Annotated in this window: 55 protein-coding genes and 1 other annotated feature (2 of these 56 only partly in view); of the genes, 52 read left to right on the forward strand and 3 right to left on the reverse strand. The window is 40.2% G+C overall.

Annotated features, from left to right (window positions below):
- The 19 genes from pgeF to pyrE form a co-directional block, all read left to right on the forward strand.
- A protein-coding gene (gene pgeF, locus J2S78_RS07270; RefSeq protein WP_306897422.1) for a peptidoglycan editing factor PgeF crosses the window boundary here: on the forward strand, positions 1–618 show its 3' portion. The gene continues 213 nt to the left of window position 1, outside the view; only the last 618 of its 831 coding nucleotides appear in the window; the start codon falls outside the window, past its left edge; its stop codon occupies positions 616–618.
- Positions 619–639: 21 nt separating this feature from the next.
- Positions 640–1,323: a YggS family pyridoxal phosphate-dependent enzyme gene (locus tag J2S78_RS07275; RefSeq protein WP_306897423.1), complete on the forward strand. Its 684-nt coding sequence runs from the start codon at positions 640–642 to the stop codon at positions 1,321–1,323.
- A gap of 39 nt (positions 1,324–1,362) precedes the next feature.
- On the forward strand, positions 1,363–1,776 hold the full coding sequence (locus J2S78_RS07280) for a cell division protein SepF (RefSeq protein ID WP_125558709.1): 414 nt from the start codon (positions 1,363–1,365) through the stop codon (positions 1,774–1,776).
- A 19-nt stretch (positions 1,777–1,795) separates the two neighbouring features.
- On the forward strand, positions 1,796–2,056 hold the full coding sequence (locus J2S78_RS07285; protein ID WP_306897425.1) for a YggT family protein: 261 nt from the start codon (positions 1,796–1,798) through the stop codon (positions 2,054–2,056).
- Positions 2,057–2,061: 5 nt separating this feature from the next.
- Entirely contained in the window at positions 2,062–2,841 is a 780-nt protein-coding gene (locus J2S78_RS07290; RefSeq protein WP_306897428.1) for a YlmH family RNA-binding protein, read from the forward strand.
- Positions 2,842–2,924: 83 nt separating this feature from the next.
- Positions 2,925–3,452, forward strand: a complete 528-nt coding sequence (locus J2S78_RS07295; RefSeq protein ID WP_306897429.1) for a DivIVA domain-containing protein — start codon at positions 2,925–2,927, stop codon at positions 3,450–3,452.
- Between the two features lie 43 nt (positions 3,453–3,495).
- Positions 3,496–3,720: a binding site (T-box leader), on the forward strand.
- Between the two features lie 105 nt (positions 3,721–3,825).
- Entirely contained in the window at positions 3,826–6,606 is a 2,781-nt protein-coding gene (ileS, locus tag J2S78_RS07300; RefSeq protein WP_306897431.1) for an isoleucine--tRNA ligase, read from the forward strand.
- A gap of 107 nt (positions 6,607–6,713) precedes the next feature.
- Positions 6,714–7,193, forward strand: coding sequence for a signal peptidase II (gene lspA / locus J2S78_RS07305; RefSeq protein ID WP_306897433.1), 480 nt, complete (start codon positions 6,714–6,716; stop codon positions 7,191–7,193).
- Entirely contained in the window at positions 7,190–8,104 is a 915-nt protein-coding gene (locus J2S78_RS07310; RefSeq protein ID WP_306897434.1) for an RluA family pseudouridine synthase, read from the forward strand. Before lspA ends, J2S78_RS07310 begins: the two co-directional genes overlap by 4 nt.
- Before the next feature lie 223 nt (positions 8,105–8,327).
- Entirely contained in the window at positions 8,328–8,879 is a 552-nt protein-coding gene (gene pyrR / locus J2S78_RS07315) for a bifunctional pyr operon transcriptional regulator/uracil phosphoribosyltransferase PyrR (RefSeq protein WP_306897435.1), read from the forward strand.
- A 138-nt stretch (positions 8,880–9,017) separates the two neighbouring features.
- On the forward strand, positions 9,018–10,352 hold the full coding sequence (locus J2S78_RS07320; protein ID WP_306897436.1) for a uracil-xanthine permease family protein: 1,335 nt from the start codon (positions 9,018–9,020) through the stop codon (positions 10,350–10,352).
- A gap of 160 nt (positions 10,353–10,512) precedes the next feature.
- Entirely contained in the window at positions 10,513–11,454 is a 942-nt protein-coding gene (locus J2S78_RS07325) for an aspartate carbamoyltransferase catalytic subunit (protein ID WP_306898747.1), read from the forward strand.
- Positions 11,451–12,737 (forward strand): dihydroorotase, encoded by a 1,287-nt coding sequence (pyrC, locus tag J2S78_RS07330; RefSeq protein WP_370871527.1) that lies wholly within the window; start codon positions 11,451–11,453, stop codon positions 12,735–12,737. The genes J2S78_RS07325 and pyrC overlap by 4 nt, the downstream gene beginning before the upstream one ends.
- Entirely contained in the window at positions 12,734–13,825 is a 1,092-nt protein-coding gene (locus J2S78_RS07335) for a carbamoyl phosphate synthase small subunit (RefSeq protein ID WP_306897438.1), read from the forward strand. Before pyrC ends, J2S78_RS07335 begins: the two co-directional genes overlap by 4 nt.
- Before the next feature lie 13 nt (positions 13,826–13,838).
- Positions 13,839–17,060, forward strand: a complete 3,222-nt coding sequence (carB, locus tag J2S78_RS07340) for a carbamoyl-phosphate synthase large subunit (RefSeq protein ID WP_306897439.1) — start codon at positions 13,839–13,841, stop codon at positions 17,058–17,060.
- A complete protein-coding gene (locus tag J2S78_RS07345; RefSeq protein WP_306897440.1) occupies positions 17,057–17,833 on the forward strand; it encodes a dihydroorotate dehydrogenase electron transfer subunit in 777 nt (258 codons plus the stop codon). The genes carB and J2S78_RS07345 overlap by 4 nt, the downstream gene beginning before the upstream one ends.
- The gene (locus tag J2S78_RS07350; protein ID WP_306897442.1) at positions 17,830–18,747 is read left to right on the forward strand and encodes a dihydroorotate dehydrogenase; all 918 of its coding nucleotides are present in this window, start codon (positions 17,830–17,832) and stop codon (positions 18,745–18,747) included. The genes J2S78_RS07345 and J2S78_RS07350 overlap by 4 nt, the downstream gene beginning before the upstream one ends.
- The gene (gene pyrF / locus J2S78_RS07355) at positions 18,744–19,457 is read left to right on the forward strand and encodes an orotidine-5'-phosphate decarboxylase (RefSeq protein WP_306897443.1); all 714 of its coding nucleotides are present in this window, start codon (positions 18,744–18,746) and stop codon (positions 19,455–19,457) included. Before J2S78_RS07350 ends, pyrF begins: the two co-directional genes overlap by 4 nt.
- On the forward strand, positions 19,454–20,107 hold the full coding sequence (gene pyrE, locus J2S78_RS07360) for an orotate phosphoribosyltransferase (protein WP_306897445.1): 654 nt from the start codon (positions 19,454–19,456) through the stop codon (positions 20,105–20,107). Before pyrF ends, pyrE begins: the two co-directional genes overlap by 4 nt.
- A 57-nt stretch (positions 20,108–20,164) precedes the next feature.
- Here pyrE and J2S78_RS07365 read toward each other — a convergent pair whose 3' ends face one another.
- On the reverse strand, positions 20,165–21,883 hold the full coding sequence (locus tag J2S78_RS07365) for an Rqc2 family fibronectin-binding protein (protein ID WP_306897447.1): 1,719 nt from the start codon (positions 21,881–21,883) through the stop codon (positions 20,165–20,167).
- Between the two features lie 100 nt (positions 21,884–21,983).
- Here J2S78_RS07365 and J2S78_RS07370 point away from each other — a divergent pair, with 100 nt between their 5' ends.
- The 15 genes from J2S78_RS07370 (at position 21,984) to spoVM (ending at position 38,988) form a co-directional block, all read left to right on the forward strand.
- Complete coding sequence (locus J2S78_RS07370) at positions 21,984–24,623, forward strand: calcium-translocating P-type ATPase, PMCA-type (RefSeq protein WP_306897449.1); 2,640 nt, start codon at positions 21,984–21,986, stop codon at positions 24,621–24,623.
- A 74-nt stretch (positions 24,624–24,697) separates the two neighbouring features.
- The gene (locus J2S78_RS07375) at positions 24,698–25,582 is read left to right on the forward strand and encodes a YicC/YloC family endoribonuclease (protein WP_306897451.1); all 885 of its coding nucleotides are present in this window, start codon (positions 24,698–24,700) and stop codon (positions 25,580–25,582) included.
- 85 nt (positions 25,583–25,667) lie between these two features.
- The gene (gene remA, locus J2S78_RS07380; protein WP_125558747.1) at positions 25,668–25,928 is read left to right on the forward strand and encodes an extracellular matrix/biofilm regulator RemA; all 261 of its coding nucleotides are present in this window, start codon (positions 25,668–25,670) and stop codon (positions 25,926–25,928) included.
- Positions 25,929–25,965: 37 nt separating this feature from the next.
- Positions 25,966–26,580: a guanylate kinase gene (gene gmk / locus J2S78_RS07385; RefSeq protein ID WP_306898749.1), complete on the forward strand. Its 615-nt coding sequence runs from the start codon at positions 25,966–25,968 to the stop codon at positions 26,578–26,580.
- A 2-nt stretch (positions 26,581–26,582) separates the two neighbouring features.
- Complete coding sequence (gene rpoZ / locus J2S78_RS07390; RefSeq protein WP_125558748.1) at positions 26,583–26,810, forward strand: DNA-directed RNA polymerase subunit omega; 228 nt, start codon at positions 26,583–26,585, stop codon at positions 26,808–26,810.
- Between the two features lie 103 nt (positions 26,811–26,913).
- Entirely contained in the window at positions 26,914–28,119 is a 1,206-nt protein-coding gene (coaBC, locus tag J2S78_RS07395; RefSeq protein ID WP_306897454.1) for a bifunctional phosphopantothenoylcysteine decarboxylase/phosphopantothenate--cysteine ligase CoaBC, read from the forward strand.
- Positions 28,116–30,530, forward strand: coding sequence for a primosomal protein N' (gene priA / locus J2S78_RS07400; RefSeq protein WP_306898750.1), 2,415 nt, complete (start codon positions 28,116–28,118; stop codon positions 30,528–30,530). The genes coaBC and priA overlap by 4 nt, the downstream gene beginning before the upstream one ends.
- 149 nt (positions 30,531–30,679) lie before the next feature.
- The gene (fmt, locus tag J2S78_RS07405; RefSeq protein WP_306897455.1) at positions 30,680–31,639 is read left to right on the forward strand and encodes a methionyl-tRNA formyltransferase; all 960 of its coding nucleotides are present in this window, start codon (positions 30,680–30,682) and stop codon (positions 31,637–31,639) included.
- Complete coding sequence (gene rsmB / locus J2S78_RS07410) at positions 31,632–32,978, forward strand: 16S rRNA (cytosine(967)-C(5))-methyltransferase RsmB (protein ID WP_306898751.1); 1,347 nt, start codon at positions 31,632–31,634, stop codon at positions 32,976–32,978. Before fmt ends, rsmB begins: the two co-directional genes overlap by 8 nt.
- Before the next feature lie 25 nt (positions 32,979–33,003).
- A complete protein-coding gene (rlmN, locus tag J2S78_RS07415) occupies positions 33,004–34,089 on the forward strand; it encodes a dual-specificity RNA methyltransferase RlmN (RefSeq protein ID WP_306897456.1) in 1,086 nt (361 codons plus the stop codon).
- Positions 34,090–34,098: 9 nt separating this feature from the next.
- Positions 34,099–34,851 (forward strand): Stp1/IreP family PP2C-type Ser/Thr phosphatase, encoded by a 753-nt coding sequence (locus tag J2S78_RS07420; RefSeq protein WP_306897458.1) that lies wholly within the window; start codon positions 34,099–34,101, stop codon positions 34,849–34,851.
- Positions 34,851–36,845, forward strand: coding sequence for a Stk1 family PASTA domain-containing Ser/Thr kinase (pknB, locus tag J2S78_RS07425; RefSeq protein ID WP_306897460.1), 1,995 nt, complete (start codon positions 34,851–34,853; stop codon positions 36,843–36,845). The genes J2S78_RS07420 and pknB overlap by 1 nt, the downstream gene beginning before the upstream one ends.
- Positions 36,846–36,857: 12 nt before the next feature.
- Positions 36,858–37,727 (forward strand): ribosome small subunit-dependent GTPase A, encoded by an 870-nt coding sequence (gene rsgA / locus J2S78_RS07430; protein ID WP_306897461.1) that lies wholly within the window; start codon positions 36,858–36,860, stop codon positions 37,725–37,727.
- A gap of 2 nt (positions 37,728–37,729) precedes the next feature.
- Positions 37,730–38,383 (forward strand): ribulose-phosphate 3-epimerase, encoded by a 654-nt coding sequence (gene rpe / locus J2S78_RS07435; protein WP_306898752.1) that lies wholly within the window; start codon positions 37,730–37,732, stop codon positions 38,381–38,383.
- A 521-nt stretch (positions 38,384–38,904) separates the two neighbouring features.
- The gene (gene spoVM / locus J2S78_RS07440; RefSeq protein WP_125558815.1) at positions 38,905–38,988 is read left to right on the forward strand and encodes a stage V sporulation protein SpoVM; all 84 of its coding nucleotides are present in this window, start codon (positions 38,905–38,907) and stop codon (positions 38,986–38,988) included.
- A 91-nt stretch (positions 38,989–39,079) separates the two neighbouring features.
- Here spoVM and rpmB read toward each other — a convergent pair whose 3' ends face one another.
- Positions 39,080–39,268 carry a 50S ribosomal protein L28 gene (gene rpmB, locus J2S78_RS07445; protein ID WP_125558762.1) on the reverse strand — a complete coding sequence of 63 codons (189 nt, stop codon included), beginning with the start codon at positions 39,266–39,268 and terminating at the stop codon, positions 39,080–39,082.
- A gap of 271 nt (positions 39,269–39,539) precedes the next feature.
- Between rpmB and J2S78_RS07450 the strand changes: the two genes are divergently transcribed.
- The 10 genes from J2S78_RS07450 to rnc all read left to right on the forward strand — a co-directional run bounded on the left by J2S78_RS07450 (position 39,540) and on the right by rnc (position 49,211).
- Positions 39,540–39,902, forward strand: coding sequence for an Asp23/Gls24 family envelope stress response protein (locus J2S78_RS07450; protein WP_306898753.1), 363 nt, complete (start codon positions 39,540–39,542; stop codon positions 39,900–39,902).
- 59 nt (positions 39,903–39,961) lie between these two features.
- Entirely contained in the window at positions 39,962–41,608 is a 1,647-nt protein-coding gene (locus J2S78_RS07455) for a DAK2 domain-containing protein (protein WP_306898754.1), read from the forward strand.
- Between the two features lie 28 nt (positions 41,609–41,636).
- Complete coding sequence (locus J2S78_RS07460) at positions 41,637–42,533, forward strand: DegV family protein (protein ID WP_306897464.1); 897 nt, start codon at positions 41,637–41,639, stop codon at positions 42,531–42,533.
- Between the two features lie 108 nt (positions 42,534–42,641).
- Complete coding sequence (recG, locus tag J2S78_RS07465) at positions 42,642–44,687, forward strand: ATP-dependent DNA helicase RecG (protein ID WP_306897465.1); 2,046 nt, start codon at positions 42,642–42,644, stop codon at positions 44,685–44,687.
- Between the two features lie 76 nt (positions 44,688–44,763).
- Positions 44,764–45,318 (forward strand): transcription factor FapR, encoded by a 555-nt coding sequence (fapR, locus tag J2S78_RS07470; protein ID WP_306897467.1) that lies wholly within the window; start codon positions 44,764–44,766, stop codon positions 45,316–45,318.
- Between the two features lie 28 nt (positions 45,319–45,346).
- The gene (plsX, locus tag J2S78_RS07475; RefSeq protein ID WP_306897469.1) at positions 45,347–46,336 is read left to right on the forward strand and encodes a phosphate acyltransferase PlsX; all 990 of its coding nucleotides are present in this window, start codon (positions 45,347–45,349) and stop codon (positions 46,334–46,336) included.
- A 4-nt stretch (positions 46,337–46,340) separates the two neighbouring features.
- Positions 46,341–47,279, forward strand: coding sequence for an ACP S-malonyltransferase (gene fabD, locus J2S78_RS07480; RefSeq protein ID WP_306897471.1), 939 nt, complete (start codon positions 46,341–46,343; stop codon positions 47,277–47,279).
- A 13-nt stretch (positions 47,280–47,292) separates the two neighbouring features.
- Complete coding sequence (gene fabG, locus J2S78_RS07485; protein WP_306897472.1) at positions 47,293–48,036, forward strand: 3-oxoacyl-[acyl-carrier-protein] reductase; 744 nt, start codon at positions 47,293–47,295, stop codon at positions 48,034–48,036.
- Between the two features lie 81 nt (positions 48,037–48,117).
- The gene (locus J2S78_RS07490; RefSeq protein ID WP_125558772.1) at positions 48,118–48,351 is read left to right on the forward strand and encodes an acyl carrier protein; all 234 of its coding nucleotides are present in this window, start codon (positions 48,118–48,120) and stop codon (positions 48,349–48,351) included.
- A 77-nt stretch (positions 48,352–48,428) separates the two neighbouring features.
- Positions 48,429–49,211 carry a ribonuclease III gene (gene rnc / locus J2S78_RS07495; protein WP_370871528.1) on the forward strand — a complete coding sequence of 261 codons (783 nt, stop codon included), beginning with the start codon at positions 48,429–48,431 and terminating at the stop codon, positions 49,209–49,211.
- 32 nt (positions 49,212–49,243) lie between these two features.
- On the opposite strand, the gene J2S78_RS07500 is transcribed toward rnc, so the two are convergent.
- Complete coding sequence (locus tag J2S78_RS07500) at positions 49,244–49,465, reverse strand: DUF1128 domain-containing protein (RefSeq protein ID WP_306897473.1); 222 nt, start codon at positions 49,463–49,465, stop codon at positions 49,244–49,246.
- Between the two features lie 177 nt (positions 49,466–49,642).
- Between J2S78_RS07500 and smc the strand changes: the two genes are divergently transcribed.
- From smc to rimM, 8 genes are all read left to right on the forward strand, one after another.
- A complete protein-coding gene (gene smc / locus J2S78_RS07505; protein ID WP_306897475.1) occupies positions 49,643–53,215 on the forward strand; it encodes a chromosome segregation protein SMC in 3,573 nt (1,190 codons plus the stop codon).
- Between the two features lie 54 nt (positions 53,216–53,269).
- Positions 53,270–54,268 carry a signal recognition particle-docking protein FtsY gene (ftsY, locus tag J2S78_RS07510; protein ID WP_306897477.1) on the forward strand — a complete coding sequence of 333 codons (999 nt, stop codon included), beginning with the start codon at positions 53,270–53,272 and terminating at the stop codon, positions 54,266–54,268.
- Positions 54,269–54,365: 97 nt separating this feature from the next.
- A complete protein-coding gene (locus tag J2S78_RS07515) occupies positions 54,366–54,713 on the forward strand; it encodes a putative DNA-binding protein (protein ID WP_125558782.1) in 348 nt (115 codons plus the stop codon).
- Positions 54,713–56,059 (forward strand): signal recognition particle protein, encoded by a 1,347-nt coding sequence (gene ffh / locus J2S78_RS07520; RefSeq protein WP_125558784.1) that lies wholly within the window; start codon positions 54,713–54,715, stop codon positions 56,057–56,059. The genes J2S78_RS07515 and ffh overlap by 1 nt, the downstream gene beginning before the upstream one ends.
- Positions 56,060–56,141: 82 nt before the next feature.
- Entirely contained in the window at positions 56,142–56,417 is a 276-nt protein-coding gene (gene rpsP / locus J2S78_RS07525) for a 30S ribosomal protein S16 (RefSeq protein ID WP_125558786.1), read from the forward strand.
- 46 nt (positions 56,418–56,463) lie between these two features.
- The gene (locus J2S78_RS07530) at positions 56,464–56,694 is read left to right on the forward strand and encodes a KH domain-containing protein (RefSeq protein WP_306897479.1); all 231 of its coding nucleotides are present in this window, start codon (positions 56,464–56,466) and stop codon (positions 56,692–56,694) included.
- Between the two features lie 374 nt (positions 56,695–57,068).
- Positions 57,069–57,488: a YlqD family protein gene (locus tag J2S78_RS07535; protein WP_306897480.1), complete on the forward strand. Its 420-nt coding sequence runs from the start codon at positions 57,069–57,071 to the stop codon at positions 57,486–57,488.
- On the forward strand, positions 57,472–57,671 hold the start of the coding sequence (gene rimM / locus J2S78_RS07540) for a ribosome maturation factor RimM (protein ID WP_306897481.1). 325 nt of this gene lie beyond the right edge of the window; 200 of the gene's 525 nt are visible here — the first part of the coding sequence; it begins with the start codon at positions 57,472–57,474; its stop codon lies off the right edge, out of view. The genes J2S78_RS07535 and rimM overlap by 17 nt, the downstream gene beginning before the upstream one ends.

A 57,671-nucleotide genomic window follows, 5' to 3' on the forward strand; every position in this document is an offset into this window, starting at 1 on the left:
TTTCCGTTAAGTGACTGGGTAGCAGCTGAGCAGGTTCATAAAGCTGATATCGTTAAAGTCAGTAACCAGGATAAAGGCAAAGGAGCTTGGAAACGAGAGGAATCAGTAGGTAACTTTGACGGAATGTACACATCAGAAAAAGGTGTATTATTAGTTAGTTTTTACGCTGATTGTGTGCCTCTGATTTTTTTCGCACCAAAACAAGAATATGTCGGTGTTGCACATGCAGGCTGGAAGGGAACGTCATTGAATATTGGAGGAGCTCTAGTAACAGAATGGATAGAAAAAGAAGGAATAAATTCTGAAGGAATTTATGTTGCGATTGGGCCCTCTATTTCTGAGGAAGTGTATGAAGTAGATGGACATGTAATCGAACAAATGGAACAAGTACTCCCTGAAGAAAATAACCCCCCTTGGACGAAGTCTAGACCTAATCATTGGTTGCTTGATGTCAAAGAAATGAATCGTATATTGTTAAATAGTGCCGGGGTCCCTTTGTCGAACATTTTCAAGAGTAGTCATTGTACATATTCAGAACCAGAGACATTTTTTTCCCATCGACAAAGTAACGGGACAACCGGAAGAATGATGGCATTTATCGGTATCAACGATAGGTGATGGAGAAAGGGGTCGGAAGAAGTGGACGTAACAGATAATCTTTCACAAATAAACCATACAATGAAACAAGCATGTGAGCGCTCTAATCGGGAGCGGACGGATGTGAATATCATTGCAGTAACTAAATATGTTTCAACAAATAGAACGTTGGAAGCGATTGAAGCAGGAGTTACGCATATTGGTGAAAATAGGCTGGAGGGAGCTCTTGAAAAATGGGAAGCATGCCAGAATCAAGCGGCCTTTCATTTTATAGGAACGCTTCAGTCAAAAAAAGTGAAACACGTCATCGATAAATATGATTATTTTCATTCGTTGGACAGGCTCTCTCTTGCCAAAGAAATGCAAAAACGCTGTCCAGAAGGAAAAAAAATCAAATGTTTTGTACAAGTAAATGTATCCGGGGAAGATTCCAAGGAAGGTTTGTCTGAAGAAGAGCTTATCGATTTTGTTGTTTCTTTAAAAAATTATCCTGCTATTGAAGTCGTCGGATTAATGACAATGGCACCGTTCGTTGAAGATCCAGAAAACACACGTCCGTTTTTTCAGAAACTTCGATATTTACGTGACGAGGTACGTGACAAAAACATGTTTCATGCACCGTGTGAGCATCTATCGATGGGCATGTCTAATGATTATTTCATTGCTGTAGAAGAAGGAGCGACGTTTGTACGTATTGGTACACAGTTGGTTGGCAATCGGGAGTAACAAGAGATATATTTTTCAAAGTAGAAGGAGGGGGAGTGAATGAGTTTCAAATCAAAATTTAAACGTTTTTTTGAACTAGAAGATGATATTATGGAACAAGAGATAGAAGAAACCGATGATAGTTATGACACGGATAAGAACCACGAAAACAAAAGTAAAAACGTTGTCAGTTTGCAAAGTGTCCAGCAATCTGCAAAAGTGATGTTAGTGGAACCGCGCCAGTATGAGGAAGCTCAAGACATCGCTGATCATTTAAAAAACCGGAAATCGGTCATTATAAATTTACAGCGAATTGATCAAAATCAGGCACGCAGAATCGTTGATTTTTTAAGTGGCACTGTTTATGCTATTGGCGGGGATATACAAAAGATAGGCACAAACAATTTCCTATGTACCCCGGATAATGTGGCGGTTTCTGGTGATATATCGGAAATATTAAACGAATCAGAATGAGTTAAGGAGAATGCCTTTTATGATAGAAATAGGTAGAATTTTAGCATTTGGGTTAGATATATATTCGTATCTAATCATCATTTATATTTTAATGTCTTGGTTTCCCAATGCCCGCGAATCTTCATTTGGTCAAATGATTGGTTCGGTAGTGGAACCTTATTTGGAACCGTTCAGACGCATGGTTCCATCCCTTGGTATGATTGATATTTCCCCAATTATTGCTATTGTAGCTTTACGTTTTGCCGGATTTGGCGTTGAAGCGTTATTTTCGATGGTTTGATGTAGATGTCTGTATTTGAACATTTTAGAAAAGAGGAATATGCGTTTGTAGAGCAAGCACTCGAATGGAAAGATACAGTAGAGACAAAATTTGAACGAAAATTGACCGATTTTCTTGATCCAAGGGAGCAAGACATTCTCTCATCCGTTGTAGGGAAAGATGAAACCGTGTATCTTTCGTTTTGGGGAGGAAGTACGGAATGCGAAAGAAAACGAGCGCTTTTATATCCTTTTTACGAAGAAGTTTCTAACGAAGATTTTGACCTTAGTTTGTTTCAAGTAACCTATCCGGTGAAGTTTGTCACATTGGAACACCCTGATGTGCTTGGATCTCTCACTGGTCTTGGACTGAAAAGAGGCAAATACGGCGATATTTTAAAGGGGAATGGTTTATTTCAATTTGTTGTGGCTGAAGAGGTTGCGTTGTACATTGAAATGAACTTACAGCAAATCGGCAAAGCGACAGTACAAACGGAACGTATTTCAGTGGAAAATATGCTTCCGGTACAAGAAGATTGGGAAGAAATACATACGACCACCCCATCTTTTCGCTTAGACAAAATGATAGCAGAAATGTACCGTTTATCACGGAGCAAAGCTCTTCCCTATATAGAAAAAGGGAGAGTAAAAGTGAATTGGAGAACGATAGACCGGCCGGCATTTACTCTTCAGCCTGGTGATTACGTTTCTGTACGGGGACAAGGACGTCGAAAATTGATGGAAACGATGGGACAAACAAAAAAAGAACGATTTAAAATAAAATATGGAAAAAAGAAAGATTCGTAAATAAAAGCAGGATTTTAACAAGGAATGTCGAAATGTCAAGTAAGACCATATGAGATATAATGATAAACGGGAGGTGTGGCGGTGTGCCTTTAACGCCATTAGATATTCATAATAAGGAATTTACAAGAGGTTTTCGAGGATATGATGAAGATGAAGTGAACGAATTTCTGGATCAAGTTATAAAAGATTACGAAAATGTGGTACAAGAAAAAAATGAACTGTTTACAAAAGTAAACGAACTCGAAGAACGGCTTGAACATTTTTCTAATATTGAGGAAACGTTGAATAAATCGATTTTAGTAGCGCAAGAGTCTGCAGAAGAGGTGCGTCGTAATGCTAAGAAAGAGTCTCAGTTAATCATTAAAGAAGCAGAAAAAAACGCCGATCGAATTATTAACGATGCCCTTAATAAATCTAGAAAGATTGAGCTTGAGATTGAAGAATTGAAAAAACAAGCTTCTGTTTATCGTACCCGTTTCAAAATGTTGATAGAAGCCCAACTAGAGATGCTACATAACGATGATTGGGATGAAGTCGTAAATACGGAATCTGAATATGAGGAAGAAAATGATCAAAGTTCCTATGCTGGTCATGTGAATTCGGTTGACTAGAACTGACATTTTGTTCTATACTTTTAAAACAAAATAAAAATGAAGTTAAACGAGGATAGGGACGCACCTTTTTTTGTGTTGGTCCAAAGCGAGTCATGGAGGGTGGAAGCATGGCGACCGAAAAAAATGGGACATCACCCTTGAGTTCCGGTACTGAACGAGAGTAGGTATTCGGCGGTGAAAACCGTTATGTTTTTGAGTGGATAGCAAGATGAAGATATTTTGTTATGCAATTAGGGTGGTACCGCGAGACCTTCTCGTCCCTTTATGGGATGGGGAGGTCTTTTTATGGTTGCGCTAATGAACCACGAGCTTCATAAGGGTAAATACTTGTGTAAAAGTGCGCTATAAACATAGAAGAGGAGGATATTTTATGAATTATAAAGAAACGCTATTAATGCCAAAAACAAAATTTCCGATGAAAGGAAACCTTCCCAATCGTGAGCCAGAACGACAGCAACAATGGGAGGATCAGAATATATATGAAAAAGTTCAGGAACGAACAAAAGGGCGTCCTTTGTTTGTATTGCATGACGGTCCGCCTTATGCTAACGGCGACATTCATATGGGGCACGCTCTTAACAAAATTTTAAAAGATTTTATCGTTCGTTATAAATCGATGAATGGTTTCCACGCCCCATACGTACCTGGGTGGGATACCCATGGTTTGCCAATTGAAACGGCTTTAACAAAAAATAAAAAAGTAGACCGGAAAAAAATGTCTGTTGCTGAATTTAGAAAAGCATGTGAAGAATATGCTCTTGATCAAGTAGATAAACAACGTGAGCAATTTAAACGTCTCGGTGTTCGAGGTGATTGGGATAATCCTTATGTAACGCTTACAAATGAATATGAAGCCCAGCAGATTAAAGTGTTTGGAGAAATGGCAAAACGCGGATATATTTATAAAGGGAAAAAACCAGTTTATTGGTCCCCATCTTCGGAATCAGCACTAGCTGAAGCAGAAATAGAATATCATGACAAGCGATCCCCTTCCATTTATGTAGCTTTTGATTTAAAGGATGGGAAACAGGAACTAGATGGTGATGAGAAATTTATTATCTGGACAACAACACCTTGGACCATCCCCGCTAACCTAGCTATTACAGTACACCCAGATTTGACATATGCGGTTGTTCAAGCTGGGGATGAAAAATATATCGTTGCTGAGGAACTGGTGGAAGAGCTTCAAACAGAGTTAGAATGGGAAAACCCAACCGTTCTAAAAACGCTTAAAGGAAAACAGTTAGAGCATATGACTGCTATTCACCCAATCTATGGTAGAGATTCGATTGTGATTCTAGGTAATCATGTAACAACGGATGCGGGTACCGGTTGTGTTCATACAGCTCCTGGACATGGAGAGGATGACTATGTTGTTGGACAACAATATGGTCTTAAAACATTATGCCCGGTTAATGATAAAGGCTATTTTACAGACGAAGCACCAGGTTTTGAAGGAGAGTTTTATGACAACGCGAATAAGGCGATATCGGAAAAATTGGATGAACTTGATGCATTATTGAAATTGACTTTCATTACGCATTCTTACCCACATGATTGGCGTACAAAAAAACCAGTTATTTTCCGCGCGACCGCACAATGGTTCGCTTCCATTGAAGATGTGCGAGAGGATCTGTTAGATGCAGTTCGCCGTGTGACTTGGCTTCCTAAGTGGGGGGAGACACGTCTGCACAATATGGTCCGAGACCGCGGTGACTGGTGCATTTCGAGGCAACGTGCGTGGGGCGTTCCTATTCCAATTTTTTATGAAGAGGATGGTAGTGCGATTGTTACAGATGAAACGATTCAGCACGTATCAAGCTTGTTCCGAGAACACGGCTCAAATATCTGGTTCGAATGGGAAACCAAAGATCTACTTCCAGACGGATACTCATCAGAACACAGTCCAAACGGACAGTTTACTAGAGAAATGGATATCATGGATGTTTGGTTTGACAGTGGTTCTTCCCATCAGGCTGTTTTAGAAGAGCGAGAGGAATTAAAACGTCCCGCAGACGTTTATCTTGAAGGTTCAGATCAATATCGGGGCTGGTTTAACTCGTCTCTTTCAACGAGTGTTGCGACAAACGGTCAATCTCCATATGATATGATTATCAGTCACGGCTTTGCTTTAGACGGCGATGGTCGTAAGATGAGTAAATCATTAGGAAATGTCGTTGTTCCAAATAAAGTCATGAAGCAGTTAGGGGCAGATATTTTAAGAATGTGGGTCGCGTCTGTTGATTATCAAGCAGATGTTCGTATTTCTGATGACATTTTAAAGCAAGTTGCAGAAGTGTACCGAAAAATGAGAAACACGTTTCGTTTTCTATTAGGAAATCTTCAAGACTTTGATCCAGCCGTTCATCGTGTTTCAACAACAGAATTGTCAGAACTTGATAGGTATATGATAATTAGGTTAAATGATCTTATTGCGAAAACGAAAAAAGGGTATGATGAATATGAATTTGCGCAAGTGTACCATGCACTTCATAATTATTGTACGATTGAATTAAGCTCGTTTTATATGGATATTGCAAAAGACACGCTTTATATTCACGGAGCAGATGATTCAAGTCGTCGCGCCATTCAAACGGTTATGTATGATACATTAGTTGCGCTCGTACAATTAGCTTCCCCAATCATTCCGCACACAGCCGATGAGGTGTGGGAATTTATACCGGGAACAAATGCGGACAATCCTCAACTGACAGATATGCCCGACCCTGTGAAAGTCGATCAAGAAGAAGCGTTACGTTCAAAGTGGGACACATTGATGGTTGTTCGCGATGAAGTATTAAAGGCGCTAGAGAATGCTAGAAATAAAAAAGAAATTGGCAAATCACTTACTGCGGCGGTCACGATATATCCGGATGAAGCTGTAAAACATTACTTGTCCGAAGAAAACCAATTAGAACAGTTATTTATAGTTTCGAAAGCTGAACTTTCAATCGACAAACAATCTGCACCATCGACAGCAGAAAAGTATGAGCACGTAGCAGTAGAAGTGTCACCGGCAGAAGGGGAAACTTGCGAGCGTTGTTGGACTGTTAGAACAGACATTGGAACGGATGTTAATCATCCTGGACTTTGCAAAAAATGTACAGACATTGTGAATGAGCATTATAGTCATGTCGATGTGTCAGAATAACGAGCAGTATTGGAATTTGTCCGTAAAATTGAAAACGAACAAATTCCTCTTTCAATATATCGCTTGAACGTATTATGGTGACGGCGGAAAAGCAAGGTGTTTAAACAATGAAGATATTATTATATTATGGACTGTCGTGTTTAATCATTGCGATAGACCAAATTACAAAGTTTTTAGTCGTTCAGAATATGGATATTGCAGAAGATATAGAAGTAATCCCTGGATTTTTTCATTTAACGTCACATCGTAACTCCGGTGCAGCTTTTGGTATGCTGGAAGGTCAAATGTGGCTATTCTATATTGTGACAGTTATTGTCGTGTCGGTTATTGTGTATCATATACAAAAATACGCCACTGAAAGTAAAATGCTCGGAATACCCCTTGGCCTTATTCTCGGCGGTGCGATTGGTAATTTTATTGATCGTCTGTTATTTGGAGAAGTAGTAGATTTTTTCAACGTATATATTTTTAATTATAACTATCCAATATTCAACATTGCAGACTCGGCGCTTGTGGTTGGTGTGTTCTTGCTCATAATAAAAATGACCGCAATGGAATGGCAGGAAAAGAGGAAGAATAAAGCATGAAAGATTTAATATGGAACATTACAGAAGAAGAAGCAGGTCAACGAATTGATAAGTTTTTAACCAATCAGCAAGAGGACTGGTCACGAACTATTATACAGAGTTGGATTAAAGAAAAGCGTATTCTAGTAAATGATCAAATGGTAAAAAGTAACTATATACTACAGGAAACAAACACCGTCACGCTGACACCGGAGGAAGAAAAGAACACGGAAGTCAAACCAGAAAACATCGACCTTGATATAGTGTATGAGGATGAAGACATTATCGTTGTTAACAAACCGAGAGGCATGGTGATCCATCCAGCTCCCGGTCATTCCTCAGGCACTGTTGTTAATGCTCTGCTTTATCACTGTGAGACGTTATCAAATGTTAATGGAGAATGGCGACCTGGGATTGTTCATCGTATAGATAAGGACACTTCTGGCTTGCTTATTGCAGCGAAGAACGATACGGCCCATTTACATTTGAGCGACCAGTTGCAGGAGAAACGGGTGGAACGTTTCTATCAAGCGATTGTGCACGGTAATATACCGCATGATACTGGTACTATTGAAGCTCCAATTGGGCGTGATCCGAAAGATAGACAAAAGATGGCCGTCACAGAAAAAAATGCCAAGGACGCCGTCACCCATTTTAGTGTGCTGGAGCATTTCGATTCATTCACCTATGTAGAGTGTAAATTAGATACTGGTCGAACACATCAGATTAGAGTGCACATGAAATACATTGGACATCCGCTCGCGGGTGACCCGAAATATGGGCGAACTAAAACGTTGAATATCTCAGGTCAGGCCTTACATGCGGGAAGTCTTCGTTTTGTTCATCCAACAAAAGAGACCCCGATGGAATTGAAAGCGTCTCTTCCGGAAGATATGACAGATCTTTTAGACAATCTTCGAAAAATGTATTGACCATTCGTTAATAATCTGACATAATCAGAAACAACAAATAGGAACCTTTAAAGGCAGTCCCGAGAGGCTGAGAAGGAGTATACAGACCGTGTAGGTCATGATTATAGGCGACGTCTGTCTAAAATCGGTAAACAATCCTCTCACTCAATCGGGTGGGAGGTTTTTTATTAGGTAAGAAACGATGGACTTTTGACGGTTGCCGCCTTGTGAAAGGATGAAAGAGATGGAAGAACAAGAAAGGGTACTGCTTGATGAACAGGCAGTACGACGGGCATTGACACGGATTGCCCATGAAATTATAGAAAAAAATAAAGGAATTGAAGATTGTGTTCTCGTTGGGATAAAAACGAGAGGCATTCACATTGCTAATCGGATTGCAGCTAATATAGCTAAAATAGAAGGAAGGACAATTCCAGTAGGAGAAGCTGATATAACCCTGTACCGCGATGATTTGACTCATGTGACGGAAAATTCAGATCCAGAATTAAAGGGTACAGATATCCCTGAAGATGTATTCGATAAGAAAGTCATTCTAGTGGACGATGTTCTTTATACTGGGCGCACCGTCAGAGCAGCCATGGATGCTGTTATGGATTTGGGACGACCGTCACAAATCCAGCTCGCTGTCTTAATAGACCGAGGGCACCGAGAACTTCCAATTCGGCCGGATTTCATCGGAAAAAACATTCCAACTTCAAAAGAAGAAATTGTAGCCGTGAAATTGACAGAAACGGATGAACTTGATGAAGTGACGATTCGAAACGAAGCAAAATAACCCCCTCTTTAAATCAGTCCAGTGAGGCTGAAAAGAGGTATGAATGAGAGCGAGGTTTCATTCTAACTCTCCTGCTCGCAATTTGTACCTCTTTGTTAAGGACAGAAATTTGCCCCAAATTTGCGAGGAGAGATAAAAATGGATCAAAACGTAAAACTACAAATTAAAGAAAAACCAAAATGGAATCAATGGCTTATTCTAAGCATGCAGCATTTATTTGCTATGTTTGGAGCAACGATACTAGTCCCTGTTTTAACGGAGCTAAGCCCTGCAGTTGCTCTTTTGTCGAGCGGGTTAGGGACACTTGCTTACTTGGTAATTACGAAAGGGCAAATACCTGCTTATCTCGGCTCATCCTTTGCTTTTATAAGTCCGGTGATTGCAGCAATGTCACTGGGCGGTCCCGAAGGCGTCATGATTGGAACATTTGCAGCTGGTGTTGTATATGGAATCACTTCCCTATTAATTAAATGGACCGGCGTTCAATGGCTTATGAATCTTTTACCCCCAATCGTAGTAGGACCTGTCATTATGGTGATTGGTCTTGGACTTTCGACTACAGCGATTGAAATGGCGATGAATTTTAACGATGAAACAGGGGAATACATTCAACCAATGCTGCACTTCAGTGTAGCTCTTGTAACGCTTGCAATTACGATTGTAGCCTCTGTGTTTTTTAAAGGTTTTTTCAACCTTATTCCGATTTTATTTGGAATAACAGGAGGTTATATCATGGCCTCGTTTGTAGGACTTATCGATTTCTCGGAGATTGCAGCAGCACCATGGCTTCGGACACCTGATATGGTTGTTCCGTTTGTCACATTTTCACCAACTTGGTCTTGGAGCATTATATTTATCATGGCCCCTATTGCAATCGTAACGCTGGCAGAGCATATTGGTGATCAACTCGTTTTAAGTAAAGTGACTGGCTCTAATTTCGTCAAAAAACCAGGTCTGCATCGTTCTATTATGGGGGATGGCCTAGCAACCATTATTGCTTCTTTTGTGGGTGGACCGCCAAATACGACGTATGGAGAAAATATAGGAGTACTTGCCATCACAAGAGTGTTTAGCGTTTTTGTGATTGGCGGGGCTGCAGTGATGGCGATTGCCTTTTCCTTTGTCGGAAAAATAGAGGCAGTCATCGCAAGTATTCCCGGAGCAGTAATGGGCGGAGTTTCAATACTTTTATTCGGTATTATTGCTTCTTCAGGTATGCGCATGCTGATTGATAACCGAGTTGATCTTGGTGTGAAACGCAACTTAATTATTGCATCGGTAATTCTTGTAATAGGCATTGGTGGCGCATTTATAGAAATAAACGAAAATCTTGAAATTGCCGGAATGGCTTTAGCTACACTATTTGGAATCTTCCTAAACTGGATACTTCCCGGTAAAGAACATGGATTCGGGAATGGCGCAATGTTTGCGTCTCTAGATGAACAATTGAAAGATGATGATGAAGCAGCCTGAGCACCATCCTTTAAAAGAGTACAGAGAGACTCGGAAGGGTGAACATACGGTGTTATTAAAACATGCGTACTGTATCTTAACCCCCTGAAGAGATCTCTCTTAGGGGGTTTTTGTTATGGATCAATTAGTTTTTGAGAAACTAGAGGGGGATGAAGTAATGATGCCATCAGAATTAAAATGGGCCCGACAAGATAAAACGTGTCCCGAACATGTGCTGACGATGGAGGATTGGGGAAAAGACGAAATTCATGGATTGCTTAATAAAGCACAAGAATTTGCCAATCAACCTTCAAAACTTCCTAATCAACGTTTGTATGCTGCCAATTTGTTTTTTGAACCGAGCACCCGGACAAAAATAAGTTTTGAAGCGGCAGAACGAAATTTAGGGCTAGACCTTCTTCATTTTGAGGCAGATACCTCCAGCGTTAAAAAAGGGGAGACTCTTTATGATACCGTGAAAACGTTGGAAAGTATCGGGGCTGATGTTGTTGTCATTCGGCACGCCAAAGAAAGATATTTTGATGAATTGCGCCATCATATTAATATTCCCATTATTAATGGGGGGGATGGTTGCGGACATCATCCGACACAGTCCTTTCTTGATCTTTTAACAATCAAACAGGAATTTGGCATATTTCATGGAATCAATGTTGTTATCGCTGGGGACATCTTTCACAGCCGTGTTGCCCGCTCTAATTTAGAAGTGCTGGAACGTTTGGGAGCTAATGTTTACGTCAGTGGTCCGAAAGAATGGATGAGTAAAGAATTACTACATCGTTATGTTCCGATGGATAAGGCTGTGGAATTTGCAGATGTAATGATGATGCTGCGAATTCAGCATGAACGTCACGCTGTAAAAATGGTAGCTGGCCCTGACAAATATCACGAAATATACGGATTAAGTGAAGAAAAAGCTCAACGCATGAAACCCGATAGCATTATTATGCATCCAGCTCCTATTAACCGAAATGTAGAAATAGCTGATGCATTAGTTGAGTGCAGTCGTTCGAGAATTTTTAAACAAATGAAAAACGGTGTATTTGTCAGAATGGCAGTACTCAGTCATGTGCTTGAAAAACAACAAGGGGGATTATTGACATGAACGGTTGGATTATAAACGGATATGTTTTTACAGAAGGAAACAATGTTAGAAAGATGGATATTGAAATAAAAGGAGATTCTATTCACTCCCTAGGCAAAGCCCCTGAAAATGCAACAATCTTATACGATGTGAGAGGAAAGCTTGTCACTCCAGGTTTTGTAGATGTCCACGTCCATCTGCGTGAACCAGGAGGAGAACATAAAGAAACGATCGAAACAGGAACAGCTGCGGCGGCAAAAGGAGGTTTTACAACCATTTGTCCAATGCCTAATACCAATCCGGTACCTGATTGTCCTGAAGTCATGGAACAATTGCAGACACGGATTCAAAAATCAAGCTTGATTCATGTACTGCCTTATGCGTCTATAACTGAAGAACAGCTTGGTCAAGAATTGAGTAATTTTAAAGATTTAAAAAAAGCAGGAGCGTTTGCTTTTACCGATGATGGTGTAGGTGTACAAGACGCTTCTCTCATGCTGAAAGCGATGAAGCAGGCAGCGAAAATAGATATGCCGATTGTTGCCCATTGTGAAGAAAATACGTTAATACAAGGAGGGAGTGTCCATGAAGGAGAGTTTTCCGAAAAACATAACATGAATGGTATCCCCTCTGTTTGTGAATCCGTACAGATTGCGCGTGACGTATTACTCGCAGAAGCCGCAAATGCACACTATCACGTTTGTCACGTCAGTACTAAAGAATCGGTCCGGGTTATTCGAAATGCGAAAGAAGCGGGGATTCATGTGACCGCAGAAGTTACTCCACACCATCTACTATTAAATGAAAATGACATTCCCGATGTTGATCCGCAATTTAAAATGAATCCACCGCTCCGTGCTAAAGCCGATCAACAAGCATTGTTAGATGGATGGCTCGATGGAACAATCGATTGTATAGCTACCGATCATGCTCCACATGCTGAAGCAGAAAAAGCAAAAAGTATGGAAGACGCTCCTTTTGGTATTACCGGATTAGAGACAGCATTTCCCCTCTTATATAAACACCTTGTAGAAACTGGCGTTTGCTCTTTGGGATATTTGCTAGAGAGCATAACGAAAAAGCCTGCAAATGTGTTCGGGCTCGAAGCTGGTCAACTTAGTTATGGAAATAAGGCAGATATCACGATAGTTGACCTTGATATGGAAGAAAAAGTAGATGCAGCTTCACTCGTTTCTAAAGGTAAAAATACCCCTTTCGACGGTTGGAGCAGTAAAGGACAACCAGTTTTAACTATTGTAAATGGGAACGTGGTCTATGAAAAGGAAGGAGTACGTCTAGGATGAAAAGAAAATTGATGCTTGAAAATGGTACAGTTTTTACAGGAGATGCGTTGGGAAGTTTACGTGAAACAACAGGAGAAGTCGTCTTTAATACAAGTATGACTGGTTATCAAGAAATGTTATCAGATCCATCTTATTGTGATCAATTCATCACTTTAACCTACCCGTTAATAGGAAACTATGGTATTAACCGGGACGACTTTGAAACATTGAATCCGGCAGCTGGCGGATTAATAATAAAAGAATCAGCGTCTCATCCGAGTAACTTTAGAAGTGTTGAAACGCTGGATCACTGGTTAAAGGAGAAAGATATTCCTGCTTTAGCAGGAGTCGACACCCGCATGCTGACGAGAATTATTAGAGAATATGGAACTTTATACGGGCGCTTTTTCGGTGAAAAGGATGATGAATATGAAATTTTCGAAGAGCTGCGTGCCTTTCAACCTACGCGAAATAAGGTAAAAAAAGTTTCTACAACAAACGCTTATCACGCTCCTGGTTCAGGACGACGAGTGGTGCTATTAGATTTCGGTGCAAAGCATGGAATTGCTCGGAACCTAATTAAGCGCGGGTGCGATGTATTTGTCCTCCCTTATAACTCAACAGCAGATGATATTCGAAAGCTTGAACCAGATGGCGTAATGCTTAGCAATGGACCTGGAGATCCAGAAGACGTCCCAGAAGCAGTTGAAACGTTAAAAACGTTACTTGGCACAGTTCCTATATTTGGTATTTGTCTGGGACATCAATTACTTAGCCTTGCCGCTGGTGCAACATCCTCAAAATTGAAGTTTGGACACCGTGGCGCTAATCATCCTGTAAAAGATGTTCGCAGCGGTCGCGTCGATATAACTTCACAAAATCACGGTTATACGATTGACCGCGAATCACTAATGGGAACTGATTTACAATTAACTCACGTAAATGTAAATGATGGAACGGTTGAAGGAATTCAACATCAAGAGTATCCGGCTTTTAGTGTACAGTATCATCCAGAAGCAAGCCCCGGTCCAGATGATTCCAACGATTTGTTTGATGAATTCACCGCCATGATTGATAAACACCGGACTAAAAATACGACTCGCGTCTAAAGGAGAGAGAGATATGCCTAAACGTACCGATATTAAAAAAATTTTAGTTATTGGTTCTGGGCCGATTATTATCGGTCAAGCCGCTGAATTTGATTATGCTGGAACACAAGCGTGCCAAGCATTAAAAGAAGAAGGATATGAAGTAATTCTAGTGAATTCTAATCCGGCAACCATCATGACTGACACAGCGATGGCCGATAAAGTGTATATGGAGCCAATTACGCTTGAATTTGTCAGCCGTATTATTCGTAAGGAGAGACCAGATGCACTTCTACCGACATTAGGGGGACAGACAGGTTTAAATATGGCCATGGAATTATATAAAGAAGGAGTTCTTGATCGATACGATATATCTCTGTTAGGAACGGAACTTGAAGCGATTGAAAAGGCAGAAGATCGGGATGTGTTCCGAACACTGATGAGGGAATTGAATGAACCCGTTGCGGAAAGTGATATTGTGCACACGTTAGAGGAAGCGAAAATGTTTGTAGAAAAAATTGGTTATCCTATTATTGTTCGCCCTGCTTATACTTTGGGCGGTACAGGCGGCGGTTTGGTACACAATGAGGAAGAGTTGACGGAAATTGTTGGGTCCGGTTTAAAATACAGTCCAGTGACGCAATGTTTAATTGAAAAAAGCATTGCAGGTTTTAAAGAAGTGGAATATGAAGTGATGCGAGATGCAACCGGAGAAAGTATTGTTGTTTGTAATATGGAAAATATCGATGCAGTAGGAATTCATACAGGGGATTCTATTGTTACTGCTCCCAGTCAGACACTATCAGACCGAGAATATCAAATGCTTCGTAATTCTTCATTGAAGATTATCCGAGCTTTAGAAATTGAGGGCGGCTGTAATGTCCAGTTTGCCATGTCTCCTCATAGTTTTGACTACTATATTATTGAAGTAAACCCAAGAGTAAGTCGTTCTTCGGCTCTAGCATCTAAAGCGACTGGTTATCCTATTGCAAAACTAGCTGCCAAAATTGCTTCCGGATATCGCCTTGATGAGCTAAAAAATCCAATTACAGGTACGACGTACGCAAGCTTCGAACCAGCACTTGATTACGTCGTAACAAAAATCCCGCGCTGGCCGTTTGATAAATTTGAAGCTGCGAATCGTAAGCTTACGACACAAATGAAAGCAACTGGAGAAGTAATGGCGATTGGGCGCAGTTTTGAAGAGTCGATAATGAAAGGAGTTCGTTCACTAGAGACAAATAAAACCCATTTATGTGATGCTGCTTTCTATGAATATAGTGATGAACAAGTGACCGAAAAGCTGCAAAAAGCAGAAGATGAACGATTGTTTGTTATTGGAGAAGCATTTCGGCGGGGATGGTCTGTGGAATACGTGCACGAATGTACGAGCATTGATCCATTCTTCCTGCAAAAATTCGCAGGAATTGTTCATATGGGAGAAGAGCTATCTCATCATCCAGGTAATTCCGAAATGCTCATGTATGCTAAACAAGTTGGCATACCAGATGGTGTAGTGGCTGCAAGCTGGAATTGGAAAGAAACAGATGTATATGAGTTCCGCAGGCGCAAACAGATTATGCCGGTCTATAAGATGGTAGATACATGCGCTGCTGAGTTTGAGTCGGAAACCCCATATTATTATTCCACCTATGAACAAGAAAATGAAAGTGGACAGAGCAAAAAGCCGTCTGTCCTCGTGTTAGGATCAGGGCCAATCCGTATTGGCCAGGGAGTGGAATTTGATTATGCAACGGTGCATACCGTGTGGGCCCTTCAAAATGAAGGATATGAAGCAATTATTATGAATAACAATCCGGAAACGGTATCGACAGATTTCAGCGTGTCTGACAAATTGTACTTTGAACCTTTAACACTAGAAGATGTAATGCATGTTGTCGATCAAGAACAGCCAGAAGGAGTAATAGTTCAATTTGGTGGTCAAACCGCTGTGAATTTGGCAGATGGATTATATGAACGAGGGGTAACAATACTTGGCACAGCACTCGAGGATATGGACCGGGCGGAAGATCGTGATAAATTTGAATATACGTTACAGCAACTTGGCATTCCGCAGCCATTAGGTAAAACCGCAGTTTCAACCAATGAGGCAGAGAAAATAGCCTCTGATATTGGTTATCCAGTTCTTGTCCGCCCTTCTTATGTCCTAGGCGGCCGCGCTATGGAAATTGTAGATAATGAAACGGAGTTACGTTCTTATATGGATCGGGCAGTGAAGGTGAATGAAAAACACCCTGTCTTGATTGACCGTTATATGGTTGGCAAAGAAGTAGAAGTAGATGCGATAGCGGACGGAAACACTGTATTTGTTCCGGGAATCATGGAACACATTGAACGTGCAGGTGTTCACTCTGGTGATTCTATCGCCGTTTATCCAACACAGACATTGTCTGATGAAATCAAGCAAAAGCTTGTGGACCGGACCGTTGCTATTGGTAAAGGTTTAAACATTAAAGGGCTGTTAAATATCCAATTCGTTATACATGACAATGAAGTGTTTGTGTTAGAAGTGAACCCTAGGGCAAGCCGTACCGTACCATTTTTAAGTAAAATCACAGGTGTTCCGATTGCTTCGGTTGCGACTCGTATCATGACTGGAAGAGATTTGATCAGTCAAGGTTATGAAGATGGGATGCTACCGGAAAAACAAGAAGTATCCGTTAAAGTACCGGTATTTTCCTTTGCAAAATTGCGCAGAGTTGATATTTCGCTAGGGCCGGAAATGAAATCGACCGGAGAAGTAATGGGTCGTGATGTTTCATTGGAAAAAGCATTATACAAAGGCTTGATTGCTTCTGGAATGAATATTCCTGAGCATGGTTCTGTCTTGTTTACGATTGCAGATAAAAATAAACAGGAAGCACTTGCATTGGCGCAACGGTTTCATAAAATCGGTTATACATTGCTTGCGACGAAAGGGACGGCAGATTTTCTCCGAGAGCATGATATTCCTGTTACTGTTGTCAATAAGATTACGGACGAATCTCCTAATCTATTGGATGTTATCCGTGAAGGAAAAGCACAATTTGTCATTAACACACTCACCCAAGGCAAACAGCCGGCACGCGACGGATTTCGTATTCGCCGGGAAGCAGTCGAAAATGAAGTGGTTTGCATGACTTCGATTGATACAGCAGATGCGCTGCTTAAAGTACTCGAGATGATTACATTTTCCGCTGAAGCAATGCCTGAAATGCAAGAACGACAGTCGATGACAAGTGAGGTGACTGTATGAAAAAAGAAGACATGATAGTCCGGGATAATCGCGAGATTGCACAAGACATATACGAAATGGTACTTGAAGGTAATCTTGTGGGGGAAGTAGAGCGCCCCGGTGAATTCTTGCATATAAATACCTCACGTCACTCTGTTCCGTTGCTTCGTCGTCCAATCAGTATCTGTAATACGGATAAACAAAAGAGACAGTTGACCATTTTATATCGTGCGGAAGGACAAGGCACGAGATTGTTGTCAACATATAGCACGAACGATACAGTAGATGTGCTAGGACCGCTTGGGAATGGTTTTCCAGTTGGGGACGTTTCATCCGGAGAAACGGTCCTTCTCGTTGGCGGGGGAATTGGGGTTCCCCCCCTTTATGATTTGGCAACGGTTTTAAGAGAACAGGGAGCTACTGTTATTACTGTCCTCGGTTTTTCTAATAAAAATGTTGTATTCTATGAAAATCATTTTCAAAAGCTTGGAGATGTGTATGTTTCAACTATTGATGGCAGTTTCGGATATTCCGGGTTTGTCACAGATGTAATAGATCAGAAAAAATTATCATTCGATCGATTGTTTGCATGCGGTCCGGTGCCAATGTTGAGAGCGTTGGAAGACAAATACCCAAACGTGAAGGGAAGTTTGTCATTGGAAGAACGCATGGGGTGTGGCATTGGGGTATGCCTTGCTTGCGTTTGTCACACACAAAATGATCCCGATGGTAGTGATTACAGAAAAGTTTGCAGTGATGGTCCTGTATTTCCTTGGGGAGAGGTGGTCTTATGAGCCGTGTGAACATTGATTTGCCTGGACTTTCGATGAAAAATCCAATAATGCCAGCATCGGGGTGTTTTGGGTTTGGTGAGGAAATCGGAAAATTGTATGATTTAAATGAACTAGGAGCTATTGCATTAAAAGCAACAACACCTCAACCAAGATACGGAAACGAAACACCGCGTGTCGCAGAAACTGCCTCTGGAATGTTGAATGCTATCGGCTTGCAGAATCCAGGGTTGGAAAAGGTAATTACGGAACAATTATCCCGCTTTGATACCATTGAAACGCCGTTACTGGCCAATATTGCCGGGACAACGATGGAAGACTATGAGGAAGTAGCGGAGGCACTCTCTAAAACTGGAAAAATAGGAGCTCTTGAACTCAATATATCCTGCCCTAATGTGAAAGAGGGAGGAATTGCTTTCGGTACAGATCCACAGTTAGCTGCTGAGCTGACAAAACGGGTGAAAGCTGTTTCAAATATTCCTGTTTATGTTAAATTATCGCCAAATGTGACGGATATTACAGTAATAGCAAAAGCAGTCGAACGAGCGGGTGCGGATGGATTATCTCTCATCAATACATTGTCTGGTATGAAAATGGATAGAAACACTGGGAAACCATTGCTTGCAAATAGTGTTGGAGGTTTATCGGGTCCTGCTATTAAACCAATTGCGATTCGCATGATTCATGAGGTACGACATCAAACAGAGCTTCCAATTATCGGTATGGGAGGCGTGTCAACACTGGATGATATTTTGGATTTTATTATAGCTGGCGCAGATGCAGTAGCAGTTGGGACAGCTAACTTCATCAATCCATTTGTTTGTTTAGAACTAAGTCAAGCGCTTGAACAATCGCTTGAACGTCAGCAGATCAATCATTTGTATGATATTCGACCGAAAGAGGTGCACTTACGTTGAATCATCCTCTTATTATTGCAATGGATTTTCAAGACAAAAAAACCGCGGATGACTTTCTGCGTCCATTTTCCGGAGAAGAACTTTTTTTAAAAGTCGGTATGGAACTGTTTTTCCGAGAAGGACCGGCAGTTGTGGAAGCTTGGAAAGCAATGGGACATCGTATTTTTTTAGATATTAAGCTTCATGATATTCCAAATACAGTAAAAAATGCAGCTCGTCAACTTGCTTCCTTGGATGTTGATTTAATTACCGTACACGCTTCTGGCGGTATTAAAATGATGGAATCGGCCCGAGAAGGGATAGAAGCAGGTACGAAAACATCTGAAAATAACCCCGATTGTGTGGCGGTTACGCAACTAACGAGCACAACCGAACAAGTAATGCAGTCAGAGCTTGGAATTACGTCATCGCTTGAAGATACCGTGATTCATTATGCAGCTAACGCAAAGACAGCTGGTTTGCAAGGTGTAGTTTGTTCGGCGATGGAAGCAAAAGCTATGAAAAAAACCGTTGGCCAGGACTTTGCTGCGGTCACTCCCGGTATCCGTTTACCAGACAACCCAAGCGACGACCAGGAGCGTATTGTAACACCGGCGAAAGCTCGGGCGATGGGAAGTGATGGAATTGTTGTTGGACGCAGTATCACTGCAGCTAAATATCCATATCAAGCGTATCAGGACATTCAAAACCAGTGGAGGGAATTAACATGAGAGAATGGTTGGCAAAAGAGTTATTAAATATAGAAGCTGTTAGCTTAAGTCCAAATCATCCTTACACGTGGACATCAGGCTTGAAATCACCAATTTATTGTGATAATAGACTAACTCTTTCGTTTCCGAGTTTAAGAAAAAGTATTGCTGAAGGACTCACTGAAATAGTAAGAGAAAAGTTTGCAGAGGCAGATGTAATCGCGGGTACAGCAACAGCAGGTATTCCGCATGCTGCGTTAGTCGCAGATTTGTTGGAACTGCCGATGATTTACGTTCGTAGTTCGTCCAAATCGCATGGAAAAGAAAACAAAATTGAAGGTCGACTGCAAAAAGGTCAGAACGTTGTTATCATAGAAGATTTGATTTCGACAGGAGGAAGTGTCGTACAAGTGAAAGATGCTGTTACTGAAAGTGGAGCAACAGTACTTGGTGCTGCTGCGATTTTTACGTATGGACTCAAAAAAGGACAAGAAGTTTTATCTGAGGCTGACCTTGATTGTCACACGCTAACCGATTTCGGAACGTTAATCGAAACAGCCCTTAGTGATGATTACTTAACTAATCAAGAAGCTGAACGTCTACGCTTATGGAAGAAGAATCCTGAAAATGAAAACTGGTTGAAGAAGGCATCCTATTCTAAAAAGGAATAACAATATAAAAAGTGGCTTGTCTCTTGGTGTTTTGAAAGACAAGCCACTTTTTTATAGCTATTTTGAGGCACGTAAATTCGTAACTAAATCTTGATCTGGTGTAACGAACACAGTTGATTGATTATCATACGTTACAAATCCAGGCTTGGCCCCGTTAGGTTTGTGGACATGTTTAATTTTTGTATAGTCGACCGGTACGGAACTTGACTCTTTTGCTTTCGAATAGAAAGCAGCAATGTTGGCGGCTTCTAATAGCGTTTCATCGGTGATATCTTGCCCTTGTATAACAACGTGTGATCCTGGAATGTCTTTTGTGTGCAGCCACATGTCATTACGGTTAGCTACCCGGCTGGTCAAGTATTCGTTCTGTTTATTGTTTTTTCCAACAAACATTTCCGTTCCATCACTGGATATATATTTTTCAAGAACGGGTTTGACAGGTTTTTTCTTTTTCTTTCCTTTTTGTGGACGTTTTTTTATATAGCCTTGTTCAGAAAGTTCTTCTCTGATTTCTTCTATATCTGAAGGTGCAGCTGATTCAAGCTGTTGAATGAGTTGCTCCAGATATTTCATTTCTGCGTTGGCCTCTTCTATTTGTTGTTTGCTCATTTCGAGTGATTTTTTGGCCTTATTGTATTGTCGAAAGTACACTTGTGCATTTTCGGAAGGTGATTTTTCAGCGTCTAGCTCAATCGTAATGGTTCCAGCGTTTTCATCATAATAGTCTATGACTTCTAATTCTGTTTCACCGCCTTTGACGAGGTGAAGATTTGCAGTAAGAAGCTCGCCTAATTTTTGTGCTTGTAATGATTTTTCTGCACGTTGTTCTGTTTGTTCAAGTTTTTTAATCTTTTTCTTATTTTTCTGCCATTCATTACGAAGTAGACGTTCTAAGTCATGAGCTCTTTGTTTTACACGGTCTCGTTCTGCTTTGCCGGAATGGAAACGATCTAGCATTCGACTAACAGATTCGAATTCCTTTTCTTTCCCGTCTATATGGCCTAACTCGAGGACCGAATAATATTCTTTTGAATTAGTAAATATAATGACCGGCGCATAGCGTTCTTCTATAACGTCTTCCATAATTTTTAAAAATGTACTTGCAATTTTTTGTTCTGTTGCACCAAGACCGGTCCGATGTATGACCTCTGAAGCGGTTTGTGGGGAAATCCCGTTAAACGATTGAACGAGTTGACGGTCAAGTTTTCCTTGATTCATATCTAATTTCCTCACGATGGTTTCTTCATCTGCTTCCAGTGGGTTCAGTTTGTCTTGACTCGGTGGTCCTACATATTCACGTCCAGGTAAAATCGTACGATGTCGGTTTACGGAAGGAGGAAGATGCTTCATGCTGTCCAAAATGAGGTTCGTGTCCTCTTCAATAAGCATAATATTACTGTGTTTCCCCATAATTTCCACGACTAAATGTTTTGTCGATGTATCTCCTAGTTCATTTTTACCTTCAATCACGAATGTAACGACTCGCTCCATTCCATCTTGTCTTATTTCCCTAATGAAGCCACCCTCAATATGTTTGCGCAATAACATGCAAAACATCGGCGGCTCTTTTGGATTTTCTACTTTAATATCAGTGAAATGCATGCGTGAAAAGCTTGGATTCGCTGACAACAAAAGCTGGTGATTTTTTTGATTTGCACGAATCGTTAAAAGAAGGTCTGTTTTATATGGTTGTTTTATTTTCGTAATCCGTCCGCTCAAGATTGTATTTTTACATTCATCAATAACGGCTTTTGTCATAATTCCATCAAAAGACATACTTACATTCCATCCTTTCCTCTATTTCATAAGTATAGCATGAATTGAGGCTTGTCTGAATAGGATGTGATGACACGTTTTAACTGAAGGGGCGAGTGCAATGAACTGGCATCAACAATCCCAGGAGGAACTGGAGAAAATATTAAATGTGACAGCATCAACAGGGTTGACTGAGTCACAGGCGAAAAAACGGATAAAACAACACGGTCTTAATCAACTTGAGGAGAAAAAGAAAATTCCATCATGGCTGCTATTTTTACGGCAATTTCAAGATATGATGATACTCTTGTTAATCGGGGCAACACTTGTGTCCGCAGCCTTAGGGGAGTATATTGATGCTCTTACCATCGTTTTTATTGTACTGTTAAACGGTATACTCGGTTTTATTCAGGAAAATAAAGCTGAAAAATCATTAGACGCTTTAAAAGAATTAGCTTCACCGACAATGAAGGTGAAAAGAGATGGTCATTGGATTACAATCCCTTCTGTTGAAGGTGTACCTGGAGATATCGTCAAGCTTCATGGTGGGGATAAAGTTAGTGCTGACATCCGTTTGTTGTCAGTAAATAGTTTAAGTGCAGAAGAGTCTGCTTTAACTGGAGAATCGTATCCTGTACAAAAATCGAATGACCGTTTGAAAGATACAAACGTTTCTATCGGTGAACGTGTGAATATGGCATTTGCTGGGACATTAGTAACAAAAGGAGATGCTGTCGGTGTCATTGTCGCCACAGGGATGAAGACAGAAATGGGGAAAATCGCGCATCTTTTAAGCGATTCGGTTAAATCAGAAACGCCACTTCAAAAACGGCTCGCTCATTTGGGAACGATATTAATTACCGGCGCTCTAATTTTAACGGCACTGGTGGTTATTATAGGCTTAATGCAAGGACAGCCGTTTTATAAAATGATTCTTTCTGGCGTATCGCTTGCTGTTGCAGCGATTCCTGAAGGTCTCCCTGCAATCGTAACAGTCGTTCTAGCACTTGGTGTACAGCGAATGATTAAACGGCAAGCTATCGTTCGTCATCTTCCCGCGGTGGAAACACTAGGATGTGCATCTGTTATTTGCTCAGATAAAACCGGAACTCTTACCCAAAATAAAATGAAAGTGACAGCGTTATGGAATCCATCGGGTATCACATTCCGCTCTTCAAAAAAGGGATTTTCTAAATTTTCTTATGAGAATTTGCTTTCATTTTCGGTTTTATGTAATCAAGCTGCAATGGATGCAACAGAAGCGAATGAAAAAATTCAGGGAGATTCGACCGAGTTGGCCCTTATTGAGGCTGCACAATCTGCTGGTATTTCTCTCAACCAGTTGTTTTCTTCGTACCGGGTGGAAAAAGTGTTTCCGTTTGATTCGGAACGAAAACGAATGACTGTCATCGTCAGGGACAAGACGGGAACAGCATTTGTAGTAACTAAAGGGGCACCGGATGTTTTACTTGATCTAACGACCACGATTATGGAGAGAGGTAAGGCTGAAAAATTATCTGCTTTTAAGAAAGAAAATATTTATCGTGCGATTGAGGATATGGCAAGTAGAGCTTTGCGTACCATTGCCGTTGCTTATAGACCACTGGATAAAGGAGAAACGATAAAAGATGTGACAAAAGCGGAAAAGAATTTGTCTTTTATAGGAATGGAAGGAATGATAGATCCACCGCGGCCTGAAGTAAAAGAGGCGATTCAAGAATGTCGCAGTGCCGGAATTAAAACGATAATGATTACAGGTGACCATAAATTAACTGCAGCTGCGATTGCAAAGGATATTGGATTGCTTCCTGAATACGGGAAGGTGTTGACCGGGCGAGAATGGGAACAAGCATCTCTTCAAGATAAGCGTCGTCTGCTCCAACGAGTTTATGTGTTTGCTAGAGTTAGTCCGGAAGATAAGCTGAATATAGTAAAGGAACTAAGAAACGCAGGTCATGTCGTTGCCATGACTGGAGATGGAGTGAATGATGCGCCTGCCTTAAAAGCAGCAGATATTGGGATAGCAATGGGGAAAACGGGTACGGATGTCGCGAAGGAAGCAGCAGCTCTTATTTTACGAGATGACAATTTTTCGACCATTCGCTCTGCTATTAAAGAAGGTCGTAATATCTATGATAATATTCGCAAGTTCATTCGTTATATGCTCGCATCTAATGTGGGGGAAATACTTGTTATGTTATTTGCAGTGATGCTCGGAATGCCGCTCCCGCTCGTTCCTATTCAAATTTTATGGATTAATCTCATTACTGATGGACTACCTGCCATGGCGTTAGGACTTGATCAGCCCGAAGATGACGGGATGAAACGTCCACCACGTTCGGCATCAGAAAGTATCTTTGCAAATGGAATGGGATGGAAAATTATAAGCAGAGGTTTTCTCATTGGTCTTGTTACATTAATAGGATTTATGACTTCTTTGCACGAACAACCAAGTGATTTAATACGGGCGCAAACGATTGCCTTTTCCATACTTGTCATGGCCCAACTCATTCATGTATTTGATTGTCGAACGAGTCAAACCATTTTTGACAGGCCTCCGTTTGAGAATAAATATTTGACGGGATCTGTTTTGTCATCGATTTTGTTATTGGTTCTAGTTATTTACACACCAATATTTCAACCCATTTTTCATACAGTGGCGCTATCCGTTTCGGAATGGATTCTCGTTTTAACTCTTGCAGCGATACCGACGTTTGCGTTGGCTGGTCAGTCTCTTTTTAAAAAAGAAAAAAAGGAATAGAAAACTTCTCCTCTTTTCATTAGCTTGTGGCAAGTGGTAAAATTGGTTAGAATAGGAGAAGCGGAAGTGATAGAATGACGGTAAGCATGACAGGATACGGTAGTTATACAGTGGAGAGCGAAAAAGGACGCGCTCTTATTGAAATGAAATCTGTCAATCATCGGTTTTGTGATATTCAATTCCGAATGCCCAGACAGCTCTTTCACATGGAAGACACATTGCGAACGTTGATTCAAAGACATATAGAACGTGGCAAAATAGATGTTTTTATCACTTTAGAAGGTTCGGCTCAATCGTCAAAAGATGTTCAGATTGATTGGGCAGTGTTGCACCTGATGCTAGATAAGGCAGAGGAGATGGAACAGCTGAATGTATTTGATTCCACTTTGCGCCTGCAAGACTTTTTATTGCATCCAGACATCGTTGCAGTAGAAGAAAGAACAGAACTGGATAAAGAATGGGAACAAGAGATACAAAGAGCTGTGACCGAAGCTGCATCTAAGCTTTATGACATGAGAATTAGAGAAGGAAAAGCTTTACATGCAGACTTTCTAAAAAGAATTGAAATCATTCAACAAAGAACATATGATATTCAAGAACAAACAGCGGACGTTATTTCTGCCTATCGTAATCGTCTGCAGGAACGAATTCGCGATTTTGTTAAAGATAGTTCCTATGACGTGGACGAACAACGTTTGCTAACAGAAGTGGCTGTTTTTTCTGAAAAGGCAAACATAGATGAGGAGTTAACACGTCTCCTTTCTCATTGCCATCAATTTGTGAATACATTGAACGAACAAAGAGCAAAAGGGAGAAAGCTAGATTTTCTCGTTCAGGAGATGAACCGCGAAGCGAATACGATAGGATCTAAAGCAAATGATGCTACACTAAGCCATCTTGTTGTCGATATAAAAAGTGAACTTGAAAAAGTTAAAGAACAAGTCCAAAATATAGAGTAGTCAGCGAACGCATTTTCGTATATAGTTGTAGATAAGTGGTGAAAATAGAGCGTAGCTGTCGCTCCTGATGAAGTGAGGGATTCTAGTGAATATTAAACTAATAAATATAGGCTTCGGTAATATCGTTTCAGCCAATCGAATTATATCGATTGTCAGTCCAGAATCGGCACCAATTAAGCGGATTATTCAAGAAGCTCGCGACCGTAATATGTTAGTTGATGCGACGTATGGAAGAAGGACTCGGGCGGTTATTATTGTTGATAGTGATCATGTTATTTTGTCAGCTGTTCAACCAGAAACGGTAGCACAACGATTAACCACAAAAGATGATTCAAACGATGATTAATAATTTTGTATTATAGGCAGGAAAGGCGTTGGAAACAATGCAGGATGAAAAGGGAATTTTGATTGTCTTATCGGGCCCGGCTGGTGTAGGTAAAGGCACGGTATGTAATGCATTACGCGAAAAAAACACTGGAATTGAATACTCTGTTTCTGCAACAACAAGGGATCCTAGAACAGGAGAAAAGGATGGCGTCAATTATTTTTTCAAAACAAAAGCGGAATTTGAAAAAATGATTGAAAACGATCGACTCCTTGAATGGGCAAAATACGTAAATAATTATTATGGTACTCCAATTGATCCCGTCTTAGATACTGTGAATAACGGAAAAGATATTATTCTTGAGATTGAAGTTCAAGGGGCGAAAAAAGTAAAGGAAAGATATCCAGAGGGTATTTTTATTTTCTTAATGCCTCCAAGTCTTGCGGAATTGCGTGCACGTATTACTGAAAGAGGAACGGAGACGGAAGACCTTATTAATAAACGGATGACCGTAGCACAGGATGAATTAGAAATGATGGAGAATTACGATTACGTAGTAGAAAATGATCAAGTGGAATATGCGGTTGAGCGTATTCGTTCGATTGTCACGGCAGAACATTGTAAACGAGAACGTTTAGTAGAAAAATATAAACAAATTGTGGAGGTTGAATAATCATGTTATATCCATCTGTTGATACATTAATGAAAAATATTGATTCCAAATATACTTTATGTACGATTTCTGCGCTTAGAGCCCGGGAGCTAAAAGAGCTTCAGCAAGAGCCAGAATCTACCGTGGAAGATCACGATTCTTCTAAACTTGTCGGCATTGCCTTGAAGGAAATTGACCAAGGGACGTTAGGATATAAACAAGGGGAAAATACAGACAACGATACAGAGTAATGAAGATGAACAACAACCTATATCCATTATAGGTTGTTGTTTTTACACGTGCGGAAAACAACCCTAGTACAAATGGATAGTTATAAAGAAAAGAGGGAGGAACATGCTCCGAGAAAAAAATATTCTTTTGGGAGTGACTGGTGGTATAGCGGCTTATAAAGCGGCATCACTTGCCAGTAAATTAACGCAGACAGGCGCGAATGTAAAAGTCATGATGACCAATCATGCAAAAGAGTTCGTGACACCATTGACGTTTCAAGCGTTAACCCGCGACAGAGTGTATGATGACACATTTGCGGAAACAGAACCGGAAAAAGTGGCCCATATTGACATTGCAGATTGGGCCGATATGATTGTGATTGCCCCTGCTACCGCTAATATGATAGCCAAAGCCGCTAATGGACTAGCAGATGATATGGTGTCTACCACAATACTTGCTGCAACTTGTCCGGTTTATATCGCTCCAGCAATGAATGTGAATATGTACGAGCACCCTGCCGTAAAGGAAAATATGAATAAATTAAAACTAAGGGGCTGTCATTTTATTGAACCTGGTGCAGGTTATCTCGCATGCGGTTGGATTGGAAAAGGACGATTGGCAGAGCCTGAAGATATTACTGCTTTCTTGCAGTCAGAATATGAGAAAAAGTCTGCATATCTTGGTAAAAAAATTCTTGTTACAGCAGGGCCAACGTATGAATATAGTGATCCAGTCAGAGTATTTACTAATCCATCAACCGGTAAAATGGGCTTTGCCGTTGCAGCAGAGGCAGCTCTTCTTGGTGCAGAAGTGACTTTAATTGCCGGACCGGTTCAACTTGAGACCCCGCCTGGAGTAAATAGGATAGATGTGACGACAGCAGAACAGATGTATGAAGCGGTAATGGAGCGTTTTCCGGCTGTCGATATCGTTTGTAAAGCCGCAGCTGTTTCTGATTATAGACCTGTATCAACCGCCATGGATAAAACGAAAAAACGAGACGGTGACTTATCGATTGCAATGGAGCGGACGAAAGATATACTGGCTGCTTTAGGAGAAAAAAAAGAACATCAGCTATTGATTGGATTCGCAGCCGAATCCGAGAATGTGAAAGATTATGCTAATGATAAACTCCATCGAAAAAACCTTGATATGGTGGTAGCAAATAATATTTCTTCGAATAACTCTGGCTTTGGTACAAATACAAATGAAATAATATTGCTCCAAAAAGGAGAAGAACCCCGTTCATTACCTTTACTGACAAAAACAGCTGCTGCTAAAGAGCTGTGGGATTCTATGGAATTTATGGTTAAAAGGAACGATTCATAATGTATGCTAAAGTCATTGTAGATGTGGCAGCAGCTCAAACCAATAAAGCATTTGATTATCTCATTCCGGAAGAATTAGAAGGCTTAATTCAACCTGGTATGAGGGTGACAGTACCTTTTGGACCAAGAAAAATTCAAGGATTTGTTTGGCAAATAACAGAACATACAGAACTTGCCAGAGTCAAACCGATAACGGAAATGCTCGATCCTTATCCTGTTCTTACCGAAGAATTACTAAAACTTGGGGAATGGTTGGCATTAGAAACGGTTTGTTTTTTAATTACAGCTTATCAATCCATGATTCCGTCTGCCATACGTGCAAAACCAAAAAAACTATTACAATTAAAAATGGATGAAAAAGATTTGAATCCAGCCTTACAGACGATATTTGCCGGCAAACAGTCGGTGGATTGGGCTAAATTTTCTAATGACAAACAAACAATGGCACTTCTCAAAAAAGCAATTCAAGAAGAAACTATTGAAGTGGAATACTTTCTGAAAGATCAAACGAAAAAGAAAATGGTTCGTACAATCCGTACTTCCGACAGTGCTTATGCTATTGATCATCAACAGATAATAGGCAACCGGGCAAAAAAACAAGTGCAGTTCATGAATTGGTTCAAAAATAACTTTCCAAGCGAAGCGGTTGCGATACAAACTGTAACGGAACAGGCAGGCGTAACAACGAATATTATACGTTCTCTTGTTAATAAAGGACTCTTAATTGAAGAAGCGGTAGAAGAATATAGAGATCCTTATGAAAATCAAGAATTTGAACAGCCTAAGCGTCCGAATTTAACTACTCAACAACGCGAAGTACTTGATCCAATTGATGCAGCGGTAACAGATAGTAATCATGAAGCCTTTTTGTTGCGGGGAGTTACAGGCAGTGGAAAAACAGAGGTGTATTTGCGGACCATTGAAACAGTTCTTGAAAAAGGGGAAGAGGCAATTGTGCTCGTCCCGGAAATTTCTTTAACACCTCAAATGGTAGAGCGCTTTAAAGAAAGATTCGGCTCACAAGTTGCGGTGCTGCATAGCGCACTTTCATCAGGAGAAAAGTATGACGAATGGAGAAAAGTTCATCGTAAAGAAGTGAAAGTAGCTGTCGGCGCCAGGTCTGCGATATTTGCACCATTTGAGAACCTTGGTGTTATTATAATAGATGAGGAACACGAAGGAAGTTATAAACAAGAAGATCACCCTCGTTATCATGCGAGACAGGTTGCCTTATGGAGAGGAAATTATCATAGTTGTCCGATTCTTTTAGGAAGTGCGACACCTTCTCTTGAATCTTACGCGAGAGCATCTCGGCACGTATTTACGCTTCTAGAGTTACCAGATCGAGTGAATAAAGTCGCGATGCCGGAAGTAGATGTTATTGATATGCGAGATGAATTAAAAAAAGGAAATCGTTCTGCTTTTTCTGAGCTTCTTCTCGAAAAAATGCAAGACAGAATAGAAAAAAATGAACAAATCGTTCTATTTTTAAACAGACGTGGTTATTCTACTTTTGTTATTTGTAGAAATTGTGGATATACTGCAGCTTGCCCTCATTGTGAGATAACTCTTACTTATCACCACACTGGTCGTAATCTAAAATGTCACTACTGTGGCTATCACGAGCCGATGATGAACACATGTCCTGAATGTGAGAGTGAGCATATCCGGTTTTTTGGGACAGGTACACAAAAAGTCCAAGAAGAAATCACCAATTTATTGCCTGAAGCCCGTGTCATTCGGATGGATGTTGATACAACATCACGCAAAGGGTCACATGCAAAATTGCTACAATCGTTTCGCAATGGTGAAGCGGATATATTATTGGGTACACAAATGATAGCAAAAGGACTTGATTTTCCTAAAATTACACTAGTTGGAGTACTTGCCGCTGATACAATGCTGCATTTGCCAGACTTTCGAGCACCCGAACGTACATTTCAGCTATTAACGCAAGTGAGCGGTAGGGCGGGAAGAGATAAGCTTTTGGGGGAAGTTGTGGTGCAGACATATACCCCGGACCATTACAGCATACAACATGCTAAGACACATGATTTTAAATCCTTTTCTTTAGAAGAAATGGGGCAAAGAAAACGCGGCGGTTATCCTCCTTATTACTATATTACCTTAGTGACTGTTGCTCATGAAGATATTACAAAAGTAATAAAAACTTCTGATAAGATCGCATCTTACTTAAAACAAACATTGTCACCTGAAACAAAAATCCTTGGACCTACTGTCTCTCCAATTGCCAGGATAAAAGATAGATATCGTTATCAATGCATGATAAAATATAAAAATGAACCTGAATTAATAAATAAATTAAATGAAATACACTTTCATTACCAAAAAGAGATGGCAAATAATCATTTGTCTATTTCGATTGATATGAACCCGCAAATGTTCATGTAATATTCAGCCCCGTTTTTTGTATTATTACACGGGGTTGTTTTTGTATTAAAGATATCCTATTAAGATCTTATAACACTTTTATTGAAGTTGCGAAATGTCGATTGCACAATACATGCTAGGTCTTTTGTTTATAAGAAAGGTGATTTACAATGAAGATTGTTTTTATGGGTACACCTGATTTTTCTGTCCCGATTTTAAGAGGGTTGGTAGAAGCCGCTTATCAAATAGAAGCGGTAGTAACGCAACCCGATAGACCCAAAGGGCGAAAAAAAATAATGACTGCTCCGCCTGTTAAAGAAGAAGCATTGAAACATGGTTTAACCGTACTACAACCGGAAACACTAAAAGTAGAGGAAAATGTTGACGATATCCTAAAAATGGAACCGGATGTTATTATTACAGCAGCGTTTGGACAAATATTACCAGAACGATTATTAACAGCCCCTTCTTTTGGAGCAATTAATGTTCATGCCTCTTTATTACCGAAATATAGAGGTGGGGCACCAATCCATCAAGCTGTTATTGATGGGGAAGAAAAAACGGGAATTACGATTATGTATATGGTGAAGGCGTTGGACGCAGGTGATATCCTTGCAAGACGAGAACTACCGATTGAGGACAGTGATACTACTGGTTCTTTGCATGATTCATTAAGTATTGTTGGGAGAGACTTGTTACTTGAAACCTTACCGCTGTTGAAGCAAAATCGTTTGGAGCCTGTTGCTCAAAATCCAAGGGAGGTAACGTTCGCTCCGAATATTGGTAGAGGTCAAGAACAGATTGATTGGGACAAACCTGGAAAAGAGATTTATAATCAAATTCGAGGGATGAATCCTTGGCCTGTTGCGTATTCAAATTATAACGGTAAAGTGTTTAAAATTTGGAAGGCACAAAAAAGACAACTTCAAATAGCGGAAGAGAGCGAGCCGGGGACGATTATTTCAATAAATGAAGAAGCTATCGTCGTTGCAGCTGCTGACGATATAGCAATTGAAATAACAGAACTTCAGCCGGCAGGTAAAAAAAGAATGGAAGCTGCTGATTATTTACGCGGTTCTCATGAACTGCAAACGGGAGAATCTTTTACTAATGACAAAAAAAATATATAAAAATGTGAGAGAAGAGGCACTTCGTATGCTAGAGCGAATCGATAAAGAGGGAGCATACAGTCATTTACTCCTCAACCACGTATTGAACGAAGGATTTATTTCCGACAAAGACGAATCATTGCTAACGGAGCTTGTCTATGGCACGATAAAACGGAAGAATACACTAGATTATTACATTGATCCTTTCATAAAGAAAGGTGTCGCTTCCTTGCAATCTTGGGTGTTACAGTTGTTAAGAATGTCGGTTTATCAATTCGTGTATCTTGATAGAGTTCCTGAACGTGCAGTCATTCATGAAGCTGTCCAAATTGCAAAGAAAAAAGGGCATAAAGGAATTAGTGGGCTCGTAAATGGTGTATTACGGTCGATGCAACGAAATGGTTTACCATCAATCGATGAAAACTTATCTTTCACAAAACAGCTCGCTTTAACATCAAGCCATCCTGCTTGGTTGCTGGAAGACTGGATAGAAGCATACGGAAAAGATAAAGCAGAAAATATGGCGCATGCCAATCTTCAACCACCTGTTTTAAGTGTACGTGTAAACCAAGTAAAAACTAATAAACAGGATTTAAGAAGACGTTTGGAAGAAGAAGGATGTGCCATTGTAGATGGTCATGTATCCGAAGATGCCCTTTTAGTGACTCATGGAAATGTTATTGCAACGGAGTCTTACAAAGAAGGGTTGTGTACCATTCAGGATGAAAGCTCTATGTTAATTGCAAGATTTCTCCAACCCCTGCCTGGAATGAAAGTAGTAGATGCTTGTGCAGCGCCGGGCGGTAAAACGACACATGCAGGGGAGTTAATGGAAAACGAAGGAATGATACATGCTTTCGACCTTCATGATAAAAAGGTTGGTCTTATTAATGAACAAGTTCAACGCCTAGGATTAACGAATGTTGAAGCAAAATCCGCTGATGCAAGACAATTAACGGAAAAACTTGAACCAAAAACAATGGATCGTGCACTTGTTGATGCCCCGTGCAGCGGCTTAGGCGTTGTGCGACGGAAACCAGAATTAAAATGGCAGAAGCAAAGAACCGATTTAAATCGACTGCCTCATATCCAAACCGCTATTTTAAATGAAGCAGCAGAATTAGTGAAACCTGGTGGACGCCTAGTGTACAGCACTTGTACCGTTCGAAAAGAAGAAAATGAAGATGTGCTCCAAGCATTTTTGGAACAGAATCCATCGTTTATTATAGATGAAGAGGCAAAAATGAATTTACCAAAAAAACTGACAGACCATTTGGAAGTTACGGAAGGTCAACTTACGATTTTTCCGCAAGATTTTCAATCGGATGGTTTTTTCATGGCAGCTTTAAAAAAATTATGATCATAAAATAGAAAGGGTGAAAACCATGCAAGCATTAAAAACAAAGGTAGCTGCGGAATCGCCGGGACTGCCTTCTATATATTCTTTACAATATGACGATTTGCAAAACTGGTTGAAAGAGCAAGGAGAGAAAGCGTTTCGGGCACAGCAGATTTATTTTTGGCTGTATCAAACGCGAGTGAATTCATTCGCAGAAATGACAAATTTGTCCAAAGAATTACGCCAGAAATTAGAAGAAACATTTTCGATTACCTCATTAAAAGAAGTTACAAAACAAGAATCGATAGACGGTACCGTAAAATATCTATTTGAATTAAAAGACGGTTACACGATAGAAACAGTGTTAATGAAACATGATTACGGAAACAGTGTATGTGTAACTTCGCAAGTTGGCTGTCGTTTGGGCTGTACATTTTGTGCTTCTACCTTGGGAGGATTAAAACGGAATGTTGAAGCAGGAGAAATTACTGCACAAGTCCTTGAAATTCAAAAAGATCTTGATAAAAAAGGAGAACGTGTAGACTCTATCGTAGTTATGGGTATTGGAGAACCGTTTGACAATTATGATGAACTTATTTCGTTCTTGAAAGTAATTAATCATGATAATGGATTAAACATCGGTGCTCGTCATATTACGGTGTCAACGAGTGGAATGGTGCCGAGAATTTACGATTTTGCCGATGAACAAATGCAAATTAACTTTGCTGTATCTTTACATGCTCCGAATTCTGAAATAAGAAGTCGTTTAATGCCGGTGAACCGGGCTTGGTCTGTCGACAAACTGATGGAATCGATACGTTATTACCAAGATAAAACGAACCGCCGTGTTACGTTTGAATACGGATTGTTTGGCGGAGTGAATGATCAAGTGGAGCATGCAGAAGAATTGGCTGAATTAATTAAAGGTTTAAAATGTCATGTTAACTTAATCCCTGTCAATGATGTACCTGAACGAGATTACGTGAGAACAACTAGAAATGATATTTTTGCTTTTGAACGTACATTGAGAGAAAAGGGAGTAAACGTGACAATCAGGCGTGAACAAGGCCACGATATTGATGCAGCGTGTGGTCAGTTACGTGCAAATGAACGGGAAGAAGAAACGAGGTGACCCTTTTCGGTGGAAACTGTATTTGTAACAGATGCTGGACGTGTACGTGACCATAACGAAGACACGGGCGGCATATTCACAAATAGTGTAGGGGAATATTTAGCGGTTGTAGCGGATGGAATGGGTGGACATCAAGCGGGAGATGTAGCAAGTGAGATGGTGAAAAATCACCTTCGTGAAGCATTTGAACCTATTGATAAACCATTTACTCCTGAACAGGCAGAAGACTGGCTACGCCAACAAATAAATACAGCAAATAAAAAGATATATGAAACATCGTTGGAACAAGATAAATTAGCTGGGATGGGAACGACTGTAGTTACTGCTGTTTGTACCCCTTCTTTTGCTGTCATTGCTCATGTTGGGGACAGTCGTGCTTATCATCTGTCAGAGACGGAATTCGAATTAAAAACGGAAGACCATTCTCTCGTTAATGAACTAAAAAATAATGGACAACTCACCGAAGAAGAAGCAGAAAATCATCCTAGAAAAAATGTCTTAACAAGAGCTATCGGCACTGAAGAGCAGATAAAAAGTGAAACAATGGCAATGGAATGGAAAGTAGGAGAAGGAATTGTACTGTGTTCAGATGGATTAACGAATAAAATCAGTCCTACTGAAATAAAAAAATACATGAAAGCATCGTCGTCGCTTCATGAGTGTGCCCGCACACTCATACATACAGCCAATGAACGAGGGGGAGAAGACAATATCACCCTGGCCATTATTATACATTCCCCTTATAACAAGGAGGTGGAATAGTGTCTGAACTTATTGGCAAACGTATCAACGAACGTTATGACATTCACGAAGTAATCGGCGGCGGTGGCATGGCTCATGTATATAGAGGCGAAGATGTGATACTTGAACGCCCTGTTGCAGTAAAAGTGCTACAGCCGCAATATAACACGGACGAAGAATTTATACGGCGATTTCACCGAGAAGCACAAGCTGCTACCAGCCTCGCTCATCCGAATATAGTTAATATATACGATGTAGGAGAAGAAGAAAATCTTTACTATATTGTAATGGAACATATTGATGGATATACATTAAAAGAAAAAATACATCAAAAAGGTCCGCTTCCGCTTGAACAAGCGGTCGATATGATGGAACAAATTCTAGGGGCTATAAGCCATGCTCATGCGAACGATATTGTTCATCGTGACATGAAACCGCACAATATACTACTTAATTCTGACGGTAACGCCAAAGTAACAGATTTTGGTATAGCACGTGCAGCTACGGCTGCTACAATCACTCATACGAATTCGGTCATGGGTTCGGTGCATTATATGTCACCGGAACAGGCCAAAGGTGGTGTGATTACGACGAAATCTGACATTTATTCTCTTGGTGTTGTTCTTTATGAAATGATAACAGGTACGTTGCCTTATACCGGGGATTCAGCAGTTAGTATAGCGCTGAAACATTTACAAGAACCAATCCCGAATCCGTCTAAACAGCGCCCTGGATTACCGCAAAGTCTAGAAAATGTTATTGTGAAGGCGACTGCCAAAAACCCAGAAGATCGTTATGATAGTGTTGCTGAGATGCATCAAGACCTACACACCTCTTTATCACAGGAACGTCGAAATGAACCGCCTTTTGTTATACCAATTGATGAAGATGCGACAAAAGCAGTTCCGATTATAAAAGAAGAAAACGGGGATGGGGGCATCACCCAAGCTGTTCGTTCAGACACGCTGCGCAACGGCTCTGAAAAAGTGGGAAATGAACCGTCAGAATCAAGTCCACCAAAAAAATCAAAGAAACGCTGGTTATGGATATTGATTTTGTTTTTTATACTCTCAATTGGTGCCGCTATTGCCGCTTTCACCATAATTCCAGATTTATTAATAGCGGATGACGTAGAAGTGCCCGATGTATCAAATATGACAGAAGATCAAGCTACTCAAGAACTCGAAGAAGCGGCATTTATGGTAGAAAGTGAACGGATAAATGACGATTCAGTCGAAGAAGGATCCGTTGTTCGTCAGAACCCTGGTGGAGGGTCTGTTGTTAAAGAAGAAAGCACGGTTCAACTATACGTAAGTGATGGACCTGATACCGTAGAAATGCCTGACCTTGATGGAGTTAGTCGGGATCGAGCGGAAGATATGCTTGATGATTACGAAAATGTTGAATTTTCCTCTTCACAAACTTCAGAGTACCCTGCTGATCAAATTATTAATCAAGATCCAGAAGTTGGCGCAAACGTTATTCCAGAAGAAACTACTGTATATTTAACATACAGCACAGAGCCTGAATTTTCTCTCCAAAATTTAAAAGGAGAATCAAGAGAAGCAGCAGAAAACTATTTGGAAAGCTCTAATTTAGAAGGAACGTTTAACACAAGCTTTTCTGACAGTGTTCCCGAAGGAAATGTTATCGAGCATTCACCTGGTCCGTATAGTACGGTAAAAGAGGGGGATGAGATTACTTTCACTATCTCAGATGGCCCGGATGAACCGGATGAGTCTGAACAGTCAGAAGACAATCAATCGGAAGAAATGGAAGCTGTCATACCTGTTGAAGTTTCTGAAAGTGATCAGGAAGATGGAGTTTCTTACGATATTAGAATTGTGTATGAAGATGCTACGACAAGCGGGCCTACTATATTTACTGAAGAAAGTATATCGGAAACTAAGACCTATAGAGTTCCACTTGAGGTTACTCCCGAATCAGATGGCACATACACTCTATATGTTGACAATCAGGAAGTACAATCCAATAGCTTTTCCTACGGGGAATAAATGGGAGGCATTATGGCGCAAGGGATTATTACAAAAGCAATAAGTGGTTTTTATTACGTTCAAAACGATACAGGAGTGTATCAGTGTAGAGGACGAGGTTTATTTCGTAAGAAAAATATAAAACCTCTTGTCGGGGATTTTGTTGAATTTGAAGCAGACAATAAAGAAGAGGGATATGTAAACCAAGTTTTCGAACGAAAAAATGAGCTTGTGCGCCCTCCGGTTGCTAATATAGATCAAGCCTTTCTAGTATTCTCTGCGCAAGAACCAGCTTTGTCTACGGCTATGCTCGATCGATTTCTCGTTCATATGGAAGCGATGGACATTGAAGCAGTAATTGTAGTCAATAAAATGGATTTAACGGCCACAGATTATCTTGACCCATACAAAGAGGAGTATGAAGCGGCTGGTTATCCCTTCCATATTGTTTCTAGTCGAGATGGAACAGGGATAGACCAGCTCCAAAAGTACCTAACTGACAAATTAAGCATGGTAACGGGAGAATCCGGTGTTGGTAAATCGACTTTATTAAACCAACTGCTCCCGTCCTTGAATCTTGAAACGGCAGAAGTGTCGGCACGTTTAAAAAGAGGAAAACATACAACGAAACATTTGGAACTTATTCCTTGTAACAACGGTTTTATTGCCGATACCCCTGGTTTTAGTTCCCTTAACTTTGAAAAAATTGATGAAGATGATTTAGATATTTGTTTTCCTGAATTAAAAGAAATTATGCCAGACTGTAAATTTCGCGGTTGTACTCACCGTAAAGAACCGGGATGTGCAATTAAAGAAGCTGTGGAAATGGGAAACATAGCAGAATTTCGTTATGAGCATTATAAACAATTCTTTGAAGAACTCGTCCAGCAACGGAGGTATTAATGATGACAAAAATTGCACCATCTATATTAGCAGCTGATATTTCCCGATTGAAAGAGGAAATAGAAGATGTCACTAAAGGAGGAGCGGATTATATTCACGTGGATGTAATGGACGGGCATTTCGTACCCAATATCACCATTGGACCGTTTGTGGTGGAAGCCGTACACCCCCACACATCCTTACCCCTTGACGTCCATTTAATGATTGAAGAGCCGGACCGCTACATTGAAGAGTTCGTGAAAGCAGGTGCAGATATTATATCGGTGCATGTTGAGGCGTGTCGGCATCTACACCGTACAATAGAGCTGATTCACGAACAAGGCGCCAAAGCCGGAGTGGTTATTAATCCGGCGACACCAGTAGAATCAATAAAGCATGTACTTCAAAACGTTGATTTAATTCTGTTAATGACGGTCAATCCAGGATTTGGAGGTCAGACTTTTATTTCAGAAGTGCTTCCAAAGATTGAACAAGTTAAAAAAATGTTAATGGAAACTAATCATCAAGCAGAGATTGAAGTAGATGGAGGTGTCAATGAGGAAACGGCTGCAGCATGTATCGAGGCAGGTGCGGATGTATTAGTTGCCGGTTCTGCTGTCTTTAAAAAAGACAATCGAAAAAATGCCATTGAATCAATAAGAAATAATTATAAATAAAAGTCCCCTCTTACTTCGAGGTCGGTGTTTGTGCACCGACTTATTTTTTTAATATTCTTCTTTTACGAAGACCGATAATTCTATTGTTGTGAGCTTTTTTATTTCAAAGCAATGAAAAAATAACGGTCTTCCTGCCTTTTCCTTTATCCATTTTCCAACACTTTTTTCATATATCCTTCAATAGATACATACGTAAACTAAAAAATGCATAAAATATTTACTATGGTGCGTAAATATAACGTAGTACTTAAAAACAAGAAACAATACGTTGGCACAAAGGACTGCCTTTCTCATTATACTACTCAGGAAGAGGAAACGTCGGATTGATATCAAAATACTAAAAAAGGCATGTCTTCTTTATTTTATATGTACTATTTGAAAGAAGTTGAATATACATATAGAAGAATGCTATTTGTTGATGACGGATACGAGAATCACTCCGAAGAAACGCAGGGATTGAAACGAGACAAAGGAGAAGCGGCGCGTGCCGCAATAAGGAAAAGAAAGAGGAGGAGTTTGTAATGAAATTTTACACTATTAAGCTGCCAAAATTTCTTGGAGGGTTTGTACGCGCCGTAATTGGAACAATTAAAAAAGATTCTTAACTATAATATCATTATGTAAACAAAATCTATTACAAAAAAACGGGATTAAACCTTATCTGCAAGGTATAATCCCGTTTATTTTCGTCTTTTATCATACACGCTGTACTTTGCCCGATTTTAACGCGCGAGCTGAAACATATACACGCTTTGGTTTACCGTCAACCATAATGCGTACTTTTTGTACGTTGGCTCCCCAGCGTCTTTTTGTTGCATTATTTGCGTGAGAACGGTTGTGGCCTGATTTTGGGCCTTTGCCTGTCACATAACATTTACGTGCCATGACATGCACCTCCTTATGCTTTCCATCTATCATTCATTAGCGAATCACACTTGAATATCTTAGCATATGAAAAGAACCAATGCAATCATAAAAATAAATATTTAAAGGAAATAACCTTGACAGCAATATTGGTGTGAAACGATGAATGATAATCGTCACAGATGTCCGCACCCATACCTTTCGACGTTTTATTCACCTCCTTTCAAAAATAGAAGGAGTATAGTAAAATAACCTTAGTTCATGAAGGAGAGTTGAAAAGGGAGGCTGTATGATGACCATTGAAATGAATTCACAATTGGGATCTATTGATGTATCAAGAGAAGTCGTGTCAACCATTGCAGGAGGAGCTGCTGTGGATTGTTATGGCATTGTAGGTATGGCTTCACAAAAACAAATTAAAGATGGATTATCTGAAATGCTGGGCCGCGAGAACTTTTCACGAGGGGTTGTCATTCGTGAAATAGAAGACGGCATTCACATAGATATGTATATTATTGTGAGTTATGGAACGAAGATTTCGGAAGTAGCTTATAATGTCCAAACAAAAGTAAAATACCAATTACAGCAAATGTTGGGTCTAACAGTTGATTCTGTGAATGTATACGTTCAAGGAGTGAGAGTGGCTCAATCGTAGGCAGAAGTGAGGAGGAAAGAACGGTGACAGCAACAATAAATGGAAAACAGCTCGCATTAATGTTTCAAGAAGGCGCGTCTGTCTTAAGTAATAATGTGAAACAGGTTGATGCATTAAACGTTTTTCCTGTTCCTGATGGAGATACGGGAACAAACATGCATTTAACCATATCATCGGGTGTAGAAGAAGTGAAAAAGAGTAATCAAAATCATGCAGGAGAAGTAGCCAAATCCTTTTCAAAAGGTCTTCTGATGGGAGCAAGAGGGAATTCTGGTGTTATATTATCGCAACTTTTTCGTGGTTTTTCGAAAGCGGTAGAAAAGAAGAAAGAGCTAACGGTCCTAGATTTAAATGAGGCAGTCGAACAAGGGGTGAATACGGCTTATAAGGCTGTTATGAAGCCGGTAGAAGGTACGATACTCACTGTTGCAAAAGATGCCGTTTTTCAAGAGAAGGCGTCAACTGAAGATTCACCGATTGATTGGATGCGATCTATTCTTCAACATGCAGAATTTTCTCTTCAAAAAACCCCGGATTTACTTCCTGTTTTAAAAGAAGTGGGAGTCGTTGATTCAGGTGGTCAAGGGCTGGTCTATATTTATGAAGGTATGCTTCAAGCTTTACTAGGAAAAACATCAACTCAAAAAGAAGAATCTACAGCTCCGTCACTAGAGGATATGGTGAAAATAGAGCATCACCAAAATGCGCAATCGCATTTATCGACAGACGATATAAAGTATGGATATTGTACAGAAGTTATGGTGAAATTTGAGGAGGAAAAACTTCTTGCTAATTCTTATGACGAAAACGCCTTCAAAAATGAACTTAATCAATTAGGAGATTCGCTGTTAGTTGTAAGTGATGAAGATTTAATGAAAATACATATTCATGCGGAGTATCCTGGAGAAGTATTAACAAAGGCTCAGGCTTTCGGAAGTTTGATTCATGTAAAAGTGGATAACATGAGAGAGCAGCATCAAGCATTGGCAGAACCAAGGAATGATGCTCAACAAAATCCAAGTGAGAATGTCTCAATCGAAAAAGCTCCCGCGTCATACGGATTTGTAACTGTTTCTGTTGGGGATGGAGTAGAAGCTCTTTTTCGAGGACTTGGAGCTAATCAAGTTGTAGCAGGCGGTCAAACCATGAATCCAAGTACCGAAGATATTGTGAACGCGATAAATAATGTGAATGCCTACAATATATTCGTACTCCCTAATAATGGAAACGTTGTGATGGCTGCAGAACAAGCTGCTGAAGTAATAGGGTCACATATTCATGTAATTCCTACAAAAACTGTGCCGCAAGGGTTAAGTGCAATGTTTGTTTTCGATGAGAACTCAACACCGTTAGAAAATAAGGACGAAATGGAAAAAGCGACAAAACAAGTGAAGACAGGACAAGTCACGTATGCGGTGCGAGACACAATGATGGATGGTATGGAAATAAAAAAAGGAGATTACATGGGTCTTGCCGAAAAAGAAATAGTAGCATCTGGTCCGACGATGGAAAAAGTAACCATGGAACTTTTGTCTCATTTAGTTGATGATGATGACGAGATTGTAACATTAATTCGTGGAGAAGACGTAAACGAATCAGCAGAGTCAGCAATTTCTTCTTACATGGAAGAAGCGTTTCCGAATATAGAAATGGAAACTCATGAAGGCGGACAGCCGCTTTATTCTTATATAATTGCTGTAGAATAGATGAATTATTTCTTAGGAAGGGGAGTTTATGGTGGGGCGTGTAAAAATAGTAACAGATAGTACCGCTGATATACCTTCGGAGTTGGTGGATAAATACAATATTACCGTTGTTCCATTGAAAGTAGTGATGGGGAATGAAACATTTCAAGATGGAGTCACTCTAACTCCAGAAGCGTTCTATAACAAATTGGATCTATTGAACGATCTTCCTACGACGTCCCAACCGACCCCTTACGAATTTGAAACAGTTTATCAGAGAATACAAGAAAAATCCGCTGATGAAGATTTATCAATTCTGTCTATTCATCTGTCTTCCAAAATGAGTGGGACGGTCCAATCAGCTCTTCTTGCAGCTCAATCAGTAGAAAATGAAGTTAACGTTGAAGTCGTTGATTCCAAAAAGGCGTCTTATGCTATTGGAGTTATCGTTGTTGAATTAGCAAAATTGGCGCAAGCAGGAGCAAGTTTGGCAGAATGCAAAACAAAGCTTGAGACATTTCTCCAAGAGACAAATGTCTATTTTCTGGTTGATACTCTGGAGTTTTTACAAAAAAATGGGAGAATTGGTAAAGCATCTGCCTTAATTGGCTCTTTATTAAAAATGAAGCCTGTTTTAAGTTTAACAGAAGAAGGAGAAGTTTACCCTTACCGAAAAGCTCGCGGAAAAAAGAAAGCATTAGCTGTTATTAGTGAAGCTCTTAAGGAGCAGTATAAAAATCAACCTGTACATATTGGTGTGTCACATGCAGAAGCCGAAACATCAGGGGAAGAACTCTTGGATGTGGGGAAAACAGAGTTAAACACACAATCTACGGTCTTAACGAAAATTGGGGCAGTCATTGGTTCTCATACTGGACGTGGAACAGTCTCTATTGCTGTAATGCCTGCATACAAAGCACAAAGTGAAACAAACGAACCGAGATAGTCAAGAGGAGGCACCTATGCCTTTTTGGAAAACATCACCAAAACCCGAACGTGAAGAAAAAGGATTAAAAGGGGAAGGGTTTATAATGTATATTCCCGATGACAAACAATGAACGATTATTTACAACAACCCATATCTGTATTGAATGGAATTGGAGAAGAGAAAGAGAAAGAACTTCAGCAAATTGGGTTAATGTCTATTTGCGATTTGCTTCAGCATTTCCCGTATCGCTATGAAAATCATGAAGTACAACCAATTGAAGAACTGCGCCATGATGAGCGGGTGACGATTTCCGGCGTTGTTCAAACAGAGGCTTCTGTCCGCTACTATGGCAAAAAAAAATCTAGGATGACCATTCGGCTTGTCGTAGAAAATATTTTAGTGACAGCTGTTTTTTTTAACCGTGCATTTTTAAAAAATAAAATAAATCGAGGAGATATCGTAACAATAACCGGAAAATGGAATAAATACAAGTTAACCATTACGGTGCAAGATTTTAGGCAGGGGGAACCGGACCCTGCTAAGCAATTAGAGGCTGTCTATTCTGTTGGCGCTGGTATTACAGTAAAACAAATGCGCCGCTTTCTTCAAACCACTTTACAGACCTTCTCTGACTACATTCCGGAAATTATGCCTTCCTCTATTCTTACTGCCTATAAATTACCTTTAAGAACTCATGCGTATCGATCGATTCATTTTCCTAAAGATAAAGAGGAACTAAAACATGCAAGGCGACGACTTGTTTATGAAGAGTTACTTTTGTTTCAGTTGAAGATGCAGGCTTTTAAACGACAAGAACGGTTGTCAAAAAGTGGAATGATACATCAGTTTGATGAAAATGAAGTCAATACGTTTATCGAACAGCTTCCTTTTTCCTTAACGGGTGCCCAACTTCGTGTTGCTCGTGAAATAATGAAAGATATGAGAGACTCCTTGAAAATGAATCGTCTACTGCAAGGAGATGTAGGATCCGGGAAGACAGTCGTTGCTTCTATAGCCATGTATGCGGCTTATTTGGCCGGTGCTCAGTCCGCTTTAATGGTTCCGACTGAAATACTGGCAGAGCAACATTTTGAAGCATTAAGTCAGCTTTTTAGTGATGTGGAGGTATCTATTACATTGTTGACGGGGTCCATTAAAGGTAAGACAAGAAAAACTAGAAATGAATCGATTCAAAATGGAGAAATTGACATTGTTGTCGGTACTCATGCGTTAATTCAAGAGGACGTCCACTTTAAGCATTTAGGTCTCGTTATTACAGATGAGCAGCATCGTTTTGGAGTAGCGCAGAGGCGAACATTGCAAGAAAAAGGATATGAGCCCGATGTTCTGTTTATGACGGCTACTCCGATACCACGAACCCTTGCAATATCTGTGTTTGGGGATATGGATGTATCGGCTATTGATGAACTTCCTGCTGGTAGAAAGCCGATTGAAACGTATTGGGTTAAACACGATATGTTGGAAAGAATCCTCCGATTTATAGAAAAACAAATAAATCAAGGAAGGCAGGCTTATGTCATTTGTCCGCTGATTGAAGAGTCGGAAACACTTGATGTCCAAAATGCGATTGATGTTCATGCACAGTTGCAACAATTTTTTGTGCACCATGATGTCGGATTAATGCACGGCCGTCTAACGACAGAAGAAAAAGAACAAGTAATGGAAGCATTCTCAGCTAATGATATTCATATTCTTGTTTCTACTACAGTAGTAGAAGTAGGGGTCGACGTTCCAAATGCTACGACAATGTTGATTTATGATGCTGACCGATTTGGTCTTTCCCAACTCCACCAACTTCGAGGTAGAGTAGGCCGTGCCCAGTATCAGTCATATTGTATTTTAATGGCTGATCCAAAAGGAGAAACAGGTCAAGAACGAATGAAAATCATGCAGGAAACAGAAGACGGTTTTGCGTTGTCAGAGAAGGATTTAGAATTAAGAGGACCTGGTGATTTTTTCGGAAGCAAACAAAGCGGTTTGCCGGATTTCAAAATAGCGGACGTCGTTCACGATTACAAAGCGTTAGAAACAGCGAGACAAGACGCAGCTGCTATGATAAAAAGTGAAGCGTTTTGGCAAGATCAAACATATGCCGGATTGCGTGAGTATTTAGAAAGCAGCGGAATACTTAATGGTCAAAAACTTGATTAATAAAGCTTGAAAATCAAAGAATGGAATTATATACTACTCTTAGTACCTAGTCATAGAATCGGATGGTGGCAGCGTCGTGAAACGAAATAAAAAAGAAAGACAACAGAAATTAAAAGAAAAAATAGATGCGGACCCATTTAGCACGGATGAAGCGCTGGCGCAAAGTTTTCAAGTGAGTGTGCAAACGATTCGTCTAGATCGGATGGAACTTTCCATCCCGGAATTGCGAGAACGTATTAAGCATGTGGCGAGAGAACATTTAGATGAAGTACAAGCTCTGCCGCTGGAAGAAGTAATTGGAGAGATTGTTGATTTGCGGTTAGACGAAGAAGCTATCTCCATATTAGATATTGGTGCAGAGCATGTATTTTCAAGAACAGGGATAGCACGTGGGCATTACTTGTTCGCTCAAGCCAACTCGCTTGCTGTCGCTATTATTAACGATGAATTAGCTTTAACGACCAAAGCGTCAGTTCATTTTAGCCGGCAAGTGAAAAATGGAGAAAGAGTTATCGCAAGAGCTGTCGTCACCGAATCAAAAGGACATAAATCGTGGGTTGAAGTGACAAGTAAGGTGAATCAAGAACTTGTGTTTCACGGTGAATTTGTCATGTATCGATCCCATCGTTAAAAATCAAGTAATAAAGGAGCCAACGTTCATGAAAATTGTCATCGACGCGATGGGCGGAGATCATTCTCCTAAAGCTCATGTAGCAGGTGCCATGGCTGCAACAAGATCATTTGATGATGTGGAAATTCTCTTGGTTGGAGACGAGCAAGAAATTAATAAACATTTGACCAAATCAAATAACATTTCAGTGCTTCATACAGATGATAAGATTGAGCCGGAAGATACACCGACAAAAGCAGTTAGAAGAAAGAAAAATGCCTCCATGGTACTTACGATGCGTGAAGTCAGAGAGGGACGTGCTGATGCTTGCATTTCATCTGGCAATACAGGTGCTTTGATGACATCTGGACTCTTACATGTCGGACGAATTTCAGGTATTGAACGTCCTGCGCTTGCGCCAATGCTCCCAACTCTAGAAGGAGACGGGTTTTTACTGCTTGATGTAGGAGCAAACGTGGATGCTAAAGCATCCCATATCTTACAAAATGCATTCATGGGATCTACTTATATGGAGATGGTAAAGAAAGTTAATCGGCCAAGGGTAGGATTAATTAACATAGGAACAGAAGAAGGCAAAGGGAATGAGTTGACGAAAGAAGCATTCACTTTGCTTGAGAATGCACCATTACATTTTGTAGGAAATGTTGAAGCTAGAGATTTGTTAGAAGGCGTTTGTGATGTGGCGGTGTGTGATGGTTTCTCGGGAAATTTAGTATTAAAATCGATTGAAGGAACAGCAGAGTCGCTATTTTCCTTGTTGAAAAAGGAAATGACAAGTTCTTTTACAAATAAGTTAGCGGCTGGTATGCTACGTTCCAGTTTTCGAAATATCAAAGATAAAATGAGCTATTCACATTACGGCGGTGCAGGGTTGTTCGGACTTAAGGCACCAGTAATAAAAGCACATGGATCATCTGATCATACGGCTATTTTTCATGCGATTCGTCAAGCACGACAAATGGTGTACGAAAATGTTACTGATATCATGGAAAAAGAAGCAGAAAAACAGGGGGAATAAAGAAATGTCAAAAGTAGCCTTTCTGTTTCCGGGGCAAGGCTCTCAATACGCTGGAATGGGAAAAGAATTGTATGAGCATCATACGAAAGCAAAATCTTTAATCGATGAAGCAGATAACATCGTGAACTATCCATTATCTGGTTTAATGTTTAACGGGCCAGAGGAGCATTTAAAAAAGACGGAAAATGCTCAACCCGCCTTATTAACGACAAGCATTGCAGCGCTCGAATTACTGAAAGAAAAAGGAGTAACTCCCGATTATACAGCTGGACATAGTTTAGGTGAATATTCTGCCCTCGTAAGTTCAGGTGTCCTTTCGTTTAAAAATGCGCTGACTGTTGTCAGACAAAGAGGGTTGTTTATGGAAGAAGCTGTACCTTCTGGGGTAGGGGCGATGTCTGCCATTATGGGAATAGAACGGGAAGAACTTGAAACATTAACAAGCAAAGTGGAAGAAGATGGTGAAATCGTACAGCTTGCTAATTTGAATGCTCCAGGTCAAATTGTTATTTCCGGAGCCAAATCGGCCGTCAAAAAAGTCGAAGAACTCGCTAGAGAAAATGGGGCAAAACGTGTCATATCTCTTGAAGTGAGTGGACCGTTTCATTCAAAGTTGATGCAGCCAGCTCAAGATAAATTGGAAAGTGTGCTGGAGCCAGTACCGTTTTCTGATGCAGAGGTTCCTGTTATTGCAAATGTTAACGCTCAAGAAGCAACGGATGCGTCTGTTATTAAAAATCAATTGGTAGAGCAAGTAACATCACCTGTTTATTGGGAGGATACCATCAGGCGTCTTTTAGAACTAGATGTTACGACGTTTGTAGAAGTTGGACCCGGAAATGTACTAAGTGGTCTCGTACGTCGAGTTCAACGTAGAGGTGTTAATGTATATTCTGCTCAAGATATAGAATCAATTGAAAAAATTGTGGAAAACATACAATAGAGGAGGCTTTCATATGTTGATGGGAAAAGCAGCACTTGTTACAGGTGCGTCCCGTGGAATTGGTAAGGCGATTGCATTGGAACTTGCAGCTAGTGGAGCAAATGTCGCTGTCAATTACGCTGGGAGTGCCCAGAAAGCAGAAGAAGTTGCTGCGGCATGTAAAGACCAGGGCGTAAAGGCCTTTTCGGTGAAGGCTGACGTTGCAAATGATGAAGATGTAAAAGCTATGATAAAAGAAGTAACAGACCAATTCGGTCAGATTGATATTATGGTTAATAATGCTGGAATTACGAGGGACAACTTAGTTATGCGTTTAAAAGAAGAGGATTGGGATGCTGTACTTGATACAAATCTCAAAGGTGTTTTTCATTGCGCAAAAGCAGGTGCTCGTCCTATGATGAAACAGCGGGAAGGGAAAATTATAAACATTTCATCTGTTGTTGGTGTTACAGGTAACGCTGGTCAAGCAAACTACTCTGCGGCAAAAGCAGGTGTGATAGGTTTGACAAAAAGTCTAGCCCGTGAATTTGCTGCACGTAATATTCAAGTGAACGCTGTTGCTCCGGGATTTATTGAGACGGAAATGACAGAGCAGCTTCAAGAAGAATCTCAGGCAGCTTTGGTAGAACAGATTCCCCTTGGTAACTTGGGTGAAGCAGAAGATGTAGCCAAAGCAGTTCGCTTTTTGGCATCAGATGACGCAAAATATATAACTGGTCAAACATTGCATGTTGATGGTGGTATGGTTATGCCGTAACTCGAGTGAAAGGCATAGCATTTTCCAAACACATCTTCTATAATGGCAATAGAAATGATTCTTTAAAGGGGGTGAACAAAAATGGCAGATACGTTGGAACGCGTGAAAAAAATCGTAGTAGAACGTCTTGGTGTGGAAGAGTCGGAAATTACCCGCGAAGCAAAATTCAAAGACGATCTAGGCGCTGATTCTCTTGATGTCGTTGAGCTTGTTATGGAGCTTGAGGATGAATTTGATCTTGAGATTTCAGACGAAGAAGCAGAAAAGATTGTAAGTATTGCTGATGTCGTGAACTACATAGAAGCACAGCAATAATAGATAGGATGGGAAAAGCCGTTTCTCATGTAAGAACGGGGAAACGGCTTTTAATGATTACAAACGGAGGACCTGCTATGGGACAAAGATCGGAGAAAAAACAAACGTCTTCTCGTTCAAAAAATACAAAAAAACTAGTCTTGTCGGAAAAACAAAGAAAAAATCTGTATGAAATGTTAGATGGTCTAGGTCTGTCTTTTGAGGATGAAAAATTATTGATTCAAGCTTTTACCCATTCATCCTATGTGAATGAGCATCGTATTCGGTCCGTTTATGACAATGAGCGCCTGGAATTTCTTGGAGACGCTGTCCTGGAATTATCGGTTTCGCAGCATCTTTTTAAGCGTTTTGCAACGATGAGTGAAGGTGAAATGACTAAATTACGGGCAGCTATTGTATGTGAGGCTTCTTTAGCTAATCTTGCTGAGGAATTAGCGTTCGGAGAACTTGTCTTTCTCGGAAAAGGGGAAGAAATCACTGGCGGACGAAATCGACCAGCTTTATTAGCGGATGTATTTGAAGCATTTGTAGGCGCTTTGTATTTAGATCAGGAAATGAGTGCTGTATACAAATTTTTAGAACAAACAATTTATCCGAAAATCGATGACGGTGCTTTTTCGCATATGATGGATTTTAAAAGTCAATTACAAGAGCATTTACAAAAAGACAACCTTGGAACCATTCATTACGCAATCACTGACGAAATAGGACCGGCACACAGCCGCGAGTTCATTTCGGCCGTATATTTAAATGACGAAGTGATGGGGGAAGGAAGCGGCCGCTCTAAAAAAGAAGCGGAGCAACATGCCGCTCAACAGGCATTATCAAGACTAGAACCATCTACAACTCAAAAGGAATAAAAAACCACGCCAATTCTGCGTGGTTTTTTATGTTATTTTTTTAATTTTCCAAGTTCTGATATGATGGCATCCATCTCACTGACGCTGACTTTATCTTTGTTGTTGAGCATATCGTATAAGTCTTTTATATCTTCGTATTGATTTAAGTCGAAGTTCTCAGGTTGAATCGCAGAACTATTTACTACTTGTAATTTTTTTGCAATTTCTTCGACCATAAAGTTCAAATTTTCTTGTGTTTGTTCCTCTAGGTTCACACTTATCCTCCACCTTTATGTAATCATAATCTCTGTTTATTGTAGATGCTATATCAAAAAAGAGCAAATACCATTTATACAGGCTTCTGCCAATCTGTGGATTATGATAAAATAGGAGAGCCATTCTTCTGAATGAAGAAGGTCAAAATGAGTATGATTGAAGAGGAGGACATCAACATGTTCCTCAAAAAATTAGAAATAAAAGGATTTAAATCTTTCGCAGAAGAAATGAATATAGAATTTGTACCCGGAGTGAATGCAGTGGTAGGTCCAAACGGAAGTGGTAAAAGTAACGTTTCGGACGGCATTCGGTGGGTGTTGGGAGAACAATCCGCTCGTTCGCTGCGGGGGTCGAAAATGGAAGATATTATTTTTGCAGGCAGCGACAGCCGAAGAGCTCTAAACGTTGCAGAAGTAACACTAGTACTTGATAATCAAGATCAGTTTATGGATTTGGACTATAATGAGGTAAGTGTCACACGCAAGTTATTTCGCACAGGCGAAAGTGAATACTTAATAAATCGCCAACCGTGTAGAAGAAAAGATATTGTAGATTTGTTTATGGATTCTGGAATGGGTAAAGAAGGTTTTTCTATTATTGGTCAAGGCCGGGTGGAAGAAGTTCTCTCCAGTAAACCGGAAGAACGCCGCGCCATTTTTGAAGAGGCGGCCGGTGTTTTAAAATATAAACAAAGAAAAAGTCAAGCGGAGAAAAAGCTTACTGAAACACAAGATAATTTGAACCGTGTTGAGGATATTTTGAATGAGCTGGAAGGTCAAGTTGAACCATTGAAGGAGCAAGCTTCAATGGCGAAAGACTATCTTGCAAAAAAAGAAGAATTAGAAGAAAAAGATATAGCTTTAACTGTTTCTGAAATTGAAACCAAACATGAGCAGTGGAAGGATTTACAGGAAACGGTGAAGCATTTTGATGAAAGTAAGCAAAAAATAGAACAAAAATTACAGCTTGAGGAAAATAACTTGGCTTCCGTTCAGAGCAAAGCAGCTGAAATCGATGATTCGATTAGTGCTTTACAGGACAAGCTTGTCTCAACAAGTGAACGCCTTGAAAAGGAAGAAGGGCGGCGTCGTTTATTAGAAGAACGCGGTAAAAATGCAGGAGAGAAGAAAGAAGAATGGGAAAATCGTCTAAATGAAATAACCGAAAAGATGGAACAGTCTAAACAAGAATGGGACATTCAAAAAGAAAGGCTCCAACAAAAGAAACAGCGTGTAGACGAGCTTGAAGCGAAATTAAGCGAAATTAGAAACAATTGGAACGCATATAAAGAAAGCCGGATGGAAGAAATAGAATCATTAAAAAGTGAATATATTGAACGGCTGAATGAGCAGGCAGCGATTCGCAATGAAGAAAAATATTTATCAGAACAAAAAGCACAATTAACACAAAAGCACGGCTCCCTTAATGATGACAACGACACGTATGTGAAAGAACGAGAGGAAGCAAAAAATAAGCTAAGCGAGTGGCAGACGCTGAAAAATCAAGCACAAGAAGACTATGATGGTGAAAAAGCGGCTTTTAAAGAGTTACAGCAGCGTTTGAACATACATAATAGCGAGGTCGAACAAAAGGAGAAAAAGCTGTATGATGCCTACCGTTATGTCGATCAGACTCGTTCGCGCCTGCATGTGTTAGAAGAAATGGAAGCTGATTACTCTGGATTTTTTCAAGGAGTAAAAGAAGTGTTGAAAGCAAGAGAAAGTTCTCTAGATGGTGTGGTTGGAGCTGTCGCTGAATTAATAGAAGTACCAAAAGACTATACGACAGCCGTAGAAACAGCGCTTGGTGGAGCGTTACAGCATGTGGTAACAGAGACGGAAAAGGATGCTCGACAGGCAATTCAATATTTAAAAAATCGTCAAAAAGGGAGAGCAACGTTTTTACCGGCCGATGTGATTCGAACGAGACATTTGTCAAAAGAAATCAAACACAAGATGGAAACGATGCAAGGTTTTATCACTGTTGGGGCAGACGCGCTGACTGTTGATAAAAATTATAAACACATCATTGACCACCTTCTCGGACAAGTTGTATTTGCCGATTCTTTAGAAGCCGCGAATATGATGGCAAAAGCCAGTAACTACAAGGTTCGAATTGTCACACTAGATGGTAACGTCGTTAATCCAGGCGGTTCTATGACAGGTGGTGCGGCTAAGCAGCAAAAAAGTCAGCTTCTTGGAAGGCAGCACGAATTAGAAGAACTGAGAAAAAAATATGATGACATGCAGGAAAAAACGGAAACATTGGAGCAACAAGTACAATCGCTGAAACAGCAGCGTGAAAAAATGAAGAATCAATTGGAAGAATGTCGGGAACGGGGAGAAAAAGCAAGAGATGAATTGGAACGTGCTAATGAAGGTATGACCAAAGCAGAAGCAGAATTAAATCGTGCCAACTCCCGTCTTTCATTGTTTGATAAAGAATCAGCTTCATTAGAAGAGGAACAAGAAAAACTTCATAACCGGGAGAAAGTTTTATTAGAGAACAAAGATAGTGTTGCTCAAAAATTAGAATCATTGGAAAATCAAATTTCTTCCTTAGAGAAAGTGGAGAAAGAACGAGGAGAGAAATTGGAAACTCTTCAAGCAGAAGAAACTGAATTAAAAGTTGAATTAGCGACCGCTAAAGAGGCGGCATCTAATGAACAAGAACAAGCTGAACGTTTAAAACGGCAGTATGAAGATGAGTCTTCACAAAAGGAGAAATTAACAAAAGACATTGCGCTTTTGGATGAACAACTGTCTTCGATGAACGGCGGCAGTGGAGATGTAAATACGGATATTGAAGAAATTCGAGCAGAAAAGCAGCGACTCACAGATGAAATGACACAACTGCGAAGAGATCGCGTAGAGGGAAGTGATGAGGCGGAACGGTTGAAAGGAATGATCCAACAACTCACTCATGAACGCAATGAAAAACAGCAAGCATATCATGATAACCAAATTGAAATGAACCGCCTTGATGTGGAGCTTGATACGAGACTGCAACGATTGCAGGAAACGTATGAAATAAGTTTCGACCGAGCGAAGGCTAATTATCAGTTAGTCGAAGAACCGGAGGAAGCCCGCAAAAAAATAAAACTTATAAAAATGGGGATTGATGAACTGGGAAATGTTAATCTTGGTGCCATTGAAGAATATGAGCGAGTGTATGAACGAGTTTCCTTTTTGTCTGATCAAAGAAATGATCTATTGCAAGCACAATCATCGCTGTATGAAGTCATACAAGAAATGGATGATGAAATGATTAAACGTTTTTCTGAAACGTTCGATGCTATACGTGCTCACTTCCAAGAAACGTTTACTGAATTGTTTGGAGGTGGACAAGCAGATCTACATTTAACGAATCCTGGTGAACTTCTTCATACTGGTGTTGATATCGTCGCTCGTCCGCCTGGGAAAAAGAGACAACACTTGTCGTTACTGTCCGGAGGAGAAAAAGCTCTGACAGCCATTGCGCTGCTATTTTCTATTGTTAAAGAAAAACCGGTGCCGTTTTGTGTCCTTGATGAAGTTGAAGCTGCGTTGGATGAAGCCAATGTCAGCCGCTTTGCCAAATATTTGCAAACGTTTAGCCAAACAACACAATTTATTGTTATTAGCCATCGTAAACCAACGATGGAAGAGGCAGATGTTTTATATGGAATTACGATGGAAGAATCAGGTGTCTCTCGGATGGTGTCTGTGAAATTAGACGAAACTGAGGAATTAATGGATGCAGTACAATAAAAGATAGGGAGGTTAAGAGCTGCAAGGTCGTCAAAAAATGCAGCGCACACAATTATGGGATTTTTTGATAAGTTAAAAAAGAAAGTAACAACTCAAACAGACTCAGTAACGGAAAAATTCAAGGAAGGATTGACGAAAACAAGAAATTCATTTGTTGGACAGATGAACGAACTGTTTGCTCAATACCGTAATGTAGATGAAGAATTTTTTGAAGAGCTGGAAGATATTTTAATAAGCGCAGACACTGGGGTCTCGACAGTAATGGAATTAATAGATGAGTTAAAACATGAAGCTAAATTGCGTAATATAAAACAATCTAAGGAGCTTGCTCCTGTTATCAGTGAAAAATTAGCAGAAAAGCTTGATAAAACGGGAGAAGATACGAGTTTAAATATTCAGCAAAATGATATGACGGTGATTCTTTTTGTTGGTGTGAATGGTGTCGGAAAGACAACTACTATTGGAAAGATGGCACATTCATTTAAACAAGAAGGAAAAAAGGTTGTCATGGCAGCTGGTGATACTTTTCGAGCTGGAGCAATTGAACAGTTAGATGTATGGGGAGAAAGAGTAGGCGTGGATGTGGTTAAGCAGCAAGCCGGATCTGATCCGGCAGCAGTCATGTATGATGCTATTCATTCTGCTCGTTCTAAAAAAGCGGATGTATTATTGTGCGATACGGCGGGCAGGCTTCAAAATAAAGTAAATCTTATGAAAGAATTAGAAAAGGTTAAACGTGTTATATCTCGTGAAATTCCCAATGCCCCTCATGAAGTATTGTTAGTGCTTGATGCTACAACAGGACAAAACGCTATGAATCAGGCAAAAACGTTTCAAGAAGCAACGGATGTATCAGGAATTGCATTGACCAAGTTGGATGGCACCGCAAAAGGAGGAATTGTTCTTGCTGTCCGCAATGAACTAGATATTCCAGTGAAGCTTGTCGGTCTTGGAGAAGGCGTGGATGATATGCAGCCTTTTGATGCGGAACATTTTGTTTACGGGTTATTTAAAGAATTGGTTGAAGAAAATTCGGAGAATGAAAATAGGTAAAGAACTGTGTTAAGAAATTTTCTTGACAGGGGTAACGACATCTAGTATTCTTATTAGTTGTAAAGGAATTTGACTTAACATAAGAGGGTGGACGATCATGCTGGAAAAAACAGTTCGCATGAACGCATTGTTTGACTTTTATCAGCCCTTGTTAACGTTAAAACAACAAAAATACATGGAACTTTATTTTCTTGACGATTATTCGCTTGGTGAAATTTCGGAGGAGTTTGATGTAAGCCGTCAAGCCGTTTACGATAATATTAAACGGACAGGGGTTATGTTAGAAGAGTATGAAGATAAGCTCGAACTCTATCGAAAGTATCAATTGCGAATGGCATACTACCGCCAGTTAAGAAATAATGAAGAAGAACATGATTCTCCTTCCCCTGGTCTTATAAAAACGATTCAAGCTCTTGAAAAATTAGAGGAGGAGGGGACGACGTAATGGCTTTTGAAGGTTTGGCGGAAAGACTTCAGGCAACCTTCGATAAAATGAAAGGTCGCGGAAAAGTCTCAGAAGCCGATGTCAAAGAAATGATGCGCGAAGTGCGCCTGGCACTTTTAGAGGCGGATGTTAACTTTAAAGTAGTGAAAAAATTCGTCAACGATGTGAAAGAACGGGCCGTCGGTCAAGAAGTCATGAAAAGTTTGACGCCGGGACAGCAAGTCATTAAAGTTGTTAACGAAGAATTAACGGCGTTAATGGGCGGAGAACAAACTAAAATCGCTACTGCTCAAAAAAGCCCAACCGTCGTTATGATGGCTGGTTTGCAAGGTGCGGGTAAAACAACTACGGTTGCAAAAATTGCTAATCACCTTCGCAAACACAACAATCGCAAACCACTTTTGGCAGCGGCTGATATTTATCGGCCGGCAGCGATTGACCAACTAGAGACGTTGGGAAAACAATTAAATATGCCTGTTTACTCCCTAGGCGATCAAGCATCTCCTGTTGATATTGCCAAAGGTGCGGTAGAACAGGCGAAAGAAGAGCATTGTGATTATGTTCTGATTGATACCGCTGGACGTCTGCACATTGATGAGAACTTAATGGGAGAACTTCAAGAGGTTAAACAAGCAGTGCAACCTGATGAAATTCTATTAGTTGTAGATGCTATGACCGGTCAAGATGCTGTCAATGTTGCTGAGAGCTTTAATGAGCAGCTTGGTATCACTGGTGCCGTCTTAACGAAGCTTGATGGAGATACACGCGGTGGTGCTGCTTTATCTGTCCGACAAGTTACAGGGGTGCCGATAAAATTCGCCGGTGTTGGCGAAAAAATTGATGAACTTGATGAATTTCACCCTGAACGTATGGCCTCGCGCATTTTAGGGATGGGCGATGTGCTTTCTCTCATCGAAAAAGCACAGACGAATGTGGATGATGAACGCGCAAAAGAGTTAGAGAAGAAAATGCGTTCTGCCGAAATGACTTTTGATGATTTTCTTGAGCAGCTTGAGCAAGTTCGCAATATGGGACCATTGGATGATTTATTGCAAATGATGCCTGGTGCGAATAAAAAAGCGATGAAAAATATCCAAGTGGATGAAAGTCAAATAGGGCGTGTTGAAGCAATCGTTCGATCGATGACAAAACATGAAAAAGATAACCCGTCTGTAATGAACGCAAGTCGAAAACGACGAATTGCAAAGGGTAGTGGAACAACTATTCAGGATGTCAATCGTCTGTTGAAACAATTCGAAGACATGAAGAAAATGATGAAACAAATGACGTCGGGTCAAAAGGGAAAGAAAAAAGGCAAAGGTGGCTTTCAACTCCCTTTCATGTAGTGAAAAGGAAAAAGCCTTTACAGGGAAAGATAATCCTATTATAATAAGCTATTGTGTGAAAAAAATTTGGAGGTGTCTATAAATGGCAGTAAAAATTAGACTTAAACGTATGGGAGCAAAAAAACGTCCATTTTATCGTCTCGTTGTAGCCGATTCCCGCGCACCGCGTGATGGCCGTTTTATCGAAGAAATTGGAACGTATAATCCGTTGAAAGATCCAGCGGAATTGAACATTAACGGGGAAAAAGCGGTTCAATGGATGCTTGAAGGGGCAAAACCTTCTGACACTGTTCGTAACCTTTTCTCTAAAGAAGGTCTAATGGAACAGCTTCATAATGCTAAAAACGAACAAAAATAAATCACTATAAAGTTATTTATTTATCCGTAAGAAAGGCGGGGATAGTGTGAAGCAGTTAGTGGAAACGATGGCCCGCTCTCTTGTAGATTATCCTGAACATGTAGACGTTACAGAACGTCAACAGGACAACACCCTCGTCTTAACATTAACGGTTCATGAGAGCGATATGGGAAAGGTGATTGGCAAACAGGGGCGAATTGCAAATTCATTGCGTTCTGTCTTATATGCTGCTGCCGCCCATCATCAGCAACGTGTTCGTTTAGATATTGCAGAGTAATAGAAAGCAGGGGCGAGGATTAAATTCCTTGCCCTTTTTGATAAAATAGAATTGCCGTCTACAATCCCCTATGTTCTGTTGGGAATGTCGGCACTAGCACCTCCTGTACGTCGTCTTAGACAAATCAATGTTGAAATGCTCTAAATTGTCCGGAATGAGTGTTGGAGGACAAATAAAAAGTAGATGAAGAACGTTTTGTCTCTAATACGACCAATCCAGGACAAAACGTAACGAAAATTGGTACGAAAAGTCCAGAACCGTTATAATGCGAGACATTTCAGGGAAGGACTGTCTCGAAAAGGGAAGCATAACTGTATAGTTCTTACTGTAAAAACAAAGTGTCATACGTTCAGAATGAGTGAACGAGGTGGATCATGCAAATTATAAAAAAAGTAACTGTGAAGCATGTTTTGACAGAGCGTATGAGAGAAAAAATGATGATGGATTTGAAAAAGGACCAGCAACGGTTGGAAAAAGAAATAGAACAACTTCGTTTTCAACTTCAAAAACAGTTAAAAACAGTTGATACCGTTCGCAGGACCGGAGAAATCAAAGACCGATTTTATAAAGAAATAGATAAACGAAAAGAGAAAATCAACAGCGCTGATTTTCAACGTTCCCAAATTGAACAATTACCATTGTATACAGAAATGTCTTCAGGTCATGTGGATGCGATGGAAGAGGTTGAAGAAGGGGACGAATGGCCGTTACCAGAACAAGAAATCGTTGTGAGGGACGGAAAAATCATAAAGATACGGCAGAACAGGACGGATGATGATGATGGAATGGTTTAACGTTGGAAAAATTGTAAACACCCATGGCGTTCGAGGGGAAGTCAGAGTGATTCCAACAACAGATTTTGAAGAAGAACGTTTCGCACCGGGAGAAGACATTTATCTTTACAGAGTGAACACCGATTCAGAAAGGCATCAAGTAACGATAGATAATGTCCGTTATCATAAGCAATTTACACTTTT

Origin of the sequence: Salibacterium salarium (assembly GCF_030813635.1) — a bacterium.
Lineage (GTDB): Bacteria > Bacillota > Bacilli > Bacillales > Marinococcaceae > Salibacterium > Salibacterium salarium.

Excerpts from the sequence above, each read along its gene's own strand:
- J2S78_RS07280 (WP_125558709.1), top strand. The coding sequence starts at position 1,363 with ATGAGTTTCAAATCAAAATTTAAACGTTTTTTTGAACTAGAAGATGAT.
- J2S78_RS07285 (WP_306897425.1), top strand. The coding sequence starts at position 1,796 with ATGATAGAAATAGGTAGAATTTTAGCATTTGGGTTAGATATATATTCG.
- J2S78_RS07290 (WP_306897428.1), top strand. The coding sequence starts at position 2,062 with ATGTCTGTATTTGAACATTTTAGAAAAGAGGAATATGCGTTTGTAGAG.
- ileS (WP_306897431.1), top strand. The coding sequence starts at position 3,826 with ATGAATTATAAAGAAACGCTATTAATGCCAAAAACAAAATTTCCGATG.
- lspA (WP_306897433.1), top strand. The coding sequence starts at position 6,714 with ATGAAGATATTATTATATTATGGACTGTCGTGTTTAATCATTGCGATA.
- J2S78_RS07310 (WP_306897434.1), top strand. The coding sequence starts at position 7,190 with ATGAAAGATTTAATATGGAACATTACAGAAGAAGAAGCAGGTCAACGA.
- pyrR (WP_306897435.1), top strand. The coding sequence starts at position 8,328 with ATGGAAGAACAAGAAAGGGTACTGCTTGATGAACAGGCAGTACGACGG.
- J2S78_RS07320 (WP_306897436.1), top strand. The coding sequence starts at position 9,018 with ATGGATCAAAACGTAAAACTACAAATTAAAGAAAAACCAAAATGGAAT.
- J2S78_RS07325 (WP_306898747.1), top strand. The coding sequence starts at position 10,513 with ATGCCATCAGAATTAAAATGGGCCCGACAAGATAAAACGTGTCCCGAA.
- pyrC (WP_370871527.1), top strand. The coding sequence starts at position 11,451 with ATGAACGGTTGGATTATAAACGGATATGTTTTTACAGAAGGAAACAAT.
- J2S78_RS07335 (WP_306897438.1), top strand. The coding sequence starts at position 12,734 with ATGAAAAGAAAATTGATGCTTGAAAATGGTACAGTTTTTACAGGAGAT.
- carB (WP_306897439.1), top strand. The coding sequence starts at position 13,839 with ATGCCTAAACGTACCGATATTAAAAAAATTTTAGTTATTGGTTCTGGG.
- J2S78_RS07345 (WP_306897440.1), top strand. The coding sequence starts at position 17,057 with ATGAAAAAAGAAGACATGATAGTCCGGGATAATCGCGAGATTGCACAA.
- J2S78_RS07350 (WP_306897442.1), top strand. The coding sequence starts at position 17,830 with ATGAGCCGTGTGAACATTGATTTGCCTGGACTTTCGATGAAAAATCCA.
- pyrE (WP_306897445.1), top strand. The coding sequence starts at position 19,454 with ATGAGAGAATGGTTGGCAAAAGAGTTATTAAATATAGAAGCTGTTAGC.
- J2S78_RS07365 (WP_306897447.1), bottom strand. The coding sequence starts at position 21,883 with ATGTCTTTTGATGGAATTATGACAAAAGCCGTTATTGATGAATGTAAA.
- J2S78_RS07370 (WP_306897449.1), top strand. The coding sequence starts at position 21,984 with ATGAACTGGCATCAACAATCCCAGGAGGAACTGGAGAAAATATTAAAT.
- J2S78_RS07375 (WP_306897451.1), top strand. The coding sequence starts at position 24,698 with ATGACGGTAAGCATGACAGGATACGGTAGTTATACAGTGGAGAGCGAA.
- gmk (WP_306898749.1), top strand. The coding sequence starts at position 25,966 with ATGCAGGATGAAAAGGGAATTTTGATTGTCTTATCGGGCCCGGCTGGT.
- rpoZ (WP_125558748.1), top strand. The coding sequence starts at position 26,583 with ATGTTATATCCATCTGTTGATACATTAATGAAAAATATTGATTCCAAA.
- coaBC (WP_306897454.1), top strand. The coding sequence starts at position 26,914 with ATGCTCCGAGAAAAAAATATTCTTTTGGGAGTGACTGGTGGTATAGCG.
- fmt (WP_306897455.1), top strand. The coding sequence starts at position 30,680 with ATGAAGATTGTTTTTATGGGTACACCTGATTTTTCTGTCCCGATTTTA.
- rlmN (WP_306897456.1), top strand. The coding sequence starts at position 33,004 with ATGCAAGCATTAAAAACAAAGGTAGCTGCGGAATCGCCGGGACTGCCT.
- rsgA (WP_306897461.1), top strand. The coding sequence starts at position 36,858 with ATGGCGCAAGGGATTATTACAAAAGCAATAAGTGGTTTTTATTACGTT.
- rpe (WP_306898752.1), top strand. The coding sequence starts at position 37,730 with ATGACAAAAATTGCACCATCTATATTAGCAGCTGATATTTCCCGATTG.
- spoVM (WP_125558815.1), top strand. The coding sequence starts at position 38,905 with ATGAAATTTTACACTATTAAGCTGCCAAAATTTCTTGGAGGGTTTGTA.
- rpmB (WP_125558762.1), bottom strand. The coding sequence starts at position 39,268 with ATGGCACGTAAATGTTATGTGACAGGCAAAGGCCCAAAATCAGGCCAC.
- J2S78_RS07450 (WP_306898753.1), top strand. The coding sequence starts at position 39,540 with ATGACCATTGAAATGAATTCACAATTGGGATCTATTGATGTATCAAGA.
- J2S78_RS07455 (WP_306898754.1), top strand. The coding sequence starts at position 39,962 with ATGTTTCAAGAAGGCGCGTCTGTCTTAAGTAATAATGTGAAACAGGTT.
- J2S78_RS07460 (WP_306897464.1), top strand. The coding sequence starts at position 41,637 with ATGGTGGGGCGTGTAAAAATAGTAACAGATAGTACCGCTGATATACCT.
- recG (WP_306897465.1), top strand. The coding sequence starts at position 42,642 with ATGAACGATTATTTACAACAACCCATATCTGTATTGAATGGAATTGGA.
- plsX (WP_306897469.1), top strand. The coding sequence starts at position 45,347 with ATGAAAATTGTCATCGACGCGATGGGCGGAGATCATTCTCCTAAAGCT.
- fabD (WP_306897471.1), top strand. The coding sequence starts at position 46,341 with ATGTCAAAAGTAGCCTTTCTGTTTCCGGGGCAAGGCTCTCAATACGCT.
- fabG (WP_306897472.1), top strand. The coding sequence starts at position 47,293 with ATGTTGATGGGAAAAGCAGCACTTGTTACAGGTGCGTCCCGTGGAATT.
- J2S78_RS07490 (WP_125558772.1), top strand. The coding sequence starts at position 48,118 with ATGGCAGATACGTTGGAACGCGTGAAAAAAATCGTAGTAGAACGTCTT.
- rnc (WP_370871528.1), top strand. The coding sequence starts at position 48,429 with ATGGGACAAAGATCGGAGAAAAAACAAACGTCTTCTCGTTCAAAAAAT.
- smc (WP_306897475.1), top strand. The coding sequence starts at position 49,643 with ATGTTCCTCAAAAAATTAGAAATAAAAGGATTTAAATCTTTCGCAGAA.
- ftsY (WP_306897477.1), top strand. The coding sequence starts at position 53,270 with ATGGGATTTTTTGATAAGTTAAAAAAGAAAGTAACAACTCAAACAGAC.
- J2S78_RS07515 (WP_125558782.1), top strand. The coding sequence starts at position 54,366 with ATGCTGGAAAAAACAGTTCGCATGAACGCATTGTTTGACTTTTATCAG.
- ffh (WP_125558784.1), top strand. The coding sequence starts at position 54,713 with ATGGCTTTTGAAGGTTTGGCGGAAAGACTTCAGGCAACCTTCGATAAA.
- rpsP (WP_125558786.1), top strand. The coding sequence starts at position 56,142 with ATGGCAGTAAAAATTAGACTTAAACGTATGGGAGCAAAAAAACGTCCA.
- J2S78_RS07535 (WP_306897480.1), top strand. The coding sequence starts at position 57,069 with ATGCAAATTATAAAAAAAGTAACTGTGAAGCATGTTTTGACAGAGCGT.